General features: G+C 65.1%; 53 protein-coding genes and 1 pseudogene (2 of these 54 running past the window's edge). 36 read left to right on the top strand and 18 right to left on the bottom strand.

Features of this window, described 5'->3' with window-relative positions:
* Positions 1 to 120, top strand: the 3' end of a protein-coding gene (gene phnF / locus EN846_RS09225) for a phosphonate metabolism transcriptional regulator PhnF (protein WP_127394205.1). Its footprint begins 630 nt before the window's first position; only the last 120 of its 750 coding nucleotides appear in the window; the start codon falls outside the window, past its left edge; it ends in the stop codon at positions 118 to 120.
* Here phnF and EN846_RS09220 read toward each other — a convergent pair.
* From EN846_RS09220 to EN846_RS09190, 7 genes are all read right to left on the bottom strand, one after another.
* Positions 117 to 947 carry an amidohydrolase family protein gene (locus tag EN846_RS09220; protein ID WP_128346117.1) on the bottom strand — a complete coding sequence of 277 codons (831 nt, stop codon included), beginning with the start codon at positions 945 to 947 and terminating at the stop codon, positions 117 to 119. The genes phnF and EN846_RS09220 overlap by 4 nt on opposite strands.
* 4 nt (positions 948 to 951) lie before the next feature.
* Positions 952 to 1968: a zinc-binding alcohol dehydrogenase family protein gene (locus EN846_RS09215; protein WP_127393705.1), complete on the bottom strand. Its 1017-nt coding sequence runs from the start codon at positions 1966 to 1968 to the stop codon at positions 952 to 954.
* A gap of 66 nt (positions 1969 to 2034) precedes the next feature.
* Complete coding sequence (locus tag EN846_RS09210; RefSeq protein WP_127282987.1) at positions 2035 to 3000, bottom strand: ABC transporter permease; 966 nt, start codon at positions 2998 to 3000, stop codon at positions 2035 to 2037.
* Positions 2997 to 4550: a sugar ABC transporter ATP-binding protein gene (locus tag EN846_RS09205; protein WP_127282988.1), complete on the bottom strand. Its 1554-nt coding sequence runs from the start codon at positions 4548 to 4550 to the stop codon at positions 2997 to 2999. The genes EN846_RS09210 and EN846_RS09205 overlap by 4 nt, the downstream gene beginning before the upstream one ends.
* Before the next feature lie 145 nt (positions 4551 to 4695).
* Positions 4696 to 5691, bottom strand: a complete 996-nt coding sequence (locus EN846_RS09200; RefSeq protein ID WP_127282989.1) for an ABC transporter substrate-binding protein — start codon at positions 5689 to 5691, stop codon at positions 4696 to 4698.
* A 318-nt stretch (positions 5692 to 6009) separates the two neighbouring features.
* Positions 6010 to 7008, bottom strand: a complete 999-nt coding sequence (locus tag EN846_RS09195) for an aldo/keto reductase (protein WP_127282990.1) — start codon at positions 7006 to 7008, stop codon at positions 6010 to 6012.
* A gap of 113 nt (positions 7009 to 7121) precedes the next feature.
* The gene (locus tag EN846_RS09190) at positions 7122 to 8627 is read right to left on the bottom strand and encodes an altronate dehydratase family protein (RefSeq protein WP_127282991.1); all 1506 of its coding nucleotides are present in this window, start codon (positions 8625 to 8627) and stop codon (positions 7122 to 7124) included.
* On the opposite strand from EN846_RS09190, the gene EN846_RS09185 reads away from it, so the two are divergent.
* The 7 genes from EN846_RS09185 (at position 8608) to gndA (ending at position 14687) form a co-directional block, all read left to right on the top strand.
* Positions 8608 to 8817: a hypothetical protein gene (locus tag EN846_RS09185; RefSeq protein ID WP_127394124.1), complete on the top strand. Its 210-nt coding sequence runs from the start codon at positions 8608 to 8610 to the stop codon at positions 8815 to 8817. The genes EN846_RS09190 and EN846_RS09185 overlap by 20 nt on opposite strands.
* A 57-nt stretch (positions 8818 to 8874) precedes the next feature.
* Positions 8875 to 9777: a GntR family transcriptional regulator gene (locus EN846_RS09180; protein WP_127282993.1), complete on the top strand. Its 903-nt coding sequence runs from the start codon at positions 8875 to 8877 to the stop codon at positions 9775 to 9777.
* A gap of 149 nt (positions 9778 to 9926) precedes the next feature.
* Positions 9927 to 10277 (top strand): DUF2946 family protein, encoded by a 351-nt coding sequence (locus EN846_RS09175; RefSeq protein ID WP_128346118.1) that lies wholly within the window; start codon positions 9927 to 9929, stop codon positions 10275 to 10277.
* Between the two features lie 103 nt (positions 10278 to 10380).
* Positions 10381 to 10926, top strand: a complete 546-nt coding sequence (locus tag EN846_RS09170) for a copper chaperone PCu(A)C (protein WP_128346119.1) — start codon at positions 10381 to 10383, stop codon at positions 10924 to 10926.
* A 32-nt stretch (positions 10927 to 10958) separates the two neighbouring features.
* Positions 10959 to 11480: a YcnI family protein gene (locus tag EN846_RS09165; protein WP_127393814.1), complete on the top strand. Its 522-nt coding sequence runs from the start codon at positions 10959 to 10961 to the stop codon at positions 11478 to 11480.
* Positions 11481 to 11536: 56 nt separating this feature from the next.
* The gene (locus tag EN846_RS09160) at positions 11537 to 13168 is read left to right on the top strand and encodes a copper resistance CopC/CopD family protein (protein ID WP_127393813.1); all 1632 of its coding nucleotides are present in this window, start codon (positions 11537 to 11539) and stop codon (positions 13166 to 13168) included.
* Between the two features lie 94 nt (positions 13169 to 13262).
* On the top strand, positions 13263 to 14687 hold the full coding sequence (gndA, locus tag EN846_RS09155; protein ID WP_127393812.1) for an NADP-dependent phosphogluconate dehydrogenase: 1425 nt from the start codon (positions 13263 to 13265) through the stop codon (positions 14685 to 14687).
* 133 nt (positions 14688 to 14820) lie between these two features.
* Here the strand turns inward: gndA and EN846_RS09150 are convergent, their stop codons facing one another.
* On the bottom strand, positions 14821 to 15858 hold the full coding sequence (locus EN846_RS09150; protein ID WP_128346823.1) for a LacI family transcriptional regulator: 1038 nt from the start codon (positions 15856 to 15858) through the stop codon (positions 14821 to 14823).
* A 404-nt stretch (positions 15859 to 16262) separates the two neighbouring features.
* Here EN846_RS09150 and EN846_RS09145 point away from each other — a divergent pair, with 404 nt between their 5' ends.
* From EN846_RS09145 to mgrA, 7 genes are all read left to right on the top strand, one after another.
* Complete coding sequence (locus EN846_RS09145) at positions 16263 to 17519, top strand: ABC transporter substrate-binding protein (RefSeq protein ID WP_127392325.1); 1257 nt, start codon at positions 16263 to 16265, stop codon at positions 17517 to 17519.
* 198 nt (positions 17520 to 17717) lie between these two features.
* Entirely contained in the window at positions 17718 to 18608 is an 891-nt protein-coding gene (locus EN846_RS09140; protein ID WP_127392326.1) for a sugar ABC transporter permease, read from the top strand.
* A complete protein-coding gene (locus tag EN846_RS09135) occupies positions 18605 to 19540 on the top strand; it encodes a carbohydrate ABC transporter permease (protein WP_127392327.1) in 936 nt (311 codons plus the stop codon). The genes EN846_RS09140 and EN846_RS09135 overlap by 4 nt, the downstream gene beginning before the upstream one ends.
* 5 nt (positions 19541 to 19545) lie before the next feature.
* The gene (gene ugpC, locus EN846_RS09130) at positions 19546 to 20640 is read left to right on the top strand and encodes a sn-glycerol-3-phosphate ABC transporter ATP-binding protein UgpC (protein WP_127392328.1); all 1095 of its coding nucleotides are present in this window, start codon (positions 19546 to 19548) and stop codon (positions 20638 to 20640) included.
* Positions 20641 to 20679: 39 nt separating this feature from the next.
* Positions 20680 to 21426, top strand: a complete 747-nt coding sequence (locus EN846_RS09125; RefSeq protein ID WP_127392329.1) for a sugar phosphate isomerase/epimerase — start codon at positions 20680 to 20682, stop codon at positions 21424 to 21426.
* Positions 21427 to 21437: 11 nt separating this feature from the next.
* Complete coding sequence (locus EN846_RS09120; RefSeq protein WP_127392330.1) at positions 21438 to 22580, top strand: Gfo/Idh/MocA family oxidoreductase; 1143 nt, start codon at positions 21438 to 21440, stop codon at positions 22578 to 22580.
* 133 nt (positions 22581 to 22713) lie between these two features.
* Entirely contained in the window at positions 22714 to 23760 is a 1047-nt protein-coding gene (mgrA, locus tag EN846_RS09115; RefSeq protein ID WP_127392331.1) for an L-glyceraldehyde 3-phosphate reductase, read from the top strand.
* A 72-nt stretch (positions 23761 to 23832) separates the two neighbouring features.
* Here mgrA and EN846_RS09110 read toward each other — a convergent pair whose 3' ends face one another.
* Positions 23833 to 24927 (bottom strand): trypsin-like serine protease, encoded by a 1095-nt coding sequence (locus EN846_RS09110; protein WP_245493445.1) that lies wholly within the window; start codon positions 24925 to 24927, stop codon positions 23833 to 23835.
* Positions 24928 to 25316: 389 nt separating this feature from the next.
* Between EN846_RS09110 and EN846_RS09105 the strand changes: the two genes are divergently transcribed.
* Positions 25317 to 26420 (top strand): serine protease, encoded by a 1104-nt coding sequence (locus tag EN846_RS09105; RefSeq protein WP_127392332.1) that lies wholly within the window; start codon positions 25317 to 25319, stop codon positions 26418 to 26420.
* Between the two features lie 98 nt (positions 26421 to 26518).
* Here EN846_RS09105 and EN846_RS09100 read toward each other — a convergent pair whose 3' ends face one another.
* From EN846_RS09100 to EN846_RS09090, 3 genes are all read right to left on the bottom strand, one after another.
* Positions 26519 to 27244 (bottom strand): hypothetical protein, encoded by a 726-nt coding sequence (locus tag EN846_RS09100; protein ID WP_127283007.1) that lies wholly within the window; start codon positions 27242 to 27244, stop codon positions 26519 to 26521.
* The gene (locus EN846_RS09095; RefSeq protein ID WP_245478393.1) at positions 27241 to 27615 is read right to left on the bottom strand and encodes a hypothetical protein; all 375 of its coding nucleotides are present in this window, start codon (positions 27613 to 27615) and stop codon (positions 27241 to 27243) included. The genes EN846_RS09100 and EN846_RS09095 overlap by 4 nt, the downstream gene beginning before the upstream one ends.
* Before the next feature lie 104 nt (positions 27616 to 27719).
* Positions 27720 to 29930, bottom strand: coding sequence for a caspase family protein (locus EN846_RS09090; RefSeq protein ID WP_135858315.1), 2211 nt, complete (start codon positions 29928 to 29930; stop codon positions 27720 to 27722).
* Positions 29931 to 30162: 232 nt separating this feature from the next.
* On the opposite strand from EN846_RS09090, the gene EN846_RS09085 reads away from it, so the two are divergent.
* On the top strand, positions 30163 to 30567 hold the full coding sequence (locus EN846_RS09085; protein WP_126058257.1) for a Fur family transcriptional regulator: 405 nt from the start codon (positions 30163 to 30165) through the stop codon (positions 30565 to 30567).
* 155 nt (positions 30568 to 30722) lie between these two features.
* Here the strand turns inward: EN846_RS09085 and EN846_RS09080 are convergent, their stop codons facing one another.
* Together EN846_RS09080 and polA are read right to left on the bottom strand one after the other, a co-directional pair.
* On the bottom strand, positions 30723 to 31352 hold the full coding sequence (locus EN846_RS09080) for a LysE family translocator (protein ID WP_245493349.1): 630 nt from the start codon (positions 31350 to 31352) through the stop codon (positions 30723 to 30725).
* Position 31353: 1 nt separating this feature from the next.
* Positions 31354 to 34317, bottom strand: coding sequence for a DNA polymerase I (gene polA, locus EN846_RS09075; RefSeq protein WP_187331322.1), 2964 nt, complete (start codon positions 34315 to 34317; stop codon positions 31354 to 31356).
* 449 nt (positions 34318 to 34766) lie between these two features.
* On the opposite strand from polA, the gene EN846_RS09070 reads away from it, so the two are divergent.
* The 12 genes from EN846_RS09070 to EN846_RS09015 all read left to right on the top strand — a co-directional run bounded on the left by EN846_RS09070 (position 34767) and on the right by EN846_RS09015 (position 45251).
* A complete protein-coding gene (locus EN846_RS09070) occupies positions 34767 to 36152 on the top strand; it encodes a M20/M25/M40 family metallo-hydrolase (protein WP_127282374.1) in 1386 nt (461 codons plus the stop codon).
* A gap of 88 nt (positions 36153 to 36240) precedes the next feature.
* On the top strand, positions 36241 to 36861 hold the full coding sequence (locus EN846_RS09065; RefSeq protein WP_127392932.1) for a ribonuclease D: 621 nt from the start codon (positions 36241 to 36243) through the stop codon (positions 36859 to 36861).
* An 18-nt stretch (positions 36862 to 36879) separates the two neighbouring features.
* Positions 36880 to 37080 (top strand): hypothetical protein, encoded by a 201-nt coding sequence (locus EN846_RS09060; RefSeq protein ID WP_127282376.1) that lies wholly within the window; start codon positions 36880 to 36882, stop codon positions 37078 to 37080.
* Between the two features lie 173 nt (positions 37081 to 37253).
* Entirely contained in the window at positions 37254 to 37508 is a 255-nt protein-coding gene (locus tag EN846_RS09055; RefSeq protein ID WP_127282377.1) for a GlsB/YeaQ/YmgE family stress response membrane protein, read from the top strand.
* A gap of 28 nt (positions 37509 to 37536) precedes the next feature.
* The gene (locus EN846_RS09050; RefSeq protein WP_127282378.1) at positions 37537 to 37683 is read left to right on the top strand and encodes a hypothetical protein; all 147 of its coding nucleotides are present in this window, start codon (positions 37537 to 37539) and stop codon (positions 37681 to 37683) included.
* Between the two features lie 226 nt (positions 37684 to 37909).
* Positions 37910 to 38236 carry a protamine-2 (modular protein) gene (locus EN846_RS09045; RefSeq protein WP_127282379.1) on the top strand — a complete coding sequence of 109 codons (327 nt, stop codon included), beginning with the start codon at positions 37910 to 37912 and terminating at the stop codon, positions 38234 to 38236.
* Positions 38237 to 38545: 309 nt separating this feature from the next.
* Positions 38546 to 40093: an APC family permease gene (locus EN846_RS09040; protein WP_210236107.1), complete on the top strand. Its 1548-nt coding sequence runs from the start codon at positions 38546 to 38548 to the stop codon at positions 40091 to 40093.
* 2 nt (positions 40094 to 40095) lie between these two features.
* Positions 40096 to 40473, top strand: a complete 378-nt coding sequence (locus EN846_RS09035; protein WP_127282380.1) for a hypothetical protein — start codon at positions 40096 to 40098, stop codon at positions 40471 to 40473.
* Positions 40474 to 40480: 7 nt separating this feature from the next.
* Complete coding sequence (locus tag EN846_RS09030) at positions 40481 to 41425, top strand: carbon-nitrogen hydrolase family protein (RefSeq protein ID WP_127393594.1); 945 nt, start codon at positions 40481 to 40483, stop codon at positions 41423 to 41425.
* On the top strand, positions 41388 to 42059 hold the full coding sequence (locus EN846_RS09025; RefSeq protein ID WP_127393595.1) for a TetR/AcrR family transcriptional regulator: 672 nt from the start codon (positions 41388 to 41390) through the stop codon (positions 42057 to 42059). Before EN846_RS09030 ends, EN846_RS09025 begins: the two co-directional genes overlap by 38 nt.
* A gap of 122 nt (positions 42060 to 42181) precedes the next feature.
* Positions 42182 to 44437 (top strand): transglycosylase domain-containing protein, encoded by a 2256-nt coding sequence (locus EN846_RS09020; protein ID WP_127393596.1) that lies wholly within the window; start codon positions 42182 to 42184, stop codon positions 44435 to 44437.
* 64 nt (positions 44438 to 44501) lie between these two features.
* The gene (locus EN846_RS09015; RefSeq protein ID WP_126058269.1) at positions 44502 to 45251 is read left to right on the top strand and encodes an SDR family oxidoreductase; all 750 of its coding nucleotides are present in this window, start codon (positions 44502 to 44504) and stop codon (positions 45249 to 45251) included.
* Positions 45252 to 45270: 19 nt separating this feature from the next.
* Here the strand turns inward: EN846_RS09015 and EN846_RS36515 are convergent.
* A pseudogene (locus EN846_RS36515) lies at positions 45271 to 46183 on the bottom strand (zinc-binding dehydrogenase).
* A 140-nt stretch (positions 46184 to 46323) separates the two neighbouring features.
* Here EN846_RS36515 and EN846_RS09005 point away from each other — a divergent pair.
* Positions 46324 to 47130 (top strand): helix-turn-helix transcriptional regulator, encoded by an 807-nt coding sequence (locus EN846_RS09005; RefSeq protein ID WP_127393124.1) that lies wholly within the window; start codon positions 46324 to 46326, stop codon positions 47128 to 47130.
* A gap of 29 nt (positions 47131 to 47159) precedes the next feature.
* Here EN846_RS09005 and EN846_RS09000 read toward each other — a convergent pair whose 3' ends face one another.
* From EN846_RS09000 to EN846_RS08990, 3 genes are all read right to left on the bottom strand, one after another.
* Positions 47160 to 48968, bottom strand: coding sequence for a cation:proton antiporter (locus tag EN846_RS09000; RefSeq protein WP_127393123.1), 1809 nt, complete (start codon positions 48966 to 48968; stop codon positions 47160 to 47162).
* A gap of 167 nt (positions 48969 to 49135) precedes the next feature.
* Positions 49136 to 49585 (bottom strand): host attachment family protein, encoded by a 450-nt coding sequence (locus tag EN846_RS08995; RefSeq protein WP_127393122.1) that lies wholly within the window; start codon positions 49583 to 49585, stop codon positions 49136 to 49138.
* Positions 49586 to 49800: 215 nt separating this feature from the next.
* A complete protein-coding gene (locus tag EN846_RS08990) occupies positions 49801 to 49995 on the bottom strand; it encodes a hypothetical protein (protein WP_127282386.1) in 195 nt (64 codons plus the stop codon).
* Between EN846_RS08990 and cysG the strand changes: the two genes are divergently transcribed.
* The 6 genes from cysG to EN846_RS08960 all read left to right on the top strand — a co-directional run.
* The gene (cysG, locus tag EN846_RS08985) at positions 49994 to 51442 is read left to right on the top strand and encodes a siroheme synthase CysG (RefSeq protein ID WP_135858301.1); all 1449 of its coding nucleotides are present in this window, start codon (positions 49994 to 49996) and stop codon (positions 51440 to 51442) included. The two genes, EN846_RS08990 and cysG, sit on opposite strands and share 2 nt — an antisense overlap.
* Positions 51439 to 51744 (top strand): DUF2849 domain-containing protein, encoded by a 306-nt coding sequence (locus EN846_RS08980; RefSeq protein ID WP_126058276.1) that lies wholly within the window; start codon positions 51439 to 51441, stop codon positions 51742 to 51744. Before cysG ends, EN846_RS08980 begins: the two co-directional genes overlap by 4 nt.
* Before the next feature lie 43 nt (positions 51745 to 51787).
* The gene (locus tag EN846_RS08975; RefSeq protein WP_127282389.1) at positions 51788 to 53458 is read left to right on the top strand and encodes a nitrite/sulfite reductase; all 1671 of its coding nucleotides are present in this window, start codon (positions 51788 to 51790) and stop codon (positions 53456 to 53458) included.
* Complete coding sequence (locus EN846_RS08970; RefSeq protein WP_127282390.1) at positions 53433 to 54197, top strand: phosphoadenylyl-sulfate reductase; 765 nt, start codon at positions 53433 to 53435, stop codon at positions 54195 to 54197. Before EN846_RS08975 ends, EN846_RS08970 begins: the two co-directional genes overlap by 26 nt.
* Before the next feature lie 144 nt (positions 54198 to 54341).
* Positions 54342 to 54875, top strand: coding sequence for a DUF934 domain-containing protein (locus EN846_RS08965; RefSeq protein ID WP_127282391.1), 534 nt, complete (start codon positions 54342 to 54344; stop codon positions 54873 to 54875).
* An 88-nt stretch (positions 54876 to 54963) separates the two neighbouring features.
* Positions 54964 to 55640, top strand: the beginning of a protein-coding gene (locus EN846_RS08960; RefSeq protein ID WP_127393247.1) for a GMC family oxidoreductase N-terminal domain-containing protein. Its footprint extends 931 nt past the window's final position; only the first 677 of its 1608 coding nucleotides appear in the window; its start codon is at positions 54964 to 54966; its stop codon lies beyond the right edge, outside the window.

Genomic DNA, 55640 nt, shown 5'->3' with positions numbered 1-55640 from the left:
GGCGCCATCGTGCTGGTGACGGTCGCGGTCAACGTCACGCTCGACGGTCAGCCGATCCAGTTCTCCGAGTCGCGGTTTCCGGCGGAGCGGGTGGAGCTCAAACTGTCGGCCAATGACTAGCCGATGCCGTAGAAGCGTGCGGCGGTGCCGCCGAAGACGGCGTCATGCTCCGCCGGCGAAAGGCCTGCCAAAAGCTCCTTCGCGGCGGCCAGCCAATTCTCGTAGGTGGCGGCGAGCTCGCACACCGGCCAGTCGCTGCCGAACATCAGCCGGTCCGGCCCGAAGCAGGCGACGAGATGATCGGCATAGGGTTTGAGGCCGGCGACCGACCAGTTCGGCCCGGCCTCAGTGACCAGGCCGGAGAATTTGCAGACGACCGATGGCCGCTTCGCCAGCGCCGCCATGTCGCTCGCCCAGGGCTCTAGGATGCCCTTGGCGATGAAGGGTTTTGCCGCGTGGTCAACGACGATCGGCAGGTCAGGCATGTGGTCGGCGAGTGCGGCGACCACCGGCAAATGGCGCGGCTGCGCCAGAGCGTCGAAACGCAGGCCGAGTTTCGGCAAAAGCTTCAGCGCGGCGAGCTGCTTCGGCTTCAAAATGTCGAAAGTGTCGTCGATATCCTGCAGCATCGGCCTTATGCCGCGGAACTTCGGCCGCGCCGCCAGCCGTCGCAGCGTCGCCTCGACATCGTCGGCTTCGAGATCGACCCAGCCGACCACGGCCGCGATGCTGTCGTCCCTGTCGGCGAGGTCGAGCATGAATTCGGTTTCGGCGACGGTCGCCGCCGCCTGGACGACGACGGTGCGGGCGATGCCTGCGGCCTGGAGGTGCGGCGCCAGGTCGGCCGGGAAGACGTCGCGCATGATCGGCGCGACGTGCGGCCCCATCCAGAAATAGTCGCCGCGCGCGATCTGCCAATAATGCTGGTGCGCGTCGATCCTCTGCATCGTCCTACCCGATCTCGATGACGGCCTTGATCAGACCGGATTTCTCATGCGCCCATCTTGCGAGATCACGCGGCGTGCCCGCAAGGCTCGTGCGGTGGGTGACGAGCTTTGCCATGGGCACCGCACCGTTGCGGATCGAGGCGGCGACATGGTCGAAATCGGCGCGGAGCGCATTGCGGCTGCCGATCAGCGTCATCTCGCGCTTGTGGAATTCCGGGTCGGAGAAGGTGATGTCGTCCTTGACGACACTGACCAGGACGAGGCCGCCGCCATGCGCGACATGGGCGAAGGCCGATTGCACCGACTGCGTGTTGCCGGTGGCGTCGAAGACCACGTCGAAGCCCTCGCCATCGGTCGCGTTCCGCACCAGATCGGCCGCCGCCTGCCGCGAGCCGTCGAGCGCGGCGAAACCAAGCTCGCTTTCGGCAAAGCCAAGGCGCTCGCTGCTCATGTCGAGCAGGCTGACGTCGAGGCCGGCGATGCGGGCAAACAGCGCCGTGCCAAGTCCGATCGGGCCGGCGCCGATGACCAGCGCGCGGGCGCCGGGTTCGGTCAGCGCGCGGCGCACCGCATGCGCGCCGATCGCCAGGAATTCGACGGCGGCGGCATCGGCCAGCGACAGGCCGTTTGCCGGGTAAAGATTCTGCGCCGGCACCAGGATCTCCTCGCACATGGCGCCGTCGCGATGGACGCCGAGCACCTCGATCCTGACGCAGCAATTCGGCTTGCCTTTCCGGCAGGCGATGCATTTGCCGCAAGCCAGATAGGGGTTGATGATGACGGCCTCGCCGACGCTCAGGGCGACGCCCTCGCCGGTTTCGGCAACCGTGCCGGAGACCTCGTGGCCCATGATGCGCGGGTAGGCGAGGAACGGGTGCTTGCCCTCGAAGATGTGGTAGTCGGTGCCGCAGATGCCGACATGGCTGACCGCCACCCGCACCCAGCCGGCGGGCGGCGCGCCGGGCTCGGCGCGGTCTTCGAGGACAAGCTCGCCGGGCGATCGGCAGACGACTGCTTTCATGCTTCAATCCAATTGTTTATGCCGCCGGCCCTCGCTTTCGCGGGGCCAGAGGCACTGGGAGGGAACTTACTTGCCGCGGCGGCGCAGCCCGTCGAAATAGACGATGACGATGATCAGCACGCCGGTGATGATGCGCTGCCAGAAGGCGTTGACGTTCAAAAGATTGGCGCCGTTGTTGATGGTGGCGAGGATGAAGGCGCCAAGCAGCGGGCCGTGCACGGAGCCGACCGCGCCGAACAGCGAGGTGCCGCCGATCACCGACGAGGCGATCGCCTGCAGTTCCCAGCCCTCGGCCTGGGTCGGATTGCCGATGCCGATGCGCGAAGCGAGCAACACGCCGACAAAGGCGGCGCACAGGCCGGACAGCGTATAGGCCATGTAGATGGTGCGCTGGACATTGACGCCGGACAGGCGCGAGGCCTCGGCGTTGGAGCCGACCGAGAACAGGTAGCGGCCCCAGCGGCTGTGGTGGAGGAAGATGTAGGCAGGGATGCCAACCAGGATCACCATCCAGAACAGGTTGGGGATGCCGACGAAGGAATTGCGGGAGAATTCCTGGAAGGCGTCGTTGTTGATCGAGATCGAATTGCCGTTGGTCATCAACAGGCCGATGCCGCGCAGCGAGGTCAGCGTCGCCAGCGTGATGATGAAGGGCGGCAGGCCCATCCTGACGATGCCGAAACCGTGGAACAGGCCGATGGCGACACCGACCAGCAAGGTGATCAGGATGGCGGCGAAGACCGGCACGCCGGCATTGATCAGCATCGCCGTGATGACGGTGGCGAAGCCGACCACGGCACCGACCGAAAGATCGATGCCGCCGGTGATGATGACGAAGGTCTGGCCGACCGCCAGGATGGCGATCATCGAGCCCTGGCGCAGCAGGTTGGAGATGTTGTTGGCCGAGGCGAAGCTCTGCGTCGACACCGACAGGATGACCCACAACAGAACCAGCAGCGCCAGCAGCGTCAGCCCGAACAGGGCGTTGTAGTTGCGCTTCGGCTTTTCGGCCGCGATCGCCTCGGTGCTCATTTCTGTCCTCCCTGTTTTTCTTGTTTCTCGGCGAGCGCCTGAGAGAGAATGTCTTCGTGGTCGGCGGTGCGGAAGCCGTGCGTGGCGACAAGCTTGCCGCGCCGGAACACATGCAGCGTGTCGGCGAGCTCATAGACCTCCGGCAGATAGGAGGAGATCAGGATGATGCCGGCGCCGTTGGACAACAGCGTCGAGAACAGGCGGTAGATCTCGGCCTTGGTGCCCACATCGACGCCGACCGTCGGCTCGTCGAAGATGAACAGCTTGGCGCCATGCGCCAGCCATTTGCCGATGACGATCTTCTGCTGGTTGCCGCCCGACAGGCTGGAGGCGAGCGCGTTGCGCGTCGGCGTCTTGATCCTCAGGCCGGCGATCTGGCGATCGGCCTCGACCTTCTCCTGCGTGTTGGAGATCAGGAGATTGTTCGAGATGCGCTTGTAGATCGGCAGGTTGAGGTTGAGGCCGACCGGCAGGTTGAGGCAGAGGCCCTGGTCGCGGCGGCTTTCCGGGGCCAGCGCCATGCCGAGCCGGATCGCATCGTGCTCGGAGTTGACCTGCACCTCCTTGCCTTCCCACAGGATCTGGCCTGCTGACTTCCGGTGGCGGCCGTAAAGGGTGGTGACGAACTCGCTGCGACCGGCGCCGATCAGGCCGTAGAGACCGACGATCTCGCCGGCGCGGACGGTCAACGAGACATTCTCAAAGCCCTTGCCGGAGAGGTTGCGTGTCTCGACGATGGTCGCGCCCGGCGTAAAATGTTCCTTGTGGTAGATCTGCTCGATCGAGCGGTTGATCATCAGCTTGACCAGCTCCGGCTCGCTGGTCTCGGCGATGTTGCGGGTGCCGACCAGGGTGCCGTCGCGAAGCACCGAGACACGGTCGGCGAGCTCGAACACCTCCTCCATGCGGTGGCTGATGTAAATGATGGTGACGCCTTCGCCCTTCAGCCGGCGGATCAGCTTGAAAAGCTGGTCGGCCTCCTTGCGGGTGAGGTAGGCGGTCGGCTCGTCGAAGATCAGGAACTTGGTGCCGCGCACGGTGGCGCGGGCGGCGGCGATCAGCTGCTGCTGGCCGATGGTGAGATCGCCGAGCACGACATGCGCCGGCAGGTCGAAGCCAAGACCGTCGATGATCTTCTGCGCTTCCTTGACCATGGCCCGCTGCTGCAGGATGCCGAAGCGGGAATCCTCTTCGCCGAGGAACATGTTGGCGGCGACGGTGAGGTGGCGGCAGAGCACGACCTCCTGGTGCACGGCATTGATGCCGAGCGCCATCGCCTCGTGCGGGGTCGCCAGCGCCGCTGGCTTGCCCTCCCAGATGACGTCGCCGGAGGTGCGCGGCATGACACCGGTGAGAAGCTTGATGAGGGTGGATTTGCCGGCGCCGTTCTCGCCGACGATGGCGTGGATCTCGCCGGACTTGAAGGCGAGGTTGACCGGCTTCAGCGCGTGCGTGCCGGGATATCGCTTTTCAAGCCCATGCAGTTCGAGGATCGTCCTGCCGGGCTCCAGCGTGGGGGCGGGGTGCAGGTCCTGCGCCGTCGACGTCATGACAATCCTCCCAGATTGGCCTCAAGATTGGCACGCAACGATGCGGCGCAGCCGTATCGTCAAGATAGTTCAAGCCAGCGGATCCCGGATGTGCTGGTGTTTCCGGGGCTGCGAGGCCCCGGAAACAGTGCGCCTATCGCGATGCTTAGTCGAGCTTCGGATTGAGCAGCGCGTCGATCTTCGGCTCTTTCATGTTGGCCTTGGTGACCAGGTTGGCGCCGGTGTCGACATTGGCCTCGACCTTCTCGCCCTTCGAGGCGGCGAGCGCGGTCTTGATGCCGTCATAGCCCATCCGGTACGGATCCTGGACGACGAGGCCGGAAATGACACCGTCGTTGAGGAACTTGATCAGCTTCTCGTCGCTGTCGAAGCCGATCAGCCCGACCTTGCCAGCCAGGTTGTTCTCGGCAATCGCCTGACCGACGCCCTGCGCCATGATCAGGTTGGAAGCGAAGATGCCCTTCAGGTCCGGGTTGGCGGTGATCAGGTCGGTGGCGATGTTGAGGCCGGTGGTGGCCTGGCCGTCAGCATACTTGTCGGCGATCAGCTCAAGGCCGGGATATTTCGCCTTGAGCTGTTCCTTGAAGCCCTGCGCGCGCTGCTCGAGCGAGCCGGCGCCCGGCAGTGCGGTGATCAGCGCAACCTTGCCTTCTACCTTGCCGCCATTAGCCTCGCCGATGGCCGCGGCAAGTCCGTCAGCGGCGACGCGGCCGCCCTGGACGTTGTCGGTGGTCAGGAACGAGGTGAAGGCCTTGGAGTCGGCGCCGGAGTCGATGCCGATGACCTTGACCTTGGTGGCGGCCTCGTCGATCGGCTTGCCGAGCGCCTTGGCTTCGGTCGGCGCGATGACGACGGCGGCCGGATTGCCGGCGACGGCATTCTCGAGGATCGAGATCTGGCCGTTGACGTCGGTCTCGGCCTGGGCGCCAAGCTCCGGCACGTTGATGCCGAGGTCCTTGCCGGCCTTGCGGGCGCCGGCGAGCACGATCTGCCAGTAGAAGGACGTGGTGTCCTTGACGATGATCGGAATGGTCACGTCCGCCGCCGAGGCCGGCGCCGTGTGCAGCGCGCCAGCGAGCATCGAGGCGGCGGCGAGCGCGACGAAAGCGCGGCGGTTGAGAATGCTGGTCACGAATTTCATGAGGGTTCCTCCCTAGATCGCCCGGTGAAGGTTACGGAAGCTCCGTTCGGATAGGCGCGGCCCAAACAGAACTTTATCAATAAAAAACATTTGCCATTTGTTGATAGTGCATCGACCCCGTCGACGCAAGTGCTGTTTCGTCACGTCTGCGCGACGGCCTTTGCGTTTGCCGTCGCTGCGTTCGAACGCTTCCGATCCTCCCGAATTTGAGATGGAATATTAATTCCACTCATGTGTCAATATGGAATATATGTTCTCTCTCGATCGTGAACTCCCCCGGCCCATGTAGCGCACGGAGCCGGGCAGGAGCTCCGCCTATCAGCCGAGTTCCTGGACCACCGTATAGGGATCGTATTTGGCGTATTCCGCCGGCGCCACCTCGACGTCGAGCAGTTCCAGATTGCGCGTCAGGTTGGCCGGCTTGGCCGTGCCGGTCAGGACCGAGGCCACGACCGGTTCATGCAGCGGAAACTGGAAGGCGGCGGCCGCCAGCGGATAGCCGCCATCGGCCGCGATCCGCTCCATGGCGCCGACGCGGTCGAGGATATCCTTGCTCGCCGGCTGGTAGTCGAAATGCGCGCCATGCACCGGACCGGTCGCCAATATGCCGGAGTTGAAGACACCGCCGATGATCAGGGACGTCTGGCGCCGCCGACAGAGCGGCAGCAGTTCGGCCTCGGCGCTGCGGTCGAGCAGCGAATAGCGGCTGGCGAGCAGGATGCAGTCGAGCGGTGCCCGGCTCAGCACATCGAGGCAGATGCGCACCTCGTTGACGCCAAGCCCGTAGGCGGAAATCGTGCCGGACGACTTCAGCTCCTCCAGCGCCTTCAACCCGCCATCCATGAACTGGCGGAAATGCAGCTTCGTCTGCTCGACGCCATGCGTGTAGGTGCCGATGTCGTGGACAAACAGGATGTCTATCCTGTTCAGCCCAAGCCGCGCATAGCTGAACTCGACCGAGCGCATGATGCCGTCATAGGAATAGTCGTAGTCGAGCGCGAAGGGCAGCGGATCGACGTAGGAATGGTCGGGGACCTGGTCGGCCGGAACGGGGCGGAACAGGCGTCCGACCTTGGTCGACAGCACGTAGGACGAGCGCGGCTTCTGGCGCAGGAAATCGCCGGTCCGGCGCTCCGACAGGCCGAAGCCGTAGAAGGGCGCGGTGTCGAAATAGCGCAGGCCACCGTCCCAGGCCGTCTGCAGCGTTTCCATCGCCGCTTCGCGCGGACAGGCCCGGTAGAGCCCGCCGATCGCGGCGCCGCCGAAGCTGATCTCGCTGACTTCGAGCGCAGTGGTGCCGATCCGGCGCTTGTTCATGCAAAGCCTCCCGCGCCGGCTATCCGTCAGCCGGCCGATGTCTTGTTTGTTTTGACGCAATCCCGGACGGAAAACCGCTTCACGCCTTTTCCTGGAATTGCTCGAGTTGATGTCTAGAGCGTCGCGCCGAGGTGCCAGGGCACGAACTCGTTGTCGCCGTAGCCGAAGGCCTCGCTCTTTGTCTTGCGGCCGGACGCCGTCTCGACGATGAGCTCGAAGATCTCGCGGCCCATGCCGGCGATGGTCTTCTCGCCGGAAGCGATGACGCCGCAATTGACGTCCATGTCCTCTTCCATCTGGTGGTACATGGTCGAGTTGGTGGCGACCTTGATCGACGGTGTCGGCCGGCAGCCGAAGCAGGAGCCGCGGCCGGTGGTGAAGACGATGACGTTGGCGCCGCCCGCCACCTGGCCGGTGGCGGAGACCGGGTCGTAGCCGGGCGTATCCATGAACACCAGGCCGTGGCCGGTGACCTTCTCGGCATAGCCGAAGACGCCGTTGAGCGGCGTCTGGCCGCCCTTGGCGACCGCGCCCAGCGACTTCTCAAGGATGGTGGTCAGGCCGCCGCGCTTGTTGCCGGGCGAAGGGTTGTTGTCGATCGAGGCGCCGTGCTTGGCGACGTGGTCTTCCCACCATTTCACATAGCCGTCGAGCTTGGCCGCGATCTCCGGGCTTGCCGCGCGATAGGCGAGCAGATGCTCGGCGCCGTAGATCTCCGTCGTCTCCGACAGGATGCCGATGCCGCCGACGCCGGCGAGGATGTCCACGGCCGCGCCCAGCGCCGGGTTGGCGGTGATGCCGGACATGCCGTCGGAACCGCCGCATTGCAGGCCGACGACGATCTCGCTGACCGGGATCGGCTCGCGCTCGAGGCGACCGACCTCCTCGGCGATCTCGGCGAGCACGCCCATCGCCTTCTCGACCGATTTGCGCGAGCCGCCGGCGTCCTGGATGTTGAAGTGCCGCTTGCCGGCGGCGACGCCCTTCTGGCCGTAGAGGGTCAACTGATTGACCTCGCAACCCAGCCCGACCATCATCACGCCGCCGAAATTCGGATGCCGGGCATAGCCGGCGAGTGTCCGGTGAAGCACCATCATGCCGTCGCCGGTGCCGCTCATGCCGCAGCCCTGGCCATGCACGATCGGCACGAAGCCGTCGATCCCCGGGTATTTCGGCAAGAGCGTGCGATTGGCCTCGTCGGCGATGGCGTGGCAGACGGTGGCCGAGCAATTGACGCTGGCGATGATGCCAATGAAGTTGCGGGTGCCGGCGCGGCCGTCGGCGCGGCGATAGCCCATGAAGGTGCGGGCGCGGTCGGCCTCGGTCGCGTGCTCGGCTTCGCTCGGCGGCACCACCGGCAGGCGGCCGCTCTCGAAGATCAGATTGTGCGAGTGGACATGTTCGCCGGGTCCGATGTCCTGCGTGGCGCGGCCGATCGCCTGGGCGTATTTCACGACCGCCTCGCCGGTTGCGATCGGCTTGATCGCCACCTTGTGGCCAGGCTCTATCACCGCGACGGCGACAGCGCCGCCCGGCAGCGCCGCGCCGATCTCGATGCGGCCATTGGCGACCGCGACATTGTCGGCGGGAGACAGGAGGATGCTGTTTGCGGCGTTCACGGGCGGGTTCCTGGGATGTTCCTGGGTGCGTGGGCGGATTGACACGCGTGAGTTAATGGATAATGTCTTTTATCGTGAAAAAACATTTTTGCGTCAATTGTTTTTTCGCGAGAGCGCCGCGCGCTTGCGGATGCGAGGGCCAGCCGGCCGGCATCTGAAAGCGATTCCGCTTTACGGCAGCATGCGTTAGGACCATATCGCGCTTCAGGCCGACCGCTGCAAGCGCCGGCGCGCAACGGGGCGGGGGATGTCGAAAAGCAACAACGTCTACAAGGACGCCTACAACCGCTGCCTCAGGCTGCTCGACGAGACGCAGAGCCTGCCGTCGGAACCGGAGCTCGGCACGCTGCTCGGCGTCAGCCGCACCACGGTGCGCAGCATCCTGGCGCGCATGGAAGAAACCGGGCTCATCGCGTGGAACAAGCGCAGCAAGACCGTGCTCAGGGCGCCGCGGCCGGACGACTTCTTCCCCGAGGAGGAGACCGACACGCTGGCCGAGATCATCGAGCGCTCCTTCATGCGCCGGCTGCTTGCCGGCGGCGCCGAGGCCGGCATGCAGATCAACGAGCTGGAGCTGGCGCGCGAGATCGGCGTCGGCACCACCAGCGTGCGCGAATTCCTGATCCGCTTCTCGCGCTTCGGCCTGATCGAGAAGCGACGCAACAGCCACTGGGTGCTGAAGGGTTTTACCCGTGCTTTCGCGATCGAGCTGACCGAGATCCGCGAGATGTTCGAGCTGCGCTCGGCGGCCGCTTTTGCCGCCCTGCCCGAGGAGAGCCCGGTCTGGGCCGATCTCGACCGGCTGGAGGATGAGCACCACCAGCTGGCGCGCGAGATCGCCACGCGCTTCACCGCGTTTTCCGAGCTGGACGAGCGCTTCCATCGGCTGATCCACCGCGCCTCGCACAACCGCTTCATCGTCGATTTCTACGACGTCATCGCCATGATCTTCCACTATCACTACCAGTGGAACAAGGCGCAGGAGCGCGAGCGCAACGAGGTCGCCGTCCAGGAACATCTGGCCTATATCGCGGCGCTGAAATCGCGCGATCTCGGCAGGGTCGACGCCGCTTGCCGCAAACATCTGAAGTCGGCGCGCCAGACGTTGCTGACCTCGATCCCCGAAGGGCGGCAGCCGCAACACGCCTGAGTCGCGCCGGGGTCCCGGCGATACGCATTGGTCGCGCCGCGTTGCCGCAGCCATGATTTGGCGATTTTCGCTCCGTTGGCCGCATGCTAGGTATCTGCCGTTGCTGCGTGGAGAGGCAAAACTTGGACATCCGGCGGGGTCGATGGAGCATGAGGGTCGCGTTCGTCGCGGCCTTGATGCTTTTGCTCCAGTCGGCACTTGGCGCCTTCGCGGCCGGGCCCGCCGCCGCGCAGCTCGACGCCTTCGGCAATGTCATCTGCACGCATGAGGGCGCTGCCCAGCTTCCCGGCAGCGATCCGCACCGGCAGCACATGCCGGCCTGCTGCGTGCTGGGCTGCAGCATGGTTTCCGCGGCCCACGCGCCGCCGCCCGATGCTAGCGTTCCCGCCCGCAGCCTCGTGCTCGAGGCCGTGGTGTTCGCGCCGCCGGCCTTCACCCATGTCGATTTCGCCCGCGATCGCTCTCCATCGAACCCGCGCGCGCCGCCAGCGACGGCCTGATCCGTCCCGGCTCGTCTCGCGGAACCTTTCGCGGGCGCATTCATCCAACTATCGGACCGTCCGCGGCATCGCGGCGGTGCGATCACCGCATCATGGAGCAACCATGTTTTCCTTTATCGCAACGCAGGCCAGCGCGTCTGGCCGCAGCAACCGATCCCGGCGCTGGCAGCGCCTCGGCATCGTCCTTTCCACCCTCGCCATGCTGTTGGTCGGCGCTCGCGCCGCCTTCGCGCATGAATTCAAGGCCGGCGATCTCGAAATCGAGCATCCCTGGTCGCGGGCCACGCCTGCCGGCGCCAAGGTCGCCGGCGGCTATTTCACCATCATCAACAAAGGCAGCTCGCCGGACCGGCTGCTGGCGATTGCCTCCGACATTTCGGAGAAGGCCGAACTGCATGAGATGGGCGTCAAGGACGGCGTCATGACCATGCGCCCGGTCAGCGGCGGCCTCGAAATCCCGCCCGGCGGCAAGGTGGCGCTCAAGCCGGGCGCCTATCACCTGATGTTCGTTGGGCTGAAGCGGCAGCCCAAGCAGGGCGAAAAATTCCCGGCGACGCTAACCTTCGAGAAGGCCGGCAGCGTCACCGTCGAGTTCGAAGTCGAAGGCATGGGTGAAACCGGCGACACCGACATGGACCACGCCGAGTGACCCGGCAATCACACAAACTTCGAGGGACAATCATGAACAAGTATCTTTTGACGGCCGGCGTGCTTTTCGCGCTCGGGACAAATGTGGCGCTGGCCCATGTTACGCTGGAAACCCAGGAAGCGCCTGTCGGTTCTACCTACAAGGCGGTGCTTCGACTGCCACATGGCTGCGAGGGCAAGGCGACGACCGCCGTGCGCGTGCAGATTCCGGAAGGGGTGATCTCGGTGAAGCCGATGCCGAAACCCGGCTGGACGCTGCAGACCAAGAAAGGCAAGTACGAGAAGTCCTACCAGCTCTATGGCGAGACGCTGACCACCGGCGTCAAGGAGGTCGACTGGAGCGGCGGCAATCTGCCGGACGAATTCTATGACGAGTTCGTCTTCAGAGCCAATCTGACGGCGGATCTGCCTGTCGGCCAGATGCTCTACTTCCCCGTCGTACAGGAATGCGAGGGCGGCGCCGCGGCGCGCTGGATCGAGATACCGGCCGCGGGGCAGGAGGAGGACGAGCTGGAAAATCCGGCGCCCGGCATCAAGCTGCTGCCGAAGAAATGATCTCCTGGCGGCGCGCTCCGTTCCAGGGCGCGCGCCGCCTGCTTCGAGATGGTGGCATGAGCGCTTCCACAAGGACCTGCATCGACGACTGGCGAGCTGCCCGGCTTTTTGCCCGGCTTCTGGCCGTCATCTTGCTGTTTGCGGCTATGGCGCTGCCGGACCGCGCCTTCGCGCATGCGGCGCTGATCAACGCCGATCCCGTGGACGGCGCGGTGCTGGCGCAAAGCCCGGCAAGGTTCTCGCTGAGCTTCAGCGAGCCGGTGTCGCCGCTGGTGCTCAACCTGGTGCGGCCGGACGGCACTCGGCTTGTCCTGACCTCCTACCGGCTCGACGATCAGACCATCGAGATCGACAATCCCGAGACGCTGAAAGCCGGCACGCATGTGCTGAGCTGGCGGGTGATTTCGGAGGACGGCCATCCGGTCGGCGGCTCCGTGCTCTTCTCCATCGGCGCGCCGAGCGCTCCGCCGGTGGCTGGGGAGGCGGTCGACTGGGACCTGCGGTCAGCCATCTGGACCGGCAAGGTCCTGCTCTATATCGGCCTGTTTTTCGGTGTCGGCGGCGCCTTCGCGCTTGCCTGGCTGGCCGAGGACCAACGCTGCGGCCGGCGCTTCGTCATCGGCGCGATCCTGTGCGGCCTGGTTGCCGCGCCAATGTCGCTCGGGCTGCAGGGGCTCGATGCGCTGGGCGCGCCGCTTGCCCGGCTGGCGCAGCCGGTGGTCTGGCAGACAGCGTTCGCCACCAGCTTCGGCTGGACCGTTCTGATCGCGCTGATAGCGCTCGGTCTCGGCCTGCTGTCGCTGGCCGGGCCGCGCGGCGGCCGCAAGCCGCTTGCCCTTGCCGGACTGGCCGGCGTCGGCGCCGCGCTCGCCGCCAGCGGCCATGCCAGCGCGGCGGAACCACAATGGCTGACGCGGCCGATGGTGTTCCTACACGGCGCGGGCATCGCCTTCTGGGCCGGCGCGCTGGTGCCGCTCGGGCTTTCGGTGAGGCAGCAGTCGAAGGATGCCGGGGCTTTCCTGCATCGGTTTTCGCGCGCGATCCTGCCGGTCGTCGCCGTGCTTGCCGCCGCCGGCATCGTGCTTGCCGTCATCCAGGTGCAGACGCCGGCGGCGCTGGTCAACACCGCCTATGGCAGGCTGCTGCTGGTCAAGCTGGTGCTGCTCCTGTTCCTGTTCACGCTCGCCACGGTCAACCGCTGGACGCTGACGGCTCCGGCCGAAGCCGGCGCCACCGAGGTGCAGCGGCGGCTGGCGCGCTCGATCGGCGCTGAGGTCCTGATCGTGGCCGCCATCTTCGCCGTCGCCGCCGGCTGGCGTTTCACGCCACCGCCGCGCGCGCTGGCGATCGCCGCCGCGCAGCCGGTGTCGATCCACATCCACACGCTGAAAGCGATGGCCGATCTCAGCATCGTGCCCGGCCATGCCGGCCAAGTCGCGGCCTCGATGGTGATCATGACTGGCGATTTCGGTCCGTTGGACGCCAAGCAGGTGACGCTGGTTCTGTCGAAACCCGATTCCGGCATCGAGCCGATCAAGCGACCGGCGACGAAGCCCGGCGATGGCACCTGGCGCGTCGACAACCTGATCATTCCGGTTCCCGGCCGCTGGACGGTGCGGCTCGATATTCTGGTTTCGGATTTCGAGGTGGTGAAGATAGAGGCGCCGATCGACATCCGCGCCGAGTGACAAATTGCTCGAGGCGGTTGACGCCATCGCAAAGGCCCGTCAATCATCCCGGCAAAACGCGACCAAACGAAATTCGGAAAGCAGGGAAGAAACGATGGAAAAAGCCGAAATCGGCCTGATCGGCCTTGGCACGATGGGCTCCAACCTGGCGCTCAACATCGCCGAGCATGGACACCGCATCGCCGTCTTCAACCGCACCGCGTCGCGCACCGACGCCTTCGTCGCGGGCGCCGGGCCGCTGAAGGACATGGTTGTGCCCTGCTACAGCCTGGAGGAACTCGCCGCCGCGATCCGGCCGCCGCGGCCGATCATCATCATGGTGCTGGCCGGCAAGCCGGTCGACGAGCAGATCGCGGCGCTGCGCGGCGTGCTGTCCGACAACGACATCGTCATCGATGCCGGCAACGCCAATTTCCGCGACACGATGCGGCGCTTCTCCGAGCTCTCCGGCTCGGGCCTGACCTTCATCGGCATGGGCGTGTCCGGCGGCGAGGAGGGCGCGCGGCATGGCCCGTCGATCATGGTCGGCGGCACGGAAGACTCCTGGAAGCGCGTCGAGAAGGTGCTGACGGCCATCTCCGCCAAGTTCAAGGACGAGCCCTGCGCCGCCTGGCTCGGCACCGACGGCGCCGGCCATTTCGTCAAGACGATCCACAACGGCATCGAATATGCCGACATGCAGATGATCGCCGAGATCTACGGCATATTGCGCGACGGCCTCGGCCTGGGCCCGAAAGAAATCGGCGCCGTCTTCGCCGACTGGAACAAGGGCCGGCTCAATTCGTATCTGATCGAAATCACCGCCAAGGTGCTGGCCGCCGACGATCCGAAGACCGGCAAGCCGGTGGTCGACATCATCCTCGACCGCGCGGGCCAGAAGGGCACCGGCAAATGGTCGGTCATCGAGGCGCAGCAACTCGGCATTCCGGCGACCGCGATCGAAGCGGCGGTTGCGGCGCGCGTGCTGTCGTCGATCAAGGATGAGCGGCAGGCAGCGGAAAAGGCCTATGGCAATATCGGCGTCGCCAAGATCGCCGGCGACAAGGCCGCCCTGCTCAAGGATCTGGAGCTGGCGCTGTTCGCCGGCAAGATCGCCGCCTACGCGCAGGGTTTCGCGGTGATGAGCGGCGCCTCGAAGGAATTCAACTGGAACCTGCCGATGCCGACCATCGCCAAGATATGGCGCGCCGGCTGCATCATCCGCTCGCAGATGCTGGACACGATGGCCGAGGCGTTCGGCTCTGGCAGCGCGTCAACCAATCTTCTGATGGCGCCGGCCTTCATCGCCATGATGCAGGAGGCGCATCCTTCACTGCGCAGGATCGTGGCGCGGGCGTCGGAAGCCGGCTCGCCGGTGCCGGCGCTGTCGTCGGCGCTCGCTTACTTCGACAGCTACCGCCAGGGGCGCGGCACCTCGAATCTGATCCAGGCGCAACGCGATTTCTTCGGCGCGCACGGCTTCGAGCGCATCGGCGAGCAGGGCGCGTGCCATGGACCCTGGGGCAGCGGCGCGGCCTAAGGGCAGGTAAGGCCGGCCTGCAAATGGCGGCCTCCTGCGCTTCTACTCCGGTTCTCGGAAGCCACCCAGTTTGGTCGCTTCGCGCCCGTCTTCGACTCCGACTCGGCCTGACCTGTCTCTCAAGTCGCGCCAATCAGCCGCGATAGGGCAGAACCTCGCTCGGCTTGCTCAGCGATTGCAGCGAGCCGGGTTCGGAGCCGCCGATCCAGCCGAGCACCGAGCGGGCCAGCTCGGAGCCGGCAAGGCGGAAGTTCTCGTTGACGACCAGCAGTTCCCGCCGGAACAGATGCAGCAGTTCCGACGACTGCTTCGACACCACGTCGACGTCGCGGCCGAGCTTCAGGCCGGCATCCTCGATGCCGGCGACGACGGCGAGCGTCGCCGCGGCGGCGCTGCTGACGAACCCGTCCGGCCGGTCCCGGCGCTGCATCAACTGCGCCGTCCGCATCCTGATCTGCTCGATCGACTGGTCGATGGACACGGTGTTGAACGGCACCTCGCTGGCGCCGACGTCACTCAGCGCGTCGGCAAAGCCGTTCAGCGTATGGCCATAGTAGGTGAGGCCGACCGGTGGCGTCACAAGGGCGAGCCGGCTGCGGCCGATGCTGGCGAGATAGCGCACCGCCTCGCCTGCGAAGGCGTAGTTGTCGAAATCATGATAGGGGTGCACGAGCCCCATGTCGGTGCGGCCGTGCGTGGCAAAGGGAATGCCGCGCTCCAGCATGTAGCGGGCGCGCGGATCGTCCGGCTGGGTGCGCGAAATGATGATGCCGTCGGCCGAGCCCGTCTCGACCAGATAGCGTATCGGATCCAGCGGATCCTGCGAGCGCGAATAGGGCGTGACGATCAGGTGATAGGGCGTGTCGGCGATCACCTCCGAGACACCGTAGATGATGTCCGAAACAAAGCTCATGATCTCGCGCTCGGTGTTGAGCACGAGGCTGATGACATTGGTCTTGCCGGTCCTGAGGCGCACGCCGGCGCGGTTCGGCCGGTAGCCTATCTGCCTGGCGACGAGTTGCACGCGCCGCCTGGTCTCGGCGCCGATCTCGGGGGCGTCCTTCAAGGCGCGCGACACGGTGGTGACGCCCAGCCCCGTCATGAAGGCAAGCGTCTTCAGCGTCGGCCTGGCCGGCGTTTCGCCATCCCTGTCCGTCTGGTCCCTGTCCATATCGTCCCGCCCGTCAGGCGCATAGCAGTCGCCGGGCCGGCCGGCAATCGCCGCTATCGTCAGGCGGGCAGTCCCCGTCCGACAAAATCCCCATACACTGAAACGTTACAGATTGTCACGACCGTTGTCTGTTCTGGGCCAGGTCTGCCTTTTCCTGGCGTGCTCTCCCGGCTCGGAAAGTCGTTGGGAATCAGCGCGGAAGGCGTTTCGGGCAAGTTTTTTGCCAGCTTCTAGCGTTTTGCAGCGCAGCTTTGCGTGTTGCGGTGCACAAACTCGTGGCTGGCGGAACTATTTTGTTCGCGCTCCGAAAAATATCGAAGCGGGGTTTGCGTGAGGGGTTGCGCATGTCGTGCAATTGCCGTATCGAAAATCTGTAACGTTTCAGATTCTTGGGAGGAACCGAAATGCGATACAAAATCCTGACTCCTGCGCTGGCGGCGACGGCCGCGCTGCAGTTCGCCGGTCCGGCGGCCGCAACCGACCTGGAAGTGATTCACTGGTGGACGTCGAAGGGCGAGTCGGCGGCGGTCTCGCAGTTCGCAAAGGCCTTTGACAATGACGGCCACGGCGACAAGTGGGTGGACAGCGCCATCGCTCTCGGCGAGACCGCCCGCTCTACCGTCATGCAGCGCGTGCTCGGCGGTGACCCACCCGGGGCGGCCCAGTTCAATCCCGGCCGACAATACGAGGAACTGATCTCGGGCGGCAAGCTGCTCGACCTGACGGACGTCGCGACCGCTGGCAAGTGGGATGAGGTCATTCGCCCGAAGGCGATCGGCAGCGCCTGCCTCGTCGACGGCCATTGGTGGTGCGTTCCGGTTAACATCCATTCGAACTACTGGGCCTGGTATTCCAAGCCGGTCTTCGAGAAAGCGGGAGTGCCGGAGCCGAAGAACCTGGCCGATTTCATCGCGGCCGCGCCGAAGATCAAGGAATCAGGCGCCATTCCCTTCGCCATCGGCGGCGACGGAAACGGCTGGCAGATCCAGTTGCTCTTCCAGGACATGGTCACCGAGGCCCTCGGTGTCGCCAAGCGTGACGAGATGTATACCAAGAAGAGCGCCGAAATTGCCGGCGGCGCCGAGATGAAAGGCGTCTTCACGCAGCTGAGGTCGCTGAAGCAGTTCACCGACAACGGCTACGCCAACCGCAACTGGAACGACACCACCAACCTGGTGATCACCGGCAAGGCCGGACTTCAGGTGATGGGCGACTGGGCGCGCGGCGAGTTCGCGGCCGCCGGCATGACCGGCGTCAAGGATTTCGGCTGCATGATCGGCCTGAACGAGGAGAAGCCGGTGGTCAGCACCGACGGCGACATTATCCTGTTCTTCAAGCAGAACAATCCGGATGTCGAAGCAGCGCAGAAACGCCTTGCGGCGTTGCTGATCAGCCCGGAGGTTCAGGTCGCCTTCAACAACGCCAAGGGTTCGATGCCCGTGCGTGGCGATGTCGACATGTCGACGGCCGACCCGTGCATGCAGAAGTCGCTGAAAGCGGTGGAAGACCCGGCCAACATCGTCACGGCGACGAACCGGTTCATCACCGAGAACACCAATCAGCAGATCAATGAGCTCGTCGCGCAGTTCTTCGCGGATGACTCCATGACTGCTGACGACGCCACTGCGAAGTTCTCTACCATCATAGGCAATTCCGACTAGGAACCGATCAGCACCCAGAGGCGCCGCTGTTGCGGCGGCGCCTCTGTCGCGTCTCGACGGGAAAGAGCCGTTCCCTCGGCGACGGGTTCATAGCAGCAGGACGGGAAGCAGCAGCGGTACGCAACCCGGTGGTTCTGACAACGGCGTTCACGTCGGCAAACCACCCAGCGTGTCGGTGGAAGCGGAGATAGACGGACGATGCAGAGGAGTTGGAGGCGCAGATTTCACCTCCCCGCCGTCATCGGGACGATACCGATGATTCTCGTCGCCGTCGGCGTGTTCGTGATCGGCATCGGCTTTTCGGTGCTTTGGTCCTTCACCAGCTCGAAGCTGTTCCCCACCTACGATTTCGTCGGCCTGGCGCAATACAGGCGCCTGTGGGCCGATAGCCGCTGGCTCGTCTCGGTCAACAACATCTGGTTCTTCGGCCTGATGTCCATCACCTGCAACATGGTGTTCGGCTACCTGCTCGCCGTTTTCATGGACCAGCGTATCCGCCAGGAGGACCTGTTCCGATCGATCTTCCTGTATCCCTTCGCCATGTCACTGATCGTCACTGGCTTGGTGTGGCAGTGGGTGCTCGACCCCAATCTCGGTCTGCAGGCGGCGCTGCGCAATCTGGGCTGGTCGAGCTTCAGCTTCGCCCCGCTGGTCGACGCCGAGACGGCGATATACGCGCTGGTCGTGGCGGGTATCTGGCAGGGCTCGGGCGTGACGATGGCGATCCTGCTTGCAGGCCTGCGCGGCATCGACGAGGATATCTGGAAAGCGGCGAAGGTCGACGGCATCCCGACGTGGCGCACGCACCTTTCCATCGTGGCGCCGATGATGAAGGGCGCCTTCGCCACCGCCTTCGTTCTCCAGTGCGTCAGCGTGGTGCGCGTCTACGACCTGGTGATCGCCATGACCGGCGGCGGTCCCGGCATCGCCACGTCCATGCCGGCAGTCTACGTCATCCAGCTCATCACCGTGCGTCAGAACGTCGGCCAGGGCATGGCCGCGGCAACGATGATGCTGCTGCCGGTTTTGGTCGTGCTAGCTTTCAGCGGAATTCTGCTGTGGCGGCGCAATCGGGAGGTGGGCGTATGACCGCTGGCCAGATCACCGCCACCCAGCTCGTCCAGGAAGCGCCGGATCAGGCCGGCGTGGGTCCGTTCGGGCCGAAACCGCGACGGGTATCTGCCGGCCGCATCGGCCTTTACGCTTTCCTGATCGTTGCGGCCCTCTTCTTCCTGATCCCGGTCTACATCATGATCGTCACCTCCCTGAAGGGGATGCCCGAGATCAGGCTGGGACATCTCTTCAACCTTCCGGGCGAGCCGACCTTTCAGCCCTGGATCGACGCCTGGCTGCATGCCTGCACCGGCCGCGACTGCAACGGCCTCAGTCCAGGCTTCTACAATTCGGTGAAGATCACCGTTCCGAGCGTGGTCATCTCGATCATCTGCGCGTCGATCAACGGTTACGCGCTGACCTTCTGGCCGTACAAGGGCGCCAACCTGCTCTTTGGCTTGCTCGTGTTCGGCGCCTTCGTGCCCTATCAGGTCGTGATCTATCCATTGATCATCGGACTGAGTTCGGTCGGGCTGTTCGCGTCGCTGCCCGGCATCATCATCGTGCACACGATCTTCGGAATGCCCATCCTGACGCTGCTGTTCCGCAATTTCTACGCGGCGATACCGGTCGAGCTGTTCAAGGCGGCGCGTGTCGACGGCGCAGGTTTCTGGCGCATCTTCTTTTACATCATGCTGCCTATGTCGGTGCCGATCACCGTCGTCGCCGTCATCCTGCAAGTCACCGGCATCTGGAACGATTTCCTGTTCGGCATCGTGTTTGCCGGGCGGCCCAATTGGCCGATGACGGTGCAGCTCAATAATATCGTCAACACCACCACCGGGGTGAGGGAGTACAATGTCAACATGGCGGCCACCATCCTGACGGCGGCGGTGCCCCTGCTCATCTACTTCATCTCCGGAAGATGGTTCGTGCGCGGCATCGCCGCCGGCGCGGTGAAAGGCTAGTGGATATGACGCAGAACGGTACCAGCGTGTCGATCGAGGATCTGTCGCTGAATTTCGGCGCCGTGTCGGTGCTGCAGACGCTCAACCTCGACGTCGCCGAGGGCGAGTTCATCGTGCTGCTCGGGCCGTCGGGCTGCGGCAAGTCGACCTTGCTCAACTGCATCGCCGGTCTGCTCGACATTTCGCACGGCCGCATCTTCATCAAGGGCAAGAACGTCACCTGGGAAGAGCCCAAGGACCGCGGCATCGGCATGGTGTTCCAGTCCTACGCTCTCTATCCGCAGATGACGGTGGAGAAGAACCTGTCCTTCGGCCTGCGCGTCGCCGGCGTGCCCAAGGACGAGATCGCCAGGCGCATCGCGCGCGCCGCCGAGATCCTGCAGATCGAGCCGCTCCTGCAACGCAAGCCGTCGGCGCTCTCCGGCGGCCAGCGCCAGCGCGTGGCGATCGGGCGCGCGCTGGTGCGCGACGTCGACGTCTTCCTGTTCGACGAGCCGCTTTCCAATCTCGACGCCAAGCTGCGGGCGGAACTGCGCGTCGAGATCAAGCTGCTGCACCGCAAGCTCGAGAACACGATGATCTACGTCACCCATGACCAGATCGAGGCTATGACGCTCGCCGACCGCATCGCGGTGATGAAGGGCGGCGTCATCCAGCAGCTCGACGCTCCGCAGACGATCTACAACCGCCCGGTCAACCGCTTCGTCGCCGGCTTCCTCGGTTCGCCGGCGATGAACTTCATCGACGGCAGTCTGGAGAAGGACAAAGGCGACTGGCACTTCGTCGTCGAGGATGTGCGCATTCCGCTTGGCACCTATGCCTTCGAGAAGGAGCCGACGCCGGGACTGGCCGTGTTCGGCATGCGCCCCGAGCATGTCGCCTTCAACAGCGGCTCGGGCTGGCCGTTTTCGGCGACGGCGAATGTCGAGGTCGTCGAGCCGATGGGCTCCGACACGCTGGTCTGGCTGAAGCTCGGCGGGCAGAATTTCACCGTCAGGGTGACGTCGGAGCGCACGCCAAGCAATGCGGACGCGGTCAGTATTGGTTTCGATCCAATGCGCGCCTCGCTCTTCGACGCGCAAACCGGCAACCGCCTTTAACCTCCCAAGCAGCCATCCCCCAAGAAACGGACAGAGACGATGAACTGGTCATTCCAACTTTACAGCGCCCGCAATTTCCAACCTTGGGAAGGGGTGCTGCAGACGCTCGGCAAGCTCGGCTACAAGGAAGTCGAAGGGTTTGGCGGCGTCTATGACGATCCGAAATCCTTCCGCGCCGAGCTCGACAAGAACGGGCTGGCCATGCCGACCGGGCATTTCTCGATCGACGCGCTCGAGAACGACTTCGACGGCGTGCGCAAGATCGCCGACGCGCTCGGCGTCACGCTTTTGATCTGCCCCTATCTGCTCCCCGAGCAGAGGCCGGCGGACGCTGCCGGCTGGCGCGGTTTCGGCGAGCGACTGGCCAAGGTCGGCGAGACGGCAAAGAAGGCCGGCTATGGCTTTGCCTGGCACAATCATGATTTCGAGTTCAAGGCACTTGCCGACGGCTCGGTGCCGCAGGACCACATCTTTGCCGCCGCACCCGATATCAGCTGGGAGATGGACGTCGCCTGGGTGGTGCGCGGCGGCGCGGATCCGCTGCCCTGGATCGAGAAGCACGGCAAGCGCATCAGCGCCGTCCACGTCAAGGACATCGCCAAGCCGGGCGAGGGCCTCGACGAGGATGGCTGGTCGGATGTCGGTCATGGCACGATGGACTGGGCCGGCCTGATCAAGACGTTGCGCGCCAAGAGCGCCGCCAAGTACTTTGTCATGGAGCAGGACAACCCCAACGACATCGAGCGCTTCGCCCGCCGCTCCATCGCATCCGTCAAGGCTTACTAGGAACAATCGACATGGCAAAGAAACTGGGTATCGGCGTTATCGGCTGCGGCAACATCTCGAAAGCGTATTTCTCGCTGGCGCCGCTGTTCCGCGGCATTGAGATGCGTGCCTGCGCCGACATCAACATGGACGCTGCGAAGGCGCGGGCGAAGGAGTTCAAGCTGCGCGCCGAGACGGTCAATGACCTGCTCAAGGCGGACGACATCGACATCATCGTCAACCTGACGATTCCGGCCGTGCACTATGAGGTGTCGAAGGAGATCCTCGACGCCGGCAAGCACGTCTATTCGGAAAAGCCGTTCGTGCTATCGATCAAGGAGGGGCTCGACCTGAAAGGCCGGGCCGAGAAGAAGGGACTGCGCATCGGCTCGGCGCCGGACACCTTCCTCGGCGGCGCGCATCAGCTGGTGCGCAACCTGATCGACACCGGCGCGCTCGGCAAGATCACCAGCGGCACCTGCCATGTGATGGGTCACGGCATGGAGCACTGGCATCCCAATCCGGATTTCTTTTTCCAGCCGGGCGCCGGCCCGGTGCTCGACATCGGGCCGTACTACATCACCAACCTGATCCAGCTGGTCGGGCCGGTGAAGCAGGTCGCGGCCTTCGCCTCGACGCCGGCCAAGGAACGGACGATTTCGTCGAAACCGCGCGCGGGCGAGAAAATCCCGGTCAACACGCCGACCACCATCCACGGCCTGCTGGAGTTCGAGAACGGCGCGGTGGTGACGCTCAACACCAGCTGGGATGTCTGGAGCCACGGCCATGCGCCGATGGAACTCTATGGCGAGGCGGGAACGGTGTACGTGCCGGATCCGAATTTCTTCGGCGGCGACGTGCGCTTCACCGAGGCGGCGAAACCGGTCAAGAAGCTGCCGAAATGGAAGCATCCGTTCGGCGTGCCGAACGAAATGCATTCGCAAGGCATGATGGCCAACTACCGCACCGCCGGCCTTGCCGACATGGCGCTGGCGATCGCGGAGGGGCGGCCGCACCGCTGCTCGATGGAGCTGGCGCTGCACGCCGTCGACGTGATGACAGGCCTGTTGCGCTCGGGCGAAACGGGCAAGTTCGTCGCCATGCAGACGACCTGCGAGCGGCCGGCCGCACTCGGCGTCACGGAAGCCAAGGACCTGCTGGCGAAGAGGAAATAGACCGCTGAGATTATCGATAATTTTGACTGGCCCTCTCCCCCTTCTCTCGGGGAGAGGGTAAAGGGTGGGCCGCAGGGCATGGTCAGCGCGTTGCGGTGAACCATGCCGATCCGTTCAGATCCGAGGATTTCCCATGCCCTATGTCGCCGCCGAAAACCGCTACGAGAAAATGCTCTACAACCGCTGTGGGCGGTCTGGGCTGAAGCTGCCCGCGATCTCGCTCGGGCTGTGGCACAATTTCGGCAATGACACGCCGCACAAGACCAAGCAGGCGATCGTGCGCAAGGCGTTCGACCTCGGCATCACCCATTTCGACCTCGCCAACAACTATGGTCCGCCGCCGGGCTCGGCGGAGACCGCTTTCGGTGAAATCCTGCGCACCGATTTCGCCGCCTATCGCGACGAGCTGATCATCTCGACCAAAGCCGGCTACGAGATGTGGCCGGGGCCGTATGGCGAGTGGGGCGGGCGCAAATATGTGCTGGCCAGCCTCGACCAGAGCCTGAAGCGGATGGGGCTCGACTATGTCGACATCTTCTATTCGCACCGTTTCGACCCCGACACGCCGCTGGAAGAGACGATGAGCGCGCTCGACCATGCGGTGCGCTCGGGCAAGGCGCTTTATGCCGGCATCTCGTCCTACAATTCGCAGCGTACGCGTGAGGCGGCCGACATATTGAAGCAGCTCGGCACGCCTTGCATCATTCACCAGCCAAGCTATTCGATGCTCAACCGCTGGGTCGAGGAGGACGGGCTGCTCGACACGCTGGAAGGGCTCGGCGTCGGCTCGATCGTGTTCTCGCCGCTGGCGCAAGGCATGCTGACCAACAAATATCTGGGTGGCATCCCGGAGGGCAGCCGCGCCTCGCAAAGCAAGTCGCTCAGGCCCGCCTTCATCAACGACAAGACGATCACCAACATCAAGGCGCTGAACGCCATTGCCGGCCGCCGCGGCCAGACGCTGGCGCAGATGGCGCTGGCCTGGGTGCTGCGCAGGGGCCGGGTCACCTCGGCGCTGATCGGCGCCAGCCGGCCGGAGCAGGTCGAGGATTGCGTCGGCGCGCTGAAGACACTCGACTTCAGCGATGCGGAACTGGCCGAGATCGACAGCTACGCGCGCGAGGCCGACATCAATCTGTGGGCGGCCTCGGCGGAGCGCAAGGGTCCGCCGCGCAAGTAGATGGCGTCGGCATGGCGTGAAAAGAAACGGCGGGCCTTGCCCGCCGTTTTTGTTTTGAGAGAGGCGGGAGGCTCAAGGCTTGGCCGGCTTCTGCGCGGTACCGACACCGGCCTTGGGCTTTGCGGGCGCCGGCGTGGTCTTCATCTTCTCCTCGATCCAGCCGCTGTAATTGGCCAGCCGCGTATAGATGCCGTAGGCGTTCTTGTGGCCGCAGGCCGCACTGCCGTCATTCGGCCCTTCGCCCCAGGAAACGACGCCAATCTGGACCGGGCCGTCGGCACCGGTCATGAACAGCGGGCCGCCGCTGTCGCCATTGCAGGCATCGCGCTCGCCGCTGGCGGTGCCGGCGCAGATCATGTTGCCGGTCAGCGGATCCGACATGTCGGCGGCAATGGCGCTGGCCGCCGCGTCGATGCCCTTTTCCGAATAGCGCATGCGATGGGAAAGGTCGCCAAGTGCTGTCTTCAGGTCGCGCGCGTAGATGTCCTTGATGCCGCTGTTGCAGGTCGCGTTCGGCTGCAGGTCGAGGTCGGCGACCATCAGTGCCGTCGGGAAGGTGCCGTCCTGCATCTTGCCCCAGCCGGTGACCGTGGTCTTGCCGCTGTCTGGCGTTGCCTCACGGGCGACCTTGATCGTCGGCGCGTCCGCCGGCTCGGCCAGCCGGATCAGGCCGAGGTCGTTGTCCATCGTCTGCTCACTATAGCCTTCGTTGACGATCACCTCCGCCGCCTTGTAGCGCTTGCCTTCGCCGAGATCGGTGGCGCCGGTCAGCACGGTGACCGCGCCCGCCGGGATCGGCCGGCCGTTGTCTACGAGGCAGTGCGCGGCCGTCAGCACCCATTGTGGCGCGATCAGGCTGCCGCCGCAGAACTGGGCGTCCGGCTGCGAGGCCGGGCTGGCGTCCAGCCTGTCGCTTGTCAGCAGCGCCACCTGGAAAGGAAAAGCGCCCTTCTCGGCCTCCTTGCCGCCATAGACGCGATCGGCGCCGTCGGGGTTCTCGGCCTTGGCCTTCGCCCTTGCTTCCGCGACGCGCTTCATTGGCGAGACTGCTGCTTCCGGCCGTGCGGGCCCATCGGCCGCGTGGATGGCGTTGAGCGTCGCGAGCGCCGCGATGCCGGCCAGCAGTGCTGTGGCGAGCGGCCTGAACCGATGGATGATGTTCACCATGACCTCCTGAGACGAACGTTCCCGAACAGGCCGGCCCGGCGCATGATCCGCTGCCCGAGGCACCGGTTTTGAACGACCGGCCACGCGCAGCCCGGATCGGCGCGCAAACCGGTCATAAAACCGAATGCCACTTCTGCTAATCGTGCCCGCGAGCAGAACCCGCTCAAACCTATAGCCCCCCACGGGCTACGTGGAAGCGATTTGTCATTGCCAATGTTGGAATATTTTAGGCAGTATATCGAAGGGGAGTTTTTGGCGGGGGCCTCAACTGACCGCGCGGGGCAATGATCTGGTCGGCGTTACCAAAACTCGGTTTTGGCGCCACCACGATCTCGACAATATTTCTGTATCTTGATCCAGTCCTTGCTGACTTTTGGGAGAGTCTCACCGTGACAAAACTGACGAACACCATCATTGCGTCCGCGTTTCTTTCCACCGCGATGTGGCTGGTGCCCGCCTTCGCCGCCAATCCCGGCACTGCCAATGCCGGCAATGGCGAAAGCATGCGCGATGCGGGATCGGGCGACTACAAACCGGGCCGGGCAAAGCCGATCGCGCCGCCGAAACTGACCGAGGACGAGGCCAGCCGCGCCGCACCGCTCGCCGACGAGGACGCGGCGGTCAAGTCCTATGGCATCGTCGGACGTTCCGCCGACGGCAAGGAGATCAAGATCGAGGCGAACGAGGCGCTGAAGGAACTGATCATCGAGGAACTGAACAAACCGGCCGACGGGGGGGCCGACGCTTCAGGTCCGCAGAACACCGGAGACCCCGGGCTGACGGAAGGCGAAGCAGGCCGCCAGGTGTTCGGCACAGACGACCGCGAGCAGGTCAAGAACACCAAGACCTATCCGTTCTCGGCCATCGGCTATCTCGAGGCCAAGTCGCCCAAGACCGGCAAGTTCGGCAGCTGCTCGGCGACGCTGATCGGTCCGCGCACCGTGCTTACCGCGGCGCACTGCCTCTACAGCCATGAGGATGGCGCCTGGCTCGACGAATATCTGTTCGTGCCGGGCCTCAACGGCAGCACCGCCGACGATGCGCCGTTCGGCGCCTTCACCTATGAAAGCGCCTATGTCCTGCAGGGCTTCATCGACAACTACCAGGGTTTCTACGGCTCGGTCGTGCCGTGGGATCTCGGCATCGTCACGCTGAAGCAGGATGTCGGCACCAATCTCGGCTGGCTGGGCTATGCCAACTACGAGGATCTGGGCGACTTCACCGCCAATATCGTCGGCTATCCCGGCGACAAGCCGATGGGCACGATGTGGAAGGCAAGTTGCGAAGTGCATGCCGAAAACATCGGCACGGACTATTTCCAGTACGATTGCGATACGTTCCCGGGTTCGAGCGGCAGCTCGGTCTACGCCTATGACAACGCCGCCAAGCAGCGTGTCATCACCGGCGTGAACGTCGCCGAAAGTCCGGACGCCAACACCGCGGTCAGGCTCCACGCCGCCAATATCGAGTGGATCAACAGCCTCTACAAATGAGGCTTGTTCCGACCCGCTGATAGGAGCGATCGAACAACCGGCGGTAGGGTTGATCCCACTGCCGGTTTTTCACATCCGGGCCACCGATCGCTTCGCCCTTATTTGGACGTCGCCTCGGGCTGCTCCTGGCGCACATAGGTCTCGATCGCCGAGGCGAAGTTGGCGGAGCCGGCCTTGCGCTGCTTGTCTATATAGCCGGCGAAATAACTCCAGAAGGAAACGGCATAGTCGCGGAAATAGGCGTCCGCCACCTTGCGCGAACAGAGGTCGCTCTCGACGCAGATGGAAAGGCGGTTGAGGAAATAGACGATGCGGTCGAAGTGATCGCTGAAATCGGCAAGCGGCATACTCCCGCCATCGCCGGTCATCGCCTCGATGCCGATGCGCTGCCTGAACACCTGTTCCTCGGTCGGCGTCGGATTGGCGCTAAGCAGATTGTCGTATTTGGTGTTCAGCGCCGCCAGCCGCTCCTTGAGCGCGCGTTGCGCCTGCTGCAAGTCCTTGCTCTCCCAGAGCTCGACCAGCGCCATGGTCTGCTCGACGCGCTTCTGCTCCTGGTTGGCCAGGAACTGGAAGACGGAGAACAGAAGCGTGAAGATGATCACAAGCCGCACCAAAAGGCCCGACCAGGCGTAGGCCAGCATGCGCCAGTCGCGATCGGTGAAGGGGTTCGATTCCTTCTTGATCTCGTGGCTGCTCGGCCACGGGAAACCCTCGGTGGTTTCCGGCAGCGCCTCGGCCTTCTTGGCCGGCGAAGGCTCGGCCGTCGTCAGCGCCGTCGCAGGCACTACTTGTTCTGTCACCTTGCCCCCCGGCTTCTTCATCGGCAGCTGTCCAGATCGATGGTGGCGGTCGGGTCGAGCACGATGCCCGGCGCCTCAAGCTTCCTTTTCAGGCAGTCGAGCTGAGGGCGCGAGACCATGAACTGCACGTCCGGTTCGGCGGGTGCCTTGTTCGGCGAGGGCAGGGCCTCGACCACGCCACGCGAGGCGCAGTCGCTGAGATCGACCACGACGGCTTCGTTGCCGGTCTTGGCGATCTGGTCGTACTGGTCGAGAAAGCAGCCCGCCAGTTCGGAATTGGTGACGATCTGCTTGGCGCAGAGGCCGCAGCTCTCCTCCGCCCAGGCAGGGGCGAGCGGCAGCGCCGCGAAAAGAAGGCCCGCTCCGAGCCAGTAATGCAGGTTGGTTCTCACAAGCGTCCTCATCCTTTCCGTGCCGCGCCAGAATGTCCACGCACAAGGCCGGTCGCGCAAGAGCCGATGCAGCGGTTGCGACAGGCTTTTGCGGCGGCCTGCGCTCAGGCGCGCGGCACTGTCTCCATCGGAAAAATCATCACCGCGCCCTTCGGGCCGCTCCTGTCGGCAAGCTTCATCACCGAGCGTGTCGAAGGTGCCATGCCGATATCGGCGAGCATGTCGGAGAAGCCGGAGCCGCCGACCGTGCGGGTGGCCGAAGGCACGCCGTCCTGCGCCAGGAAGCTCAGGTCCTCCTTCTCGCTCTGCGGCGGTGCCTCGGTCAGCACGGCGATCATCCGCTCCATGCCGAAGCTGGTGTCGGTGAAGGCCAGCAGCCCCTCCCGCAAGCCGGCATCCGGCGAGCCGTTGGCGGGCGCCAGCCGCTCGGCGACGATATGGGTGATGGAATAGTCGCTGCCGACATAGAGCACGTTGATGTCGACATATTTGTCGGAATCGTTCCTGGCCCTGATATGCACCTCGTCGCCCGGCGAGACGCGCGGCACGGTCGAGGCCTGCAGCGGCTCCAGTGCGTCGCCGCCCTGGCGCCTGATCTCGAACTCGACGCTGACCTCTTCCGGCCGGTAGTCGGACGCGGCGGCCAGCCTGGAGAGGCCGGTGGCGCGGAAGATGGTGGTCAGGTTCTTCGCCGTCGCCTCGACTAGCTTGGCGCGATCATCCGGGTGAATGATTATCAGCGGCGGCCTGCCGCCGTCCTTCACATCGCCGGAGGCCGGCAGGAACCACAGCGCCGGCTTGTCGGTGGCAGCGGCCGCGGCGCCGGCGATCGCGTTCTCGCGCAGCACCGCCAGTCGCAGATCGGCGCTCTTGCCGGGCTCGACCAGCTCGACGTGGAAGCCGGATTTCTCCCTGGCCGCCAGTTCGTCCAGAACCGAATTCACCAGCGCGGTCTCCTTGTCGAGGCCGTCGGTCGCCGCCGGCCGCGCCACCACGAGCTTGTAGTCGACCGCGAGCTCGGCGACGCGCGCATAGGCATTGGCCGGGATATCAGCCAGCGTCAGCGCCGGCTTGCCGTCGAGCTCCACCGGCTTCACCCAGCTCTCCAGGTTCCTGGCCGACTGCACCTCGACATAGCCGAGCGCTTCAGACAGTTGCGACAGGGCCGAAGGCAGGATGGCGAGCTTGCTTCCGGGGGTGAGTCGCTGCAGCAGCCCGGCGCCAATCGTCGCCGCACCGTCCTTGACGACCAGCGGCCATTGCATGACCGCATCGGCCCTGTCGGTGCCGAAGACGCGCGCATCGAGCTCGCCTTCGAAGAGCGGCGTCGGCCGCGTGCGGCTGTCGGCCGAATATTGCTGCAGTACCGCCTGGCCGAGCTGGCGGTAGGTGACTGCGGGGTTCTCGGCCAGCTTGGACAGGATGGTGAAGGTGAACAGGCCGAAGCGCGGCGCATCGGCGGTGCCCTTGGGCAGCGGCATCTCCGGCGTCGTTTCGACGGTCTGCGCGGCATAGAAGGCGACCAGCTTGCCCTTGGCGGTCGATTCGGCGCCAGTCGGCGTCAGGTGGAAGGCGGGCTTGCGCTGGCCGTTCTCGTCGAAGCCGCGCGTCGCGGTCGCCGCGATGTCCGCATAGAGCTTCACGGCAGCTGCCCGTTCGGCCTCGCCGCCGCCGACCAGATCGGCAAACTCGACCTTGCGCTCCATCTCGTCGTCGACCTTGGCGGCGCGTGTCGCCGTGCCGGAATGGCAGCAGTCGAACACCACCCAGACGAAGGCGCCCTTGTCGCGGATGGCGTCGAGCGCGGCGCCGACCTCATTGTCGACGAGCGCGTTGGGCACGCCCGCCTCGCGGTTGACCCATTTTTCGATGTCGACGGGAAGGAAGATCTCGTCGAGGCCGTCGGTCTCGTCGCCCTTGGTCGCCTGGGGCTGCTGGGCGCCATGGCCGGACAGATGCAGATAGACGAAGTCGTCGCGCTTGACCCTGGCAGCGAGGTTGGCCAGCGCCGCCTTGATCGCCGCGTGCGTCGGCAGGCCGGCGGCGCCGTCGACATCCTTGGCAAGCAGGGTGACGTTCCCGGGCGCGAACTTCACCGGGGCCGGGGTGTTCCTCAGCAGGTAGTCGCGCACCAGGCCGGCATCGTTCTTCGGCCCGATCAGCCAGTTCTTCTTCGGCAGGTTCGGATAGTCGGTGCAAGCGACCAGCAGCGCGTGATAGGTGCGCTGGGCGGCAAGCGCACGGAACGACAACGTCCCCGCAGCCGTCAGCGCGGAGGCGCCGACAAGCAGCGTCCGGCGTGTCAATCTGATCATGGATGCCCCCCAAGCCCGATCGAATTCGCAAGCAGTGGTAACCCTCGTCGATGATTTTGTCAGTATTTTGAAGGCTGGTTGCGCGATGGCGATGACCAATCACCGAAGCGGTGCCGTCGATGGCGACGGAAACAGTGGCAAAAGAGGCGGTTCGTCGCTATCTCAGTGGAATTCAGGCCACTTGCATGCGCAAATGGCGCGCGGACGGCGCAAGCAGACTGGAAGCAGGACCATGGCGGCAAGGGATGTGCTGACGAAGAACCAGTTGTGCGTGCTCGAAAAGCTCGAGGCCGCCAGCGGACCGCTCAGCGCCTATATGTTGCTCGACCAGCTGCGCGAACGCGGCTTTCGCGCGCCGCTGCAGGTCTATCGCGCCCTCGATACGCTGGTGAAGTCGGGTTTCGTGCACCGGCTGGAGAGCCTCAACTCCTTCGTCGCCTGCGCCGAGCCGCACGACCACAGCCATTCGATGACCGCCTTCGCCATTTGCGACACATGCGGCCAGGTGACCGAGATGTCCGACCATGATGTCGACCACCGTCTGGACGAATGGGTGCGCTCGACGGGCTTTGCCGCCAAGAAGGCGGTAATCGAGTTTCGCGGTGTATGCGCCAAGTGCCGGGCCGAGGCGGCCTAGGGTCTATTGATATTCAGGTGAGGCCGGCCTGCAAATGGCGGGCTCCAGCGTTTCCCGTGCTCGCGTACCTCAAGTACGCTCCGCTCCGGTTCTCGGAACCCACCCTTCTCGGCTCGGCCTGACCTGAATCTCAACAGACCCCGGAGCGAATCGCATCAGCGCGCGGTCGACCAGGCGAACCAGAACGCGACCAGCGCCAGCAGGGCGGAAAGCAGCCGTCGGGCAAATCGCTCCCGTCTTGGATCGTTGAGGAACGGTTCCAGCGTCCCCGCCAGCACAACGATGACGCCGTGAACAGCAGTCGCGATCGCCACATAGACCGCGGTGAGCATGACTGTCTGGGAAAGGACCGGCCGTGAGGCGTCGACGAAGGTCGGCAGCACCGCGACGTAAAAGACCGCCGCCTTGGGGTTCAGGAGATTGGTGACGAGCCCGCGCATGAAATGCTTGCCGTGCGCGCCGCCGGCGCTCGATACGACGTCCGTTCCCGCGGTCCAGCCTTCCCAGGCGAGGTAGAGAAGGAACAGCACCCCGGCCCAGCGAAGTCCCTCGTAGAGCGGCCGAGATGCCTGGATCAGTTCGGCGACGCCGAAGGCCGCGACCGCGCCGACGGTCGCCAGTCCCGAGGCGATACCCGCCACCGTGGCAAAGCCGGCGCGGCGTCCCTGGCTGGCGGAAATCAGCGCCAGATAGGTCATGTTCGGACCCGGCGTGAGTTCGATCAGCAGGCATGCAAGCGAAAAGGAGAGGACCGGGGCTGTCGAGGACGGCAGCAACGCGTTCACATCAATGCGCCTCGTCCCAGTTGTTGGCGGCCCGCGCATCGACATGCAGCGGCACCGACATCGACACCGCCGGCATCGGCGCGTTCTCCATCACCCGGCGCACGACGGGAAGCGTCGCCTCGACCTCGGACTCCACGGTCTCGAAGATCAGCTCGTCATGCACCTGCAACAGCATGCGGGCCGACAGGCCGGCCTTCTCCAGCGCCTCCTCCATATGCACCATGGCGCGGCGGATGATATCGGCTGCCGTGCCCTGCAGCCTGGCGTTGATCGAGGCGCGCTCGTTGAAGGCGCGGATCGACGGGTTGGACGAGCGTATCTCCGGATAGTGGATACGGCGGCCGAATATGGTTTCGACAAAGCCGTGCTCGCGGGCGTAGGCCTTGGTCGCCTCGATATAGTCGCGGATGCCCGGGAAGCGCTCGAAATATTTCTTGATGTAGGCGCCGGCCTCCTCGCGCGGGATCGACAGCTGGTTGGCGAGGCCGAAGGCCGAGATGCCGTAGATGATGCCGAAATTGATCGCCTTGGCGCGGCGGCGCACTTCGGAAGGCATGCCTTCGACCGGCACATTGAACATCTCGGATGCGGTGATGGCGTGGATGTCGGCGCCATCGGCGAAAGCCTGCTTGAGTTGCGGGATCTCGGCGACGTGGGCGAGCACCCGCAATTCGATCTGGCTGTAGTCGGCCGAGACCAGCTTGTGGCCCTTTTCGGCGATGAAGGCAGTCCTGATCTTGCGCCCCTCGGCGGTGCGCACCGGGATATTCTGCAGATTGGGGTCGGAGGACGAGAGACGTCCCGTTGTCGTCGCGGCCAGCGCATAGGAGGTGTGGACGCGTTTTGTGTCGGGATGGATGAAGCCAGGCAGCGCGTCGGTATAGGTCGATTTCAGTTTCGTCAGCTGGCGCCAGTCGACGATCTTGCGCGGCAGTTCATGGCCTTCGGCCGCAAGGTCCTCCAGGAGCTGCGCCGAGGTCGACCATTGCCCGGTCTTGGTCTTCGAGCCGCCCGGCAGGCCCATCTTGCCGAACAAAATGTCGCCGAGCTGCTTGGGCGAGCCGATGTTGATGCGCTCGCCGACGATGCCGTAGATCTCCTCCTCGACGCGGGCCGCACCCTGCGCCAGCTCTCCCGACAGCCTGGAGAGGATCTGCCGGTCGACGGAGATGCCGCGCTGCTCCATCCGGGCCAGCACCGGCACCAGCGGCCGCTCCAGCCGCTCGTAGACGGAAACCAGGCCCTTGGCGGCAAGCCTGGGCTTCAGCACCTGCCAGAGCCTCAGCGTGATATCGGCCTGCCCGGCGGCGTAGGCGGTCGCGCGCTCGATATCGACCTGATCGAAGCCGACGGCGCTTTTCCCCGATCCGGCAAGCTCCTTCTTGGAGGCCGGGGCATGGCCCAGCCATTTTTCCGAGAGGCCGGCCAGGTCGTGGCCGCCGGACGTGCCGGCGTCAAGCACATAGGAGATCAGCATCGTGTCGTCGAATGGGCCGATCTCGATGCCGTGGCGGCTCATCACGACGATGTCGTATTTCAGGTCCTGCACGATCTTGAGAACGGACCTGTCCTGCAAGAGAGGCTTCAGCAGCGCCAACGCCTCGCGGACGGGGATCTGGTTCCCCAGCATGCCGCCGCCCAGCAAGTCGCCGGTGCCGCTCTTGTGGAGGAGCGGCAGATAGGCGGCGCGGCCGGGCGCGACCGCCATGGACAGGCCGATCAACTCGGCCTGCATCGGGTCGGGCGAGCTGGCCTCGGTGTCGAAGGCGAGGACACCGGCTTCCCGTGCCTCGGCGATCCAGGCCGTCAGCGCCGCTGCATCGCGAATGGCGACATAGGCCGATGTGTCGATCTTGCGCGCCGCCGCCTGCTCCAGGCGAAGCGCCGAGAGCAGGGAAGGGGTGTCGCCCTGCGGCGGCGCGTCTTCTCCCCGGATGGCCGGCGCTGGCTTGTCGGCGTCGTTGCCGGCGGGCGTGGCCCGTGCTGCCGGCGGCGCGCCGGCTCCGACATCGGGTCCGTGCGCGGTATCGGCGCGCTCGATGGTGACGGCGGCGGCCTGGACGTCACCGATCTCGGTTCCGGTCGCTTCGGCGACGCGGCGGGTCAGCGTGGTGAATTCCATGGTCTTGAGGAAGCCGATCAGCTTCGGCCCATCCGGCGCATGCAGCTCGAAGTCGCCGAGCCCGTCGGCGACCGGCACGTCGTTCTTCAGCGTCACCAGCTGGCGCGAGATGCGCGCCTTGTCGGCATTGGCGATGATCGATTCCCGCCGCTTCTCCTGCTTGATTTCGGCGGCGCGCGCCAGCAGCGCGTCGAGGTCGCCGAACTGCTCCAGAAGCTGCGCCGCCGTCTTCGGCCCGATGCCGGGCACGCCCGGCACATTGTCGACCGAGTCGCCGGTGAGCGCCTGCAGGTCGATCATCTTCTCCGGCGGCACGCCCCATTTCTCGATCACTTCGGGGATGCCGATCTGGCGGTCCTTCATCGGGTCGTACATGCCGACCGTGGGACCGACCAGCTGCATCAGATCCTTGTCGGAGGAGATGATGGTGGTGTCGCCGCCAGCCTCGCAGGCAAGCCGGCAATAAGTGGCGATGAGGTCGTCGGCCTCGAAGCCCTCCATCTCGATGCAGGGAAGATTGAAAGCCGTGGTCGCCTGGCGGATCAGGCCGAACTGCGGGATCAGGTCCTCTGGCGGCGCCGAGCGGTTGGCCTTGTATTCGGGGTAGAGATCGTTGCGGAAGGTCTTCGAGGAATAGTCGAAGATGACGGCGAAATGCGTCGGCACCACGCCGACATCGGTGTTGCGGGCATCCTGCATCAGCTTCCACACCATGTTGCAGAAGCCGAGCACGGCATTGGTGGGCAAGCCGTCGGATTTGCGATTGAGCGGCGGCAGCGCGTGATAGGCGCGGAAAATGTAGCCGGAGCCGTCGACGAGGAAGAGATGATCGCCTTTTTTCATGCCGGCAGGGATAGCGCGGCCAGACGGCGCGGTCCATGCCAAAGGCGGCTGAAAACCACCGGTTCCGGCAACACCCTGACAGAGGCTGCCGCCGAATGATCCGGCCACTCACGGGCATGTTACAAAAGTGTAATACTGGTGCCCTTGAATCGCCACGTTCACAGACCCAAATATGGGTCATCGGCAGTTTTCGCCGAAGTCCGGAGCAAGGCCCGTCCCCCGCCTATCCCGGACAACTGCGGCAGCCTATCCCCCCTCTCCGGGCTGCCGCAACGTTTCGAGTAAGGCCGCCGTGGTTCCCCCTCCACCACGGCGGCTTTTTTTCGCCTTGAGGTCCGACATACCGGTCTGGATGTTTTTCCGCAGCCAAACGCGCTTGGTCCAACGTTCCCGGCTTTTCGTTTTCGGCTCGCCCCTTTAGGGTCGGCGCAAAATCGAAAGGCCAGAAAATGTCCAGAATCTCCCCCGTCCTCGATCGTCTCGACCAGAATCTCGACCAGAGCCTGGAACGGCTGTTCGGGCTGCTCGGCATCAAGTCGATCTCCACCGATCCGGCCTATGCCGGCGACTGCCGCAAGGCGGCGGCGTGGCTGGTGGCCGAGCTGAAGCTGATCGGCTTCGACGCCAGCGTGCGCGACACGCCCGGCCATCCGATGGTGGTGGCGCATCACGACGGGCCGGCGGGCGCGCCGCATGTGCTGTTCTACGGCCATTACGACGTGCAGCCGGTCGATCCGATCGACTTGTGGGAAAGCGATCCGTTCGCGCCGGCGATCAAGGAGATCGAGCCCGGCCGCAAGGTAATCACCGGCCGCGGCTCGGCCGACGACAAGGGCCAGCTGATGACCTTCGTCGAGGCCTGCCGCGCCTGGAAGCAGGTGCATGGCGGCCTGCCTTGCCGCATCACCATCCTGTTCGAGGGCGAGGAGGAGTCCGGCTCGCCGTCGCTGAAGCCGTTCCTGGCGGCCAACGCCGCCGAGCTCAAGACCGATTTCGCATTGGTCTGCGACACCGGCATGTGGGATCGCGAGACGCCCTCCATCTGCGTGTCGCTGCGCGGCATGGTCGGCGAAGAGGTCACCGTGAAGGCGGCCGATCGCGACCTGCATTCGGGGCTCTATGGCGGGGCTGCCGCCAATCCGATCCGCATCCTGGCCGGGATCCTGGCCGATATCCACGACAAGGACGGGCGCATCACCATCCCGGGCTTCTATGACGGTGTCGAGGAGACGCCGTCGCAGGTGCTGAAGTCGTGGGAAACGCTCGGCGAGACCGCCGAGAGCTTCCTCGAGCCCATCGGCCTGTCGATCCCGTCGGGCGAAAAGGGGCGTTCGGTGCTCGAACTGACCTGGGCGCGGCCGACGGCGGAGTTCAACGGCATTATCGGCGGCTATACCGGCAAGGGCTTCAAGACGGTGATCGCGGCGGAGGCCTCGGCCAAGGTGTCGTTCCGCCTCGTCCACAAGCAGGACCCGGAGAAGATCCGCGCCGCATTCCAGGCTTTCGTCAGGGAGCGCATTCCGGCCGATTGCTCGGTCGAATTCCACCCGCATGGCGGCTCGCCGGCGATCCAGCTTTCCTATGACTCGCCATTCCTGGCCAAGGCCAAGGAGGCGCTGTCGGATGAATGGCCGAAGCCGGCGGTGACCACGGGCAGCGGCGGCTCGATCCCTGTGGTCGGCGATTTCCAGACCTATCTCGGCATCGAATCCCTGCTGGTCGGTTTCGGCCTCGACGACGACCGGATCCACTCGCCCAACGAGAAATACGAGCTCACCTCCTTCCACAAGGGGCAGCGCTCCTGGGCCCGCATTCTTGACGCGCTGACACGCTGAGGCGGCGCGAAGGACAACTTTCTGTTGATTTTTGGATGGATCGCGGCGAGGACGAACCAACAGCGCAGGCCGCGATCCGGAGACAATGATGAGCGACATCCGCTTCCACAAGAACGACTTGCCCGACCTGTCCCATTACAATGTCGGGGCGGTGGCGATCGACACCGAGACGCTCGGCCTCAATCCGCACCGCGACAGGCTGTGCGTGGTGCAGATCTCGCCCGGCGACGGCAGCGCCGACGTGATCCAGATCGCGCCCGGCCAGAAGAAGGCGCCGAACCTGGTCAGCCTGCTGCGCAACCGCAGCGTCACCAAACTGTTCCATTACGGCCGCTTCGACATCGCCGTGCTCTACAACGCCTTCGGCGTCATGGCGGAACCGGTTTTCTGCACCAAGATCGCCTCGCGGCTGACCCGCACCTATACCGACCGGCATGGGCTGAAGGACCTTTGCGGCGAGCTTCTCGGAGTGACCCTGTCGAAGGTGCAGCAGTCGTCGGACTGGGCAGCGGAGACCCTGTCGCCGGAACAGCTCGAATATGCCGCCTCCGACGTGCTCTATCTGCACCGGCTGCGCGAGGTGCTGGCCGGCCGGCTGGCGCGCGAGGGCCGCACGAAGGAGGCCGACGCCTGCTTCCGCTTCCTGCCGACGCGTGCCAAACTCGACCTGATGGGCTGGGGCGAGGAGGATATCTTCGCCCATAGCTGACGGCCGTGGGAGGACGACATGGCGGAGAGACAGCCGATATCAACCGCGCCGACCGATGGCTCCAAGGTCACCGTCTACTGGAAGGACGGCAATGGGGTGATCAACGAGTCGGTCGCGCAGTATCGCGACGGCGGCTGGTGGACCTATATCGACAGCACCACGCAGAAGAAGGTCGAGCCGAGCAGCTGGCGGCCTGCCGCAAGCGACGATGACGACTAAAGCAATTCCAGGAAAAGTGTGAGGCGGTTTTCCGTCCGCAATTGCTCAAAGAAAGGGCTTGAGGTCGGTCGCTGGCGGCCGGGATTGCTTTGGCTTAGCCTGAACCCGTTGATATCGAGGCCGATTCGGGGACTTGCGCTCCGCTGTCGCCCTCCTGCTCAGAGGAAAGCTCAATGGGTATCGAAAGCCTTCTCGTCTTCATCATCATCGGCGCCATCGCCGGCTGGCTCGCCGGCCTCATCGTCAAGGGCTTCGGCTTCGGTCTGATCGGCAACATCGTCGTCGGCATCGTCGGCGCCCTGATCGCCGGCTGGCTGTTCCCGAGGCTGGGGTTCGCCGTAGGCGGCGGCGTGCTTGCCGCGATCATCCACGCCACCATCGGCGCGGTGATCCTGCTGGTGCTGCTCAAGCTGGTGAAGCGGGCTTGATGCCTGGCGTGGGCACCAGGGGCGCGCCATGAAGCAGAACACACTCTATCTGATCATCGGCGCGCTGCTGGTCGTGGTCATCGCGCTCGGCGTCTATGTCTACCGCGAGCAAACGCGGCCGAAGGGCGTCGAGCTCAAGATCGACGACAAGGGCATTTCGATCCAGCAGAATTGATCGGATCGGCGCAGCCGGCGCCGACGGATTGACCGGCCGCATCGGCTTTCGTCGGGCCGCCTCTCGGGTTTCCGGCGAGGCGGCCCCGGTCCCCATTTCCATTGTCACCCCTCGGCTGTCGCGGCGCTTCTCTGGGCGCAGCGCGAACCCCCTGGGCTTTTGCAACCGCCGCGCTACTTCCCTTTTGTGGACCTCGGTTCACTGATTGGCAGATTGGGAGGTTTTCATGGATCGCCGATTATTCTTGACGGGAATGCTGGGCGTGGCGGGGGCGGCCGCAATTGTCAGCGCGGTTCGGCCCATCAGCGCCGTGGCCGGCATTCCGGACGCCAGAAGCGGTATCCTCGATGAGCTCGAGGCGCAGGACAAGCAGGCCTGGGAGGACGATGGCAGCGAAGCGGAGGTGCAGACCGTCTCGCATCGCCATTGGCATCGGTGGCATCGGCGGAGAAGGCGGCGTGCCTGGAGACGTTACTGCCGCACCTACTGGCGGCATGGCCGGCTGCGCAGACGCTGCCATCGCCGGCGCGTCTGGATCTGGTTCAGGCTTTAGGGGCTAGCGGCGTGCTCCTGCTCCGGCCGGTTTGCCCAGCCGGGGCAGGGCGTCGTTCGCCGGTTTGAACGTGCAACGCGCCGCCAACGCGCGGCGGATAACAGGACGCGGCGCCGGAAAGCATGGGCAACCGCGGCCCGCGACGAGCGCCAAGCCGGACCCTCAGCAACTATTTGATTATCAATCGTTTTCAAATTTATCCCACTTGACCCGCCCCTAAGATCAAGGCCGCCGCAACAGGTCCTCCGGATCCATTGGGCGTAGTGCGTCGATGGCCAGCCGCGAAAGCGCCCCTGTACCTCACCGGACTTGAGAAGAGCTGCTGCAAGCAAGCATCGCGACCTCGCGAGTCGTGAGCCGATTGACAAAACAATCCAAGCCTATCATATGATAGGTAGACTATCGATTGATAGGGAGGGGATTTTGGATCGAGTGAGCTCGGACGCTTCACGGTTGCAGGAGCTGGGTTATCGACAGCAGCTCCGGCGCGGACTCGGCGTCTTTTCGACATTTTCTATCGGCGTTGCCACCGTCGCACCGGTGGTCGGTCTCTATGCGATCTTCGGGCTCGGGATGAACCTGTCCGGGCCGGTGTGGGTGTGGCTGCTGGTACTGTCCCTGGTCGGCCAGGTGCTGGTGGCAGTGGTCTATTCGGAACTCGCATCCGAGTTCCCGATTGCAGGAGGGCCCTATCAGTGGGTGCGCCGGCTGATCGGGCCGGACGCGGGCATCTTCACAGGCCTCATATACCTCGTTGCCGTGTCGGCGGCGCTCGCCACCGTGGCGTTCCTTGCGGCGCCGTGGTTCGCGCAGCTGCTCGGTCTTCAGCCCTCGCCGGGCGGGCACATGCTGCTTTCGTTCTGCGTTCTGCTCGCTTCCCTGCTGGTCAATGCCGGCGGCGTCCAGGTCGTTCGCGTGGCGGTAAACTTCGGCATCGCAGCCGAGATAATCGCTTCGATGCTCATCGGCTCGATGCTGCTGGTGTTCTTCCGAACCCACGATGCCACCGTCCTCTTCAGTTCGATGGGGGCTCCGACCTCGCTCGGAGCAGCGCTTGCCACGCTCGCCGTCTGCGGTTGGGCCTTCGTCGGCTTCGATGCGAGCGCGTCGGTCGCCGAAGAGACCACCGGCGCGGGCGCGAACGTTCCGCGTGCCATCCTTGCCGCCACGGTGGTCGTTGGCATCGCAGTGGTTTTGGTCGCCGTTGCCGTCATCCTGGCGACCGGTGACCTCCAGGCGGTGATCTCGGGCTCTGAAATGGATCCGGTCACGGCGACGGTGGTCGCCTCGCTGGGTGATTGGTCGCGAATGCCGTTTCTGGCGGTGGTGGCGATCACCTTTTTCGCCTGCTGCATTTCCATGCAAGCCTATCTTGGCCGCGTCATCTTCAGTCTCGCCCGGGATGGCGTGCTTCCGTTCTCCCGCAAGTTGGCTTCGGTCAGCGAAGGCAGAAAGGTTCCGCTGGTCGCCATGACGACCATGACGCTCATCGCCTCGGCCTGCCTGCTTCTCGGCTTCAACGAAGGGGCTGTCGGAACGATGATCAGCTTCGGCACCGCAGGCCTCTATATAACGTTCCTGCTGGTCGTGGCGGCGGCGCTCTACGCCCGCCTCAGCGGCAAGTGGCGCCCCGAGGGCTCGTTGCGTCTCGGCGCGCTCGGCACGCCGGTCAACGTCGCCGCCTTGGTCTGGCTGCTGTTCGAGACCATCAACATAGCATGGCCGCGCGTCGAACTGGCGCCGCCAAATGCTCCGGTTTGGCAGGTTTGGGCGGCGATCTGGGTCTTCGCGGTCGTTGCCGCGCTGGCTGTCATCTACATCGGCGCGTGGCGTCGCAAGAACCTGGGTGCGGAATAGAAATGAGCATTCTGGGCAAAGGCGGCCTGCTGCTGCTGTCGATGGGGGGCTGCTCCGGCATCCTCATGTATCTGTCGCTCGAGCGCCCGGCAGGGTGGGCATACATCAGAAACTTCGCGCGGCTGCGGCAAGGCCACGTCGACGCTTTGGTGCTCGGCGGCATCTTCCTCGCCGCGGAGGCGACAGGCGTCGTCGACCCTTATGCGTCTTTGGTGTTGCTGATCACCGGCTTCTATACCGTCATCTCGACGGGTGCGATGGGCTGGTGGCCGGATTTTCCGCAGCGATACAAGGTTGCAGGCGTCGGCGACTTCGCCGCCTTGTCGACTTTCGCTCTTGCCTGGGTCTGGGTCACGGTCCGCGTGCTGACGGGGTGGTAGAAGAGACATGACGCGCATTTACATCAGCCAGAAGCCCCCGCACCTTCTCGATCTCGACGCGGGCATCGCCACTGCGAAAGCGGAGATCGAGGCCGCAGCGGCACAAGGCGCCGATCTCGTTGTGTTTCCCGAGACCTGGCTCGGCGGCTATCCAGCCTGGGTTTTCGGGTTAGCCGGCTGGAACGATCCGGAGGCGCGGCACTGGTTCCAGAAGCTGGTGGCCGCAAGCGCCACCGTTCCCGGCCCTCACGTGCAGGCCCTCTGCGACGCCGCGCGTGACAATGGGGTGTGCGTGGTGATCGGCCTCAATGAGCGCGCTCGGCCGAGCGCCGCGCTGCTTTACAACAGCGCGCTTACGATCGACGCGGATGGATCGATCGTGTCCGTTCACCGCAAGCTCACTCCAACCCACACCGAACGCCTGGTCTGGACGCCGGGCGATGCGGACGGCCTGCGCGTGAACGAAACGGCGGCCGGGCGGGTCGGCGCGATGGTGTGCTGGGAGCATTTCCATCCCATCATCCGGCAGGCCCTGCACGCCGAGGACGAGCAGATTCATGTTGCGCTTTGGCCGGACATGCCGTCGGCGCACCAGCTTGCTTCCCGGCACTACGCTTTCGAGGGGCGCTGCTTCGTCGCAAGCGCCGCGACGTATCTTCCTGTGGAGGCCGTGCCGCCGGACCTGCGGGCGGCCTATGAAAAGGGGACGGGGGGAGACGCTTCGTTTCCCGGAGGATCGGGGGTCATCGGGCCCGACGGCGAATACCTGGTCGGTCCGGTCTTCGGCGACGCGCCCGTCATCTGTGACCTTGACCTTGCGCAGACCATAGCGTTCAAGCACGATCTCGACGTAACGGGTCACTACAGCCGATCCGATATCCTGCATTGGGGCGTCGATCGGCCGGGAACGAGGTATGGCGAGCAAGGCAGACCGGACTATCGGAGCAAGTGATCAAAACTGGGATCAGTTCGCGCCAAACGACACCCGGCGACGAATCCTCATGGAAGCCAGCGCGCTCTTCCGCCGCCACGGATATCAGGCCACCTCGACACGACAGATCGCGGCTGCGGTAGGCATCAGGCAGCCATCGCTGTTTCACCATTTCGCAAACAAGCAGGCGATACTCGAGGCGCTGTTTTCTCTCAGCCTCGACAATGCGGTGGTCGTCGCGGAAAGGACAGCGAACGCATCTGGATCGGCGGCAGCGAGACTTCATGACTATCTGGTCTGGGATCTCGAGACGCTGCTGAGCCTGCCGCTCTCGCTATCCGAACTCTACAGCAGCGATATATTGCGTGCGCCGGAATTGGCGCACTGGGCCGCCAAGCTCGAATCCCTCTACCTCGCGTTGGAGAAACTTGTCCGCCAGGGCATAGAGGCGGGCGAGTTCGTTGCCACGGATCCGGTGCTCATACGCATCCTGATCGCAAACGTGACGATCGCACACATCCAGTACGCGGACGAACGGCCTGATCGAGATCCCAAGAAGCTGGCGCGAGACGGTGCGCGGTTCGTACTCGCCGGGCTGAGCAACATGGAGTCCGCTCATCTTGACGAGTTGATCTCTGGCACAAGAAGCCGGTAGCGGATTTAGAAAATCGTAAGGAATTTCAAAAGGGTGCATAAACCCTGCTTTAACGCGCCCTTAAATCGCCGCATCTAGTCTGCACCCGAGCGCCATTAGCACCGGGACATTAAGCGAAGCGCATGGCGAACCGCAGAGACAGTCGCATCGAACCGAGCTTCGACGGGCCGCCCCAGGCGAAATCCCCGGCCGGGTTCTCGGTGAGCGAGGAGGATCGCGTCGTGCCGGGCAGTCGCAAATCCGCCGCCAGACGCAAACCGGCCAGGAAGTCGTCGCGGCGCGGGCGCGACCGCAGCCGGCGCGGCCTGTTCGGCATTCTCGCCCGGCTGGCCTACTGGTGCTTCGTGCTGGCCATCTGGGGCGGCATCGCGGTGGCCGGCATCGTCGTCTATTACGGCGCCAAGATGCCGGCGGCGACTACATGGTCGATCCCCGACCGCGCGCCCAACATCAAGATCGTCTCGGTCGATGGACAGCTTATCGCCAATCGCGGCATGAGCGGCGGCGAGGCCGTCGGCCTGCATGAGATGTCGCCCTACATCCCCGAGGCCGTCGTCGCCATCGAGGACCGTCGCTTCTATTCGCATTTCGGCATCGATCCGATCGGGCTGACGCGCGCCATGGTCACCAATGTGCTTGGCGGGCACTTCTCGCAGGGCGGCTCGACGCTGACGCAGCAGCTGGCCAAGAACCTGTTCCTGACGCCCGACCGCACGCTGGAGCGCAAGGTGCAGGAAGTGCTCCTGGCGCTGTGGCTCGAGCATAAGCATACCAAGGACCAGATCCTCGAAATGTACCTCAACCGGGTCTATTTCGGCTCCGGCGCCTATGGCGTCGAAGCGGCCTCGCGGCGCTATTTCGGCAAGAGCGCGCGCGACGTGACGCTCTCCGAGGCAGCGCTCCTGGCCGGCCTGCTCAAGGCGCCGTCGCGGCTGTCGCCGGCGCGCGACCCGAAGGCGGCCGAGGAGCGCGCGCAACTGGTGCTCGCCGCCATGCGCGATTCCGGCAAGATCGGCGCCAAGGAACTGACGAGCGCGATGAGCGCGCCGGCGACGCGCGCGCCGTCCTACTGGACCGGTTCGGAAAACTATGTCGCGGACACCGTCATGGGCGAACTGCCCGACCTGATCGGCGACGTGCGCGGCGATATCGTCGTCGACACCACGGTCGATCTCACCCTGCAGAAGCTCGCCGAACAGTCGATCCGGCGGCTGATCGACGAGAGCGGCAAGAAGCTCAACGTCACGCAGGGCGCGCTGGTGTCGATCGACGATTCCGGCGCCGTGCGCGCCATGGTCGGCGGCTACGACTATTCGACCAGCCAGTTCGACCGCGCCTCGGAAGCGCGCCGCCAGCCGGGCTCGGCCTTCAAGCCCTTTGTCTACATGGCAGCGCTCGAGGCCGGCCGCACGCCGGACAGCGTGCGCAACGACGCGCCGATCAAGATCGGCAAATGGACGCCCGACAATTACGGCGGCAAGTACTACGGCAAGGTGACGCTGGCGACGGCGCTGGCGAAATCGCTTAACTCGGTCGCCGCCCAGCTCACCATGGAGGTCGGGCCGGACGCGGTGGTGGAAGCCGCGCACCGCATGGGCATCCAGTCCGACCTGCAGTCGAACACCTCGATCGCGCTCGGCACGTCGGAAGTGACGCCGCTGGAGCTGACCTCGGCCTATGTGCCGTTCGCCAATGGCGGCTTCAAGCCGGACATCCATTTCATCCGCCGCGTGACGACGACCGATGGCAAGGTGCTCTACGACAACAATGGCGGCAGCGCGCCGCGTGTCGTCAAGCAAGAGATCGTCGGCATGATGAACTCGATGATGACCGGCACGGTCGAGATCGGCACCGCCAAGAAGGCGGCCTTCGCCTGGCCCTCGGCCGGCAAGACCGGCACCAGCCAGAATTCGCGCGACGCCTGGTTCGTCGGCTACACCGCCAACCTCACCACCGGCGTGTGGTTCGGCAATGACGACGGCAGCGCGATGAAGAAGGTCACCGGCGGCGCGCTGCCGGCGCAGGCCTGGCATGAATTCATGGTCGCCGCGCATGAGGGCGTGCCGGTCCGGCCGCTGCCCGGAACCTGGAAGTCGACGCCGTCCGACACCGTCGTGCCCGACGAGATACCCTCGGCCGATGCCGGCCAGCCGGCGCCGATGCCGCAGGCGGCGGTCGGTCAATCCCAGTCCGCCCAGGCGCCCGCACGCCCGGCGCGACCGTCCAGGCCGGCCGAGACGGTCGATGCCGACGGGTTCGACATGCCGGGCGACGGCGGGACGACAGCCTCGGTCGGCCATCCGGTGCCGCCTGGCAATGTCGGCGGCCCGACGAAAAAGCGGCAGACCTCGATCCTCGACATCCTCACCGGCGGTTGAGCGGCAACATCGCCTCTCGCCATGGCTTGCGCCTTCGGCTACATGTCCGGCCGGAGACCGCGATATGGCCGAGACCGATACAAGAAAAACCATCGTGCTGACCGGTGCCAGCCGGGGCATCGGCCATGCGACGGTGAAGCGCTTCTCGCGTGAGGGCTGGCGCGTCATCACCTGCTCGCGCCAGGCTTTTGCCGAGGACTGTCCCTGGCCGGCGGGGCCGGAGGACCACATCAAGGTCGATCTCGCCGACCAGGAGGATGTCGGCATCGCCGTCTCTGAGATCCGCCACCGGCTGGAGGCGCATGGCGGCCAGCTCAACGCGCTGGTCAACAATGCCGGCATCTCGCCGAAGCTGAAGGACGGCAGCCGGATGAACTCGATCGACACGCCGATGCATGTCTGGCGTGACGTGTTCCAGGTCAATTTCTTCGCGCCGATCATGCTGGCCAGGGGCCTGTTCAAGGAACTGGCCCAGGCGAAGGGCTCGATCGTCAACGTCACCTCGATCGCCGGCACCCGTGTGCATCCCTTCGCCGGCACGGCTTACGCAACATCGAAGGCGGCACTGGGTTCGCTGACGCGCGAGATGGCGCATGATTTCGGCCCGCACGGCATCCGCGTCAACGCCATCGCGCCGGGCGAGATCGACACCGCTATCCTGTCGCCGGGCACCGACAAGATCGTCGAGACGATCCCGCTCAGACGCCTCGGCGCCACGGCGGAGGTGGCCGACATCATCTTCTTCCTGTGCTCCGGGCAGGCGTCCTACGTCACCGGCTCGGAGATCCACATCAATGGCGGTCAGCACGTCTGAACGGCTGACTCAGGACTGCTCATCCGGTCATGGTGAGAACGGCCTTGCCGCTGAAACTGCGCTGTCGCAGGGCGTCCAGCGCCTGGCCGATGTCTGTCCACGGCACAGTCAAGGCGACGCGGGTTTCCAACCGGCCAGCCGCGACCAAAGCGAGCAGCGTGGCGATGTCGGTGCCGATGGCTGGACCGGACGTATAGTAGGCGAAGGTCTGAAGCCTCGCCCCTTCATGGCCTGGAACGAACTGGCGAAATCCGACGGGCGTCAGTTCGCCGCTGCTTGAACCGAACATGACGATCGTGCCGCCAGGCGCGACGCGTTCGATCGCGTGCGCAAGGCTTGTGCCGCCGACCGACTCGGTGATCAGCGAGAACGGCCCCTCGGCCCGCGCGATCGAGTCGACGACCCGCCCGGCTCCCAGCCCACTCAGGTCTTCTTCATGCCGGGCGGCGGCTATCGCCGTCACCGAGGCGCAGGGCGATCTGGATCTGGAAACGACCGACCGCACCGCTTGCGCCGGTGATCAGAACCTGCTGGCCGGCGAGGTCACCGCCATGGCGCAACGTTCTCAGCGCCGTCGTGCCGGCGACCGGCAGCGTGGCCGCGGAACCGAAATTGACGCCATCCGGCAGGACGGCGAGACGGTCGGTCGGCACGGCGACACGTTCGGCCCAGCCGTGCTCGTCGACCAAAGCCACGACCCGGGTGCCCACGGCAGGCCCCGAACCATCGGCTGCTGCCCGTTCGACGACCCCGACGATGTCCTGGCCGGGTATCCAGCCATTCGGACGTATGGCGAGGAGGCGCAGCTCACCGCGGTTCAGCGAGGTTGCGTGGACCGCGACAAGCGCCTCGTTCGCCAAGGGCCGAGGGTCCTCGACCTTGGCGAGCCTCAGTCCGGCGGTACTGTCGGGAGACATGACGAGGGCGAGCATGGGGTTCTTACCTTCCTGGACCAAGCCGGCGTTGGGCGCGCGGCGTCAACGCGATCGCCATGCGCAGACCGGAACCTAATCGACTCCCAAGATCAAAGAATTTAGCTATAACAGCACTTGATCGCTAAAAGCAGTCAATCATGAGACAGCCACTACGCTACCCATGGCTCGATTTCGATGTCGACGACGTTCTCGCGCCGGCAATCGCCGTGCGCGTCGATGTACCGGAGACCAGGGCGGAGGTGGCCGACCACTGGCACCGCAAGGGCCAACTCGTCTTCGCGCTGGGCGGCGGCGTCACCTGTCGGGTTGCCAGCGGCCTTTGGATGGTGCCGCCGCATTGCGCCGTGTGGCTCCCCGGTGGCATGCAGCACAGCAACATCGCGACCGCCAATGCGCGGATTTTCTTCGTTTATCTCGAGCCGGGCGCCGCCGACCTGCCGGACCGGTGCTGCACGCTTTCGATCTCGCCGCTGCTGCGCGAGCTGATCATCGACCTGTCGGAATGCGCGCCGGAGGACGCACGATGCGGTTTCCTGGGAGGGATTCTGCTTGCCGAACTGCCGCGCATGCCTGTCCAGCAATTGCACCTGCCGATTTCGGCCGAGCCGCGCTTGCGGCGGATCGCCGAGGCGTTGGCGGATGATCCCGCCGACCGCAGCACGCTTGCGGAATGGGCAAGCCGCGTGGCGCTCAGCGAAAGCAGCCTGGCGCGCCTCGTCGTGAAGGAAACAGGGCTGACCTTCGGGCGTTGGCGCCAGCAGCTGCACCTGATCGTGGCGCTGCGCGAACTCGCCTCAGGCGCCAGCGTGCAGCAGGTCTCGGGCGATCTCGGCTATGAATCCGTCACGGCGTTTATCACCATGTTCAAGAAGGCGCTGGGCAAGCCGCCGGCAAAATATCTCAGCGATATCGCGCAAAACGGAGGCTCCGCATTTGTCGCTTGATCAACCCGGCTGGTGCGTGGACGCGCAACTCAAACGGCTTGCGGTTTGATCTCCGGGGCGAGGGCGACCTCTTCCAACCCAGCGGATGCCGTACCCGTCACCACCTCGACGATGCCGCGCGCGATCTCGCGCTCGCCCATGATCACGGTGTCGGCGCCGAGCCCCCTGAGATGCTCGACCTCGGCATCGGAATGGGCGCGGGCTATGACGTTGATGCCGGGGTTGGCGGCGCGGGCGCGCTGCACGACCTGGCCGGCCTCGAAAGCGTTGGGGATGGCCAGGATCAGCCGTTTTGCCGCCTCCGGATTGGCTGCGGCGAAGACCTCGCCATTGGCGGCGTTGCCCGACACGGTCTCGATGCCTTCGGCCTTGAGCCTGGCCAGCGCCTTGTCAGCGTCCTCGATGACCAGAAAGGGCAGGGCGGCCTGTTTCAGCGCCGCGCCGACGAGGCTGCCGACACGGCCGTAGCCGATCAGGATGGAATGGCCGGTAAGCGCGGTTCTTGGCGGCGGGCCGTCTTGCTTTTGCCGTGAAGCCGTCACCGAAGCCACCTGGCCGGGCTCGGTCGCCGGGCCGATCGGCCTTGCCTCTTCCGGCGGCGATGCCTTGGCCGAGCGCGCCTCCAGCCACGGTGTCATCCAGTCGATGGCCAGGAACATCAGCGGATTGAGCAGGATCGACAGGATGGCGCCGGCGAGGATCAGGTCGCGCCCCTGTTCGGGCAGGAGTTTCAGGCCGACGCCGAGCTCGGCGAGGATGAAGGAAAATTCGCCGATCTGGGCAAGGCTGGCCGAGATCATCAGCGCTGTCGCTACCGGATAGCGGAAGGCGAGGACGATGACGAAGGCGGCCAGCGACTTGCCGATGACGATGATGGCCAGCGTCGCCAGGATCGGCCAGCCATTGCTGACCAGGCTGAACGGGTCGAACAGCATGCCGACCGAGACGAAGAACAGCACCGAGAAGGCATCGCGCAGCGGCAGCGATTCCTCGGCTGCCCGATGGCTTAGCTCGGATTCGCTCATGATCATGCCGGCGAAGAAGGCGCCCAGCGCCAGCGATACGCCGAACAGTTTCGCTGCCCCGAAGGCGACGCCCAACGCAATCGCCAGCACCGCCAGCCGGAACAGCTCGCGCGACCCGGTATGGGCGACATAATGCAGGATCCAGGGGATGACGCGGCGGCCGACCACCAGCATGACGACGACGAAAGCCACCACCTTCGCCAGCGTGACGCCGACGACGCCCCAGATGCCGTAGCTGGCCGGCAGCGCCAGCAGGCTGGCATGGTCGTCGGCCTGCGGCACGCCGCCGAGCACGCCGGCCAGCGCCGGCAAGAGCACCAGCGCCAGCACCATGGCAAGGTCCTCGACGATCAGCCAGCCGACGGCGATACGGCCGCGTTCGGTCTCGATCAGCCGCCGTTCCTGCAAAGCGCGCAGCAGCACCACCGTCGAGGCGACGGACAATGCCAGGCCGAAGACCAGCCCGGCGCCCACCGACCAGCCGAGCAGCCAGGCAAGGCCGACGCCGAGCAGCGTGGCAAAGCCGATCTGGACGATGGCGCCGGGCACGGCGATGGCGCGGACGGAGAGAAGGTCCTTCAGCGAGAAATGCAGGCCGACGCCGAACATCAGCAGGATGACGCCGATCTCGGCAAGCTCGGTGGCCAGGCTTGCGTCGGCGACGAAGCCCGGCGTGTTCGGCCCGACCAGGACGCCGGCCACGAGATAGCCGACCAGCGGCGGGATGCGGAAACGGTTGGCGAGCGCGCCGAAGATGAAAGCCAGCCCCAGACCGGCGACGATGGTGGCGATAAGGGGCGTGTCATGCGGCATTGTCTATGGAGCGCCTTTCGAAAAAATCACGATAGGGCCGCCCCGCGGCCGCCGCCCGTTGCAATATGGGGGGAGGCATGGCCGCGAGGCAACCCGTAAAGCCGTGAAATCGAAAGGCAAAGGCGCACGAATGCCGGGCGAAGGGCGGATTGCGCTTGCGGGCGCCGTCAGGCTGCCTGGAGCAGGCTTTCGATCTCAGGGATGGTGTGGTTGGTCAGCGTCTTTGGAATTTCCACCGTCACCCTGTCGCCGACAAGCTTGTGGAGCTTCCGGCGCATTTCGCCCAGCACCAGCGGCGGCGCGATCAGCACGATCTCCTTGAAGGCGCCGCGATTGGCGAGCCCATAGAGCCGTTCGGCAATGTCGTCGGCGAAGCGCTCCTTGCCGATACGATGCCAGTCGGTGTCCTCGACCGCACTGCGATGGATGGACGGCCCGTCATTGTAGCGGCCGGGGCGGTCGCTGCCCTGCTCGCGCGTGGCGGGGTTCTCCTGCTCCATCTCCTGCACGACCTGCAGGTCCGGATTGCGGGTGTTGCCTTCATTGCGCAGGAACAGCGCTTTTTCGCCATCGGCGACCACGATCCAAAGGCCATGTTTCAGCGTGACATTGCTCATACGGGCTCCTCCTGCTTTTGCTGTGTTGCGAACCGTTCGCGGCCGGCAGGCCGGGGCGGGTCCGTATGGCAAACGCCCGCTCAAGCAGGAATGTTCCGATATCGTTGTGGCGCTCATCCAACGTAGCGTGCAAGCCCGCGACGATCTTTGCGGCCTTAATCTACTAAATTGGTAGAATTTAGAAAAATCTGTTTTGCAGCGTGGAGTATTTGCAGCTAAAAACGCCTGAGATCAGGGCCCGCAACAGCGGCTTCAATCCGATCCTCTCCCGGATGTGGAATTTTTTTCTCCTGCTCTTCGCGCTTGCGAAAAAGCGATTGCCTGCCATCGCGGGATGCGCGAGTGCTTTGCTTCTGGTTTTTCACGCCCGCGCGTAAAACTGCCAAATTGCTCAGGAATCTGCTCGCCATGCCGCAGGCCAATGCCAAGCTCAACGCTTTCCCCGTCTTCATGCGGGTCGAGGGCGAAGCCGTGGCCATTGTCGGCGGCGGCGAGGCGGCGCTGGCCAAGGCGCGGCTCGTCGGCCAGTCGAGCGCGGTGCTGCGCATCATAGCGCAAACCGCCGAAGCCGAGCTGCTGTCTTTCATTGCCGCGACCGGTGCTGTCCATGTCGCCGCCGCCTATGAGGCTGCGCATCTCGAAGGCGCGGCCATGGTGTTCGCCGCCAGCGGCGACGAGGCGCTCGACCGCCGCGTTGCCGAGGATGCGCGCCGCTTGAGCATTCCGGTCAACGCGGTCGACCGGCCAGAGCTTTGCGATTTCTTCACGCCAGCGCTGGTCAACCGCGCGCCGGTCGCCATCGCCATCGGCACCGAAGGCGCCGGCCCGGTGCTTGCGCAGATGCTGCGCGGCCGCATCGATCGCATGCTGTCGCCGTCGCTCGGCGCGCTGGCCACGCTTGCCGCGTCCTTCCGGGGCGCCGCCGAGCGGCTGCCGAAGGGCACCGGCCGCCGCCGCTTCTGGCGCGATTTCTTCGCCGGCGCGCCGGCGCGAGCCGTCGAGGCGGGCGAGTTTGCGAGGGCGCATGATGCCGCCGTCGAGCTGCTTGTCTCCGACGCGCCGGCCTCGGGCCACATCGCGCTGGTCGGCGCCGGTCCGGGCGCCGAGGATCTGCTGACGCTCAGGGCGCATCGCCTGCTGATGGAAGCCGACGTCATCGTCCATGACGCGCTGGTGCCGGAAGCGATCGTCGCCATGGGCCGCCGCGATGCCGAGCGCCTGCCGGTCGGCAAGCGCAAGGGCTGCCATTCCAAGAGCCAGGAAGAGATCAACGTGCTGCTCGTCGAGCTTGGCCGCGAGGGCAAGCGCGTCGTGCGGCTGAAGTCGGGCGACCCGCTGGTGTTCGGCCGCGCCGGCGAGGAAATGGCGGCACTTCGCGATGCCGGCATCGCCTATGAGGTGGTTCCCGGCGTCACCGCGGCCTTTGCCGCCGCCGCCGATTTCGAACTGCCGCTGACGCTGCGCGGCGTGTCGTCCTCGCTGGTGTTCACGACCGGCCATGACCTGAAGGGCAATTCGCTGCCCGACTGGGCCAAGCTCGCCATCTCCGGCGCCACCGTCGCCGTCTATATGGGCCGCTCGGTCGCGGCCGAAGTCGCCGGCCGACTGATCGAGGCGGGCCTGTCGCCCGACACCGCGGTCGCCGTGGTCGAGAACGCCAGCCTCGGCAACCGCCGCCGCTTCCACGGCACGCTCGCCGATCTGCCTTCGCTGGAGGCCCGCGCCGATCTCTCCGGCCCGGTGATGACCATCATCGGCGACGCGGTCGCCGGCGCCAATTTCGAACGTTCCGAGCCGCTCGCGGCACACAGGCATGAAGATACGGCCAGCGCAACGGCCGAAGGAGTTGAACAATGAAGGTTCTGACCGCGAACAGGCTCACCGACGGCATCGCCGTCTGGTACGCCGATGGCGGCTGGGCGGAAACGGTCGGCGGCGCCGACCTCGCCCACGACAAGGCGGCGGAGGACCGGCTGGAAGCGATCGGCGCGGCGGCCTACGCCAACAACGAGGTGGTCGACGTCAACTTGATCGACGTCACGGTGGTCGACGGGTTGGTCGAGCCGGTGCGGCTGCGCGAAAAGATCCGCGCCGCCGGGCCGACCATCCGCGAAGATCTCGGCAAGCAGGCAAGCCCGCAACCCGTGCGGGCGGCATAGACCAAACAGGCAATGCGGGCGGACGCGCCCTGAAAGACGAAGCATGTACCGTTACGATGAGTTCGACCACGATTTCGTTCAGGCCCGCGTCGCCGAGTTCAGCGACCAGGTGCAGCGCCGGCTCGCCGGCGAGATCACCGAGGACCAGTTCCGGCCGCTGAGGCTGATGAACGGCGTCTATCTGCAGCTGCATGCCTATATGCTGCGCATCGCCGTGCCCTATGGGACGCTGAACAGCAAGCAGATGCGCATGCTGGGCCACATCGCGCGCAAATACGACAAGGGCTACGGCCATTTCACCACGCGCCAGAACATCCAGTTCAACTGGCCGGCGCTGTCCGACATTCCCGCGATCCTGGCCGATCTCGCCAGCGTCGAGATGCATGCGATCCAGACCTCTGGCAACTGCATTCGCAATGTCACCGCGGACCATTTCGCCGGCGCTGCGGCCGACGAGGTCGCCGATCCGCGGCCCTATGCCGAGATCCTGCGGCAATGGTCGTCGGTGCATCCGGAGTTTTCGTTCCTGCCGCGCAAGTTCAAGATCGCGGTGACGGGCGCCGAGCGCGACCGCGCCGCCATCCAGACGCACGACATCGGCCTGCACCTGAAGAAGAACGCGGCCGGCGAGCTCGGCTTCGCCGTCTATGTCGGCGGCGGCCAGGGCCGCACGCCGATGGTGGCGCGGAAGATCCGCGACTTCCTGCCGGAAGCCGATCTTCTCTCCTACTGCACGGCGATCCTGCGCGTTTACAACCTCTATGGCCGCCGCGACAACAAGTACAAGGCGCGCATCAAGATCCTCGTCCACGAGACCGGCGTCGAGGAGATCACGCGCCAGGTCGAGGCCGAGTGGCAGGAGCTGAAGGACGCCGAGCTGAAGCTGCCGGAAGCCGACATCCAGGCCATCAACGCCTATTTCACGCCGCCGGGTCTGGCCGAGCGGCCGGAAGGCGACGCGGCAGTGAAGCTGGCGCGGCTCGATTCCAAGAATTTCTCGGAATGGCTCGACCAGAATGTGGTGACGCATCGCCATCCCGACTATGCGGCGGTGACGATCTCGCTGAAGGGCATCGGCGAGGTGCCGGGCGACGCCACCGACAGCCAGATGGAGGCGGTCGCCGACATCGCCGAGAAATACGCCTTCGACGAACTGCGCGTCAGCCATGAGCAGAACCTGATCCTGCCGCATGTGGCGCGCGCCGATCTGAAGGCCGTCTACGACGCGCTGGTCGACATCGGCCTCGCCACGGCCAACTCCAATCTGATCAGCGACATCATTTCCTGCCCCGGCCTCGACTATTGCGCGCTGGCCACGGCTCGTTCCATTCCGGTGGCGCAGGAGATCTCGCAGCGCTTCGCTTCGCTGGAACGGCAGCGCGAGATCGGCGAATTAAAGCTGAAGATCTCCGGCTGCATCAATGCCTGCGGCCATCATCATGTCGGCCACATCGGCATTCTCGGCGTCGAGAAGAAGGGCTCCGAGCTTTACCAGGTCACCCTCGGCGGCTCGGCCGACGAGAACACCTCCGTCGGCGAGATCATCGGCCGCGGCTTCTCGTCGGAAGAGATCACCGACGCCATCGAGCAGATCGTCGATACCTATCTCGGCCTTCGGCTCAGTCCCTCGGAACGTTTTATCGACGCCTACCGCAGAGTCGGTCCCGCGCCGTTCAAGGAGGCGCTCTATGCTGGCGAAACCAAGGCCGCTTGACCGGGTCGTTGATGTCGAGGCCGGTGTCGCCGCCGAGGCGGCGGGGCTGGACGCGCTTTACGGTCACCTGAGCCCGATCGAGGTCATCGAGCGCTCGGCGAACGAGCTGTTTCGCGGCGGCATCGCCGCGGTTTCCTCCTTCGGCGCCGATTCCGCCGTGCTGCTGCACATGATCGCCAAGGTCGACCGCGCGCTGCCGGTGATCTTCCTCGACACCGGCAAGCATTTCGAAGAAACGCTCGGCTATCGCGATGCGCTGGTCGCCGATTTCGGCTTCACCGACGTCAGGGTGATCAAGCCGGAAGAGGCCGCGCTCGAGCGGGTCGATCCGACCGGCAGGCTGCACGAGACCAACACCGACGCCTGCTGCAACGTGCGCAAGGTCGAGCCGATGGCACGCGGCGTCGAGCCGTTCCGCGCCTGGTTCACCGGGCGCAAGCGCTTCCAGGCCTCGACGCGCGCGGCGCTTCCGGTCTTCGAGGCGGTCGGCTCGCGCATCCGCATCAATCCGCTGGCGCACTGGACGACGGCGGACCAAGCCGACTACATGCGCGCGCACGCGCTGCGCGAAAATCCGCTCGTCGCCTATGGCTATCTGTCGATCGGGTGCTTCCCGTGCACGCAGCCGGTACAGCCGGGCGAGGACGCGCGCAGCGGCCGCTGGGCCGGGCACGCCAAGACAGAGTGCGGCATCCACCTTTCCGGTTTGGAGAAGTCGCTGACCGACGCATCCCTTTAGGCTATGTTGATATTCAGGTGAGGCCGGCCCGCAATCGCCGGTTTCCTGCGTTTCCGGTGCTCATGCACCAGGGGACGCTCCGCTCCGGCTCGGCCTGACCTGAAACGCGATACATCCTTGGATTTTTGGACTTGGGAATTTTTGATGACTGAACCGACCAAATCGGAAACCCGCCTCTGGACCCCGAACGGTTTCCGCGAGGACGAGTGGATCCAGGCTGAGAGCGCCGAGGCGCTCGCCGGCAACGGCCGCTTCATCCTGCCGCTGCAGGCGTTCCTGGGGCTCGACCTTGAGGTGCGCAAGTCGGCCAGGGAACGCATCGGGGTGCTGCTGCAGCCCGGCGACGAGCTCGACAAAATCGTCGGCCTGCTCGACCAGCTGTCGCTGGTGGCGCTGGCCTTCCCGGCGTTCAATGACGGCCGCTCCTTCTCCAAGGGCGAATTGCTGCGCAGCCGCCATCATTTCGAGGGCGCCGTCCGCGCCACCGGCCAGGTGCTGGTCGACCAGCTGCCACATATGCTGCGGGTCGGCTTCGACGAGTTCGAAATCTCGAACCCGGTGCTTTTGAAGCGGCTGGAGGAAGGCCGCACCGGCGGGCTGGGGCTCTACTACCAGCCGACCGCCGAGTCGGAGGCCAAGGGGCCGAAATATTCCTGGCGGCGCAAACGCGCCGGCTGACCCAGAGGTAACTCGTCGACGTCTTTACAACGCGCGCAAGCAGGCTTTCTCTGACCGCACGGACGGAAACATCCGCCGGGAGGAGACCATGCGCTACGACTATGTCATCGCCGGCGGCGGTTCCGCCGGCTGCACGCTTGCCGCCAGGCTTTCCGAGGATGCATCGAAGACGGTCTGCCTGATCGAAGCGGGCGGCGAAGGCAAGGATCTCCTGATCCGCGCGCCGGCGGGCATCATCGCGCTGCTGCCGGGCAGGCCGAAGATCAACAACTGGGGCTTTGAGACGGTGCCGCAGGAAGGGCTTGGCGGCCGCAAGGGCTACCAGCCGCGCGGCAAGGCGCTGGGCGGCTCAAGCGCCATCAACGCCATGCTCTACACGCGCGGCCATCCTTGCGACTATGACGAATGGGCCGATCTCGGCTGCGACGGCTGGTCGTGGAGCGAGGTGCTGCCCTATTTCCGGCGCGCCGAAGGCAACCAGCGCGGCACCGACGCGCTGCACGGCGGCGACGGACCGCTCAGGGTGGCCGAGCAGCAGGAACCGCGTTCGATCTCGAAAGCCTTCGTCGAGGCCTGTGCCGAAAACCAAATCCGCCGCAACGACGATTTCAACGGGCCCGAGCAGGAAGGGGCGGGGCTCTACCAGGTCACGCAATTCTGGGGCGAGCAACGCAATGGCGAGCGCTGCTCGGCCGCGGCAGCCTATCTGCATCCGGCGATGGGCCGGCCGAACCTCACCGTCATCACCGGCGCGCAGGCGACCGG

Origin of the sequence: Mesorhizobium sp. M4B.F.Ca.ET.203.01.1.1 (assembly GCF_004791025.1) — a bacterium.
In the GTDB taxonomy this organism is placed as follows: Bacteria; Pseudomonadota; Alphaproteobacteria; order Rhizobiales; family Rhizobiaceae; genus Mesorhizobium; species Mesorhizobium abyssinicae.
This window is presented reverse-complemented; position numbering and strand designations above follow the sequence as displayed.

What these genes read in the sequence shown, in the direction of transcription:
- EN846_RS09070 (WP_127282374.1), top strand. Translation starts at nt 34,767, where the DNA reads ATGTCCAGAATCTCCCCCGTCCTCGATCGTCTCGACCAGAATCTCGAC.
- mgrA (WP_127392331.1), top strand. Translation starts at nt 22,714, where the DNA reads ATGCCCTATGTCGCCGCCGAAAACCGCTACGAGAAAATGCTCTACAAC.
- EN846_RS09085 (WP_126058257.1), top strand. Translation starts at nt 30,163, where the DNA reads ATGGCGGCAAGGGATGTGCTGACGAAGAACCAGTTGTGCGTGCTCGAA.
- EN846_RS09150 (WP_128346823.1), bottom strand. Translation starts at nt 15,858, where the DNA reads ATGGACAGGGACCAGACGGACAGGGATGGCGAAACGCCGGCCAGGCCG.
- EN846_RS09060 (WP_127282376.1), top strand. Translation starts at nt 36,880, where the DNA reads ATGGCGGAGAGACAGCCGATATCAACCGCGCCGACCGATGGCTCCAAG.
- EN846_RS08990 (WP_127282386.1), bottom strand. Translation starts at nt 49,995, where the DNA reads ATGGCGAGCAGATTCCTGAGCAATTTGGCAGTTTTACGCGCGGGCGTG.
- EN846_RS08980 (WP_126058276.1), top strand. Translation starts at nt 51,439, where the DNA reads ATGAAGGTTCTGACCGCGAACAGGCTCACCGACGGCATCGCCGTCTGG.
- EN846_RS08975 (WP_127282389.1), top strand. Translation starts at nt 51,788, where the DNA reads ATGTACCGTTACGATGAGTTCGACCACGATTTCGTTCAGGCCCGCGTC.
- EN846_RS08965 (WP_127282391.1), top strand. Translation starts at nt 54,342, where the DNA reads ATGACTGAACCGACCAAATCGGAAACCCGCCTCTGGACCCCGAACGGT.
- EN846_RS09180 (WP_127282993.1), top strand. Translation starts at nt 8,875, where the DNA reads ATGTCGAAAAGCAACAACGTCTACAAGGACGCCTACAACCGCTGCCTC.
- EN846_RS09020 (WP_127393596.1), top strand. Translation starts at nt 42,182, where the DNA reads ATGGCGAACCGCAGAGACAGTCGCATCGAACCGAGCTTCGACGGGCCG.
- EN846_RS09165 (WP_127393814.1), top strand. Translation starts at nt 10,959, where the DNA reads ATGAACAAGTATCTTTTGACGGCCGGCGTGCTTTTCGCGCTCGGGACA.
- gndA (WP_127393812.1), top strand. Translation starts at nt 13,263, where the DNA reads ATGGAAAAAGCCGAAATCGGCCTGATCGGCCTTGGCACGATGGGCTCC.
- EN846_RS09050 (WP_127282378.1), top strand. Translation starts at nt 37,537, where the DNA reads ATGAAGCAGAACACACTCTATCTGATCATCGGCGCGCTGCTGGTCGTG.
- EN846_RS09045 (WP_127282379.1), top strand. Translation starts at nt 37,910, where the DNA reads ATGGATCGCCGATTATTCTTGACGGGAATGCTGGGCGTGGCGGGGGCG.
- EN846_RS09090 (WP_135858315.1), bottom strand. Translation starts at nt 29,930, where the DNA reads ATGATCAGATTGACACGCCGGACGCTGCTTGTCGGCGCCTCCGCGCTG.
- EN846_RS08970 (WP_127282390.1), top strand. Translation starts at nt 53,433, where the DNA reads ATGCTGGCGAAACCAAGGCCGCTTGACCGGGTCGTTGATGTCGAGGCC.
- cysG (WP_135858301.1), top strand. Translation starts at nt 49,994, where the DNA reads ATGCCGCAGGCCAATGCCAAGCTCAACGCTTTCCCCGTCTTCATGCGG.
- EN846_RS09220 (WP_128346117.1), bottom strand. Translation starts at nt 947, where the DNA reads ATGCAGAGGATCGACGCGCACCAGCATTATTGGCAGATCGCGCGCGGC.
- EN846_RS09145 (WP_127392325.1), top strand. Translation starts at nt 16,263, where the DNA reads ATGCGATACAAAATCCTGACTCCTGCGCTGGCGGCGACGGCCGCGCTG.
- EN846_RS09215 (WP_127393705.1), bottom strand. Translation starts at nt 1,968, where the DNA reads ATGAAAGCAGTCGTCTGCCGATCGCCCGGCGAGCTTGTCCTCGAAGAC.
- ugpC (WP_127392328.1), top strand. Translation starts at nt 19,546, where the DNA reads ATGACGCAGAACGGTACCAGCGTGTCGATCGAGGATCTGTCGCTGAAT.
- EN846_RS08995 (WP_127393122.1), bottom strand. Translation starts at nt 49,585, where the DNA reads ATGAGCAATGTCACGCTGAAACATGGCCTTTGGATCGTGGTCGCCGAT.
- EN846_RS09055 (WP_127282377.1), top strand. Translation starts at nt 37,254, where the DNA reads ATGGGTATCGAAAGCCTTCTCGTCTTCATCATCATCGGCGCCATCGCC.
- EN846_RS09140 (WP_127392326.1), top strand. Translation starts at nt 17,718, where the DNA reads ATGCAGAGGAGTTGGAGGCGCAGATTTCACCTCCCCGCCGTCATCGGG.
- EN846_RS09015 (WP_126058269.1), top strand. Translation starts at nt 44,502, where the DNA reads ATGGCCGAGACCGATACAAGAAAAACCATCGTGCTGACCGGTGCCAGC.
- EN846_RS09000 (WP_127393123.1), bottom strand. Translation starts at nt 48,968, where the DNA reads ATGCCGCATGACACGCCCCTTATCGCCACCATCGTCGCCGGTCTGGGG.
- polA (WP_187331322.1), bottom strand. Translation starts at nt 34,317, where the DNA reads ATGAAAAAAGGCGATCATCTCTTCCTCGTCGACGGCTCCGGCTACATT.
- EN846_RS09160 (WP_127393813.1), top strand. Translation starts at nt 11,537, where the DNA reads ATGAGCGCTTCCACAAGGACCTGCATCGACGACTGGCGAGCTGCCCGG.
- EN846_RS09170 (WP_128346119.1), top strand. Translation starts at nt 10,381, where the DNA reads ATGTTTTCCTTTATCGCAACGCAGGCCAGCGCGTCTGGCCGCAGCAAC.
- EN846_RS09200 (WP_127282989.1), bottom strand. Translation starts at nt 5,691, where the DNA reads ATGAAATTCGTGACCAGCATTCTCAACCGCCGCGCTTTCGTCGCGCTC.
- EN846_RS09025 (WP_127393595.1), top strand. Translation starts at nt 41,388, where the DNA reads ATGGCGAGCAAGGCAGACCGGACTATCGGAGCAAGTGATCAAAACTGG.
- EN846_RS09030 (WP_127393594.1), top strand. Translation starts at nt 40,481, where the DNA reads ATGACGCGCATTTACATCAGCCAGAAGCCCCCGCACCTTCTCGATCTC.
- EN846_RS09195 (WP_127282990.1), bottom strand. Translation starts at nt 7,008, where the DNA reads ATGAACAAGCGCCGGATCGGCACCACTGCGCTCGAAGTCAGCGAGATC.
- EN846_RS09110 (WP_245493445.1), bottom strand. Translation starts at nt 24,927, where the DNA reads ATGGTGAACATCATCCATCGGTTCAGGCCGCTCGCCACAGCACTGCTG.
- EN846_RS09210 (WP_127282987.1), bottom strand. Translation starts at nt 3,000, where the DNA reads ATGAGCACCGAGGCGATCGCGGCCGAAAAGCCGAAGCGCAACTACAAC.
- EN846_RS09100 (WP_127283007.1), bottom strand. Translation starts at nt 27,244, where the DNA reads ATGAAGAAGCCGGGGGGCAAGGTGACAGAACAAGTAGTGCCTGCGACG.
- EN846_RS09035 (WP_127282380.1), top strand. Translation starts at nt 40,096, where the DNA reads ATGAGCATTCTGGGCAAAGGCGGCCTGCTGCTGCTGTCGATGGGGGGC.
- EN846_RS09065 (WP_127392932.1), top strand. Translation starts at nt 36,241, where the DNA reads ATGAGCGACATCCGCTTCCACAAGAACGACTTGCCCGACCTGTCCCAT.
- EN846_RS09125 (WP_127392329.1), top strand. Translation starts at nt 20,680, where the DNA reads ATGAACTGGTCATTCCAACTTTACAGCGCCCGCAATTTCCAACCTTGG.
- EN846_RS09175 (WP_128346118.1), top strand. Translation starts at nt 9,927, where the DNA reads ATGAGGGTCGCGTTCGTCGCGGCCTTGATGCTTTTGCTCCAGTCGGCA.
- EN846_RS09120 (WP_127392330.1), top strand. Translation starts at nt 21,438, where the DNA reads ATGGCAAAGAAACTGGGTATCGGCGTTATCGGCTGCGGCAACATCTCG.
- EN846_RS09185 (WP_127394124.1), top strand. Translation starts at nt 8,608, where the DNA reads ATGCTGTTTGCGGCGTTCACGGGCGGGTTCCTGGGATGTTCCTGGGTG.
- EN846_RS09205 (WP_127282988.1), bottom strand. Translation starts at nt 4,550, where the DNA reads ATGACGTCGACGGCGCAGGACCTGCACCCCGCCCCCACGCTGGAGCCC.
- EN846_RS09005 (WP_127393124.1), top strand. Translation starts at nt 46,324, where the DNA reads ATGAGACAGCCACTACGCTACCCATGGCTCGATTTCGATGTCGACGAC.
- EN846_RS09135 (WP_127392327.1), top strand. Translation starts at nt 18,605, where the DNA reads ATGACCGCTGGCCAGATCACCGCCACCCAGCTCGTCCAGGAAGCGCCG.